We start from the raw sequence: 54,935 nt of genomic DNA, 5'->3' as shown, positions 1-54,935 counted from the left end.
GATTGTGCTGTTTCTGGTGTCCAAACTGGTTAACAGCCAGGCTGCCGCCCTGACCGCCGTTGCGCCGATGGCGCTGATGCTGGGCGTCGAGCCAAAAATGCTGCTGGCGTTCTTCCCGGCATCCTACGGTTATTTCGTGCTGCCCACCTACCCGAGCGATTTGGCCTGCATCGGCTTTGACCGGTCAGGCACCACCCGCATCGGGAAATTCATCATTAACCACAGCTTTATTATTCCAGGGCTGATTGGCGTCAGCTGCGCCTGTGCGGCAAGCTATGCACTGGTGATGGTGCTGTTTTGATCCTGCCGGCGGGGGTTCCCCCGCCGTTTTACATCGGGCTGACGCGCCCGCCCCGCGAAAACATCCGTTTGAATAATTCAAAACGAAGGTTTACTTTACTTAGTGCGCCTCGCCCTGCGGGGTGAACTTCAGCTCTATCAGCGCAATCGCTTTCTGAATAGCGCGGCGTGTCACCGGATCGGCAGCCGCCGGATGGGTGGTGAAATCGATGGTTTTTAACTGCTGCGACATTTTCTCACGCACTTCAACCGGTGCGATAACGTCGATAATGTCGAGGATCTGTTTGATCACGAGCTGGCAGGCGACAACATCAGATACCAGTTCTTGATCGGCACTCAGGGATTCAGACATGGAAGGCTCCTTTCAATAAGGACGCCATAGTAGCGGGAAGTGCGGTGAAAAGGTAGTTTGCCCGACCAGCCTGCCGGACGACAGCTATAAAAAAACCTGCCGCAGCAGGTTTTTTTATCAGAACATCGCGCCAGGCGGGACGTCTTTGAAGGTTTTGCAGTAGGTTTCAAAAATGCTTTTCAGGATTTTAAGCAGTTTCATGTTTCTCTCCGGCGAATTTTGTTATGCAGGTGTTATTTCTCTATGCGCACATAATATGACCTGCATCACAAAAATCAACCCGTTTGTGATACTTATCACACTTAAAAATGGAAATCCGGCTGCGTGTTGTTAAGAAAAATAATGATAAATCCGACAGTTACGAACATTTCATTTCTGTAAAAAATTAAAATTTTTTTTAAAATGGCAGACCAAAAATGACTGACAGCATCCCTCCGGAGACCCGGCGCGGCGTTTCTCCCGCCGCCCTGCTGGTCGCCGGTGCGTTTTTTATGGAGTTTCTCGACGGGACGGTGATCGCCACCGCCCTGCCGGATATGGCCGACAGCTTTGGCGTCGATGCCGTGGATCTGAACATCGGCATCAGCGCCTATCTGATCACGCTGGCGGTGCTGATCCCGGCCAGCGGCTGGATCGCTGACCGCTTTGGCGCGCGAAAAGTCTTCGCGTCAGCACTGGCGATCTTCACCCTCGCCTCCGCGTTTTGCGGGCTGGCAGTGAGCGTCGAATGGTTTGTTGCCATGCGTATCTTGCAGGGTGTCGGCGGCGCGCTAATGGTGCCGGTCGGGCGGCTGGCGGTGCTGCGCACCACGCCCAAACATTTGTTGATCACCGCTATCGCCACCCTCACCTGGCCTGCCCTCGTTGCGCCCATTATCGGCCCACCGCTCGGTGGTTTTATTACCAGCTTCGCCAGCTGGCGCTGGATCTTCTTTATTAACGTCCCGCTGGGCCTCGTCGCCATTGCGCTGGCGCTACGCCTCATTCCGGATATACGCGAAACCGAGCGACGGCCATTTGATATGCCTGGTTTCCTTTCCACTGCTGTCGCGATGGTCAGCCTGGTGTACGCCATGGAGTCACTGGGTGCGCAGCAGCCGCAAGGGTGGCTGACGGCGGGTATGCTGCTGCTGGGCGCGGGCACGCTGTGCTATGCGTTGCGCCATTTTCAGCACGCCCGCTGGCCGATGATCCGACTCGATGCCATGCAGGTGCCTACCTTTCGCGTCACCATGTATGGCGGTTCGCTGTTTCGCGCCTCCATCAGCGCGGTGCCTTTCCTGTTGCCGCTGATGTTCCAGGTGGGTTTTGGTATGGACGCGTTTCATGCCGGGCTGCTGGTACTGGCGGTGTTTGTCGGCAATCTGACCATCAAGCCGGCTACCACTCCGCTTATTCGCTGGCTGGGCTTCAAAAAGTTGCTGCTGATCAACGGCGCGCTGAATGTGCTGGCACTGCTGGCCTGCGCGTTTCTGACACCCACGACGCCGGTGTGGGTGATCCTGCTGGTGCTCTATCTCGGCGGCGTATTCCGTTCGGTGCAGTTTACCGGCGTCAGTACCCTGGCATTTGCGGATGTGCCGTCGGCACAGATGAGCTATGCCAATACGCTGTTCAGCACGGCGACGCAGCTGGCGGTCGGGCTGGGCATTACGCTCGGCGCAATCGGAATACGTATCGGCGAGCGGGTCGGCGACTGGCTGGCGCTGGGGGATGTGCCGGGGATCGGTTTTCGGCTGGCGTTTGTGGTGATCGCGCTGATTTGTCTGGTGGGGATGTTTGATACGCTGCGGCTGACTAAAGATGCCGGAAGTGCAGTGTCGAGTAAACAACGGGGGTAAAAGGCCAGCGTAACGCTGGCCTTGCGCAGGTTACGCGATGATTTCGCGCACGAACGCTTCGATTTCTTTGTCCTGACAGTTCTCGAAGAAACATTGCTGGAAACGCTGACCGGTCACGGCTGTTTTCACCAGTTCCGGATCGATGGCACGCAGCGTGTCCAGATAGTTATCTTTCACCACCGCGGCTTTCACCTGGTTGAGGATACCCGCGTTGCGCACCTGCGGCTCTTTACGCTCCGGCGGGTAGCCTTCACCTTTACGACCCGTGAAGGCTTTCTCGAAGATAAAGCGCACGTTCAGTTCTGCGCCCCAGCCAAAACCTTTGGCAAATGGCAGCGCCAGCGCGTTACCGTTGTTGATCTGCGCGAACAGGAAAGCATCCGCCGGATCAATACAGTAGCCGCAGTTCACACCCGGGTGGATATTCAGCGACATCAGCGCGCCCTGGCCGGTACCGCAACCAGCGATCACGAAATCGACGGCTTTGGAGTTCAGCAGAATGCTGGCCATAATACCTAAGTGGATGTAGGTCAGATGATGGTCGTTTTCGTCGCTCATGCCGACGTTGTAAACCGGGAAGTTCTTCTCATCCGCGACGGTTTTCAACTCGTTAAGGATAATGGCATTTTTGGCAGCCTGGCTGTTTTCCATCATCAGTGCAATTTTCATGGTGTCTTCTCCTGAAGCGTTGCGGGATGTCCCGCCGTGAATAGCGAACGTTTTACAAACCTTACTACTAAGCAAACATACTTTCAAATTTAGTGAAAAAACGTTTTAAAAAGTTGCGAGGCGCTCACAGTTTTCCCCGCTTCGCTGACCGTTACGATTAGTAAGCCATGAAAATCCGGCTATTCAGGCCATTGCTGGCGTAGACAGGTTGTAGGATGAGAACATCGAAACTGAATCAGAGCGCTTCCATGAAGAGTATGCTTTTAGCCGCCGCAGCCCTGCTGCTGGCAGGATGCACCATCACCAAAGAGCCGCAGGTGAGCGAGGTTAATCAGACGACCGGTGTGGTACGACTGAATTTTAACGAGGCCATGCTGCAAAATGCGCGCTTTGATGAATATACCACCCACGGCACCGCCACGCGTCAGTGCCAGCAAATGGGCTATGCCACCGCCGCCGCTTACGGCCAGCCTATCCGCACCTGTAGCGTGTTCAGCGGTTCGCTGTGCCTCAATGAAAAAATCACCCTGCAGTATCAGTGTCAGGGCCTTGCGCTGTCCCAGTCTGCGACTGGCTACTAGACATTTTCGCCACCTGCCTTATTTCGCGGGTGGCGGTTATTTATTATATAAAGAATTATTATCAATTAATTTAAACTTCACATTTAATGCGTATTATTCACATTACCATTCAGAGTAATTATTTTATTTTACCTTTTGCAAATAATTAAATAACAAATTATAGTGCCCGCATGATTAAACTTATCTTTTATTCCTTTCCTGCACCCTTAATGGAGCCGCATCATGCTTAAAGCTGAAATGATCGAAAAATTAAATGAGCAAATGAATCTGGAGCTTTACTCCTCCCTGCTTTATCAGCAGATGAGCGCCTGGTGCAGCTACCACAGTTTTGAAGGTGCCGCAGCCTTCTTGCGCCGCCATGCGCAGGAAGAGATGACCCACATGCAGCGCCTGTTCGATTATCTGGCCGACACCGGCAGCCTGCCCTGCATTAATACTATTCCGTCACCGATGGCTGAATATGCGTCTTTAGATGAACTGTTTCGCTCCACCTATGAACACGAACAGCTGATCACGCAAAAAATTAATGAACTGGCGCATGTGGCAATGACCACACAGGATTATCCGACCTTTAATTTCCTGCAATGGTATGTGGCGGAACAGCACGAAGAAGAGAAATTATTTAAATCGGTTATCGATAAATTATCGCTGGCAGGAAAAAGCGGCGAAGGTTTGTATTTCATCGATAAAGAACTGGCCACACTCGACGCGCAACAATAATCCCCCGGGCGGTGACACTGTCACCGCCGCAGTTTCTCTGTAAATTTCTGATTACACCACCTGTAACGCCAGTTTGACGAACCTGTCTTTTTCCCTTACCCTGCGCCGCATATTCGAATGTGTAATGATTTACAGGCAGAGGAAAGCGTGAAGAATCGGACGCTGGGCAGTATTTTTATCGTCGCGGGAACGACAATCGGGGCGGGTATGCTGGCGATGCCGCTGGCGGCGGCAGGTGTAGGCTTTGGCGTTACCTTAGCGTTGCTGTTCGGCCTGTGGGCGTTGATGTGTTATACCGCCCTGCTGTTGCTGGAGGTCTATCAGCATGTCCCGGCGGATACCGGGTTGGGGTCGCTGGCCGGGCGTTATCTGGGTCGTTACGGCCAGTGGCTGACCGGTTTCAGTATGATGTTCCTGATGTACGCTCTCACTGCCGCCTATATGACCGGCGCGGGCGAGCTACTGGCCGCCAGCCTCAGTTCATGGCTCGACATCACCGTTTCGCCGGTTTCCGGTGTGCTGCTGTTTACCGTGATAGCAGGCGGCGTAGTCTGCGCGGGCACCTCGCTGGTCGATCTGTTTAACCGTTTTCTGTTCAGCGTCAAGATCCTGTTTCTGGTGATCATGCTGGCGCTGTTAATGCCGCACGTGCACAGCATCAATTTACTGACGCTGCCGCTGGAGAAAGGGCTGGCGCTCTCTGCAATCCCGGTCATTTTCACTTCCTTTGGATTTCATGGCAGCGTGCCAAGCATTGTCAGCTACATGAACGGCAACATCCGCAAGCTGCGTACCGTGTTTATTACCGGCAGCGCCATTCCGCTGGTGGCCTATATTTTCTGGCAGCTGGCAACGCTGGGCAGCATTAACTCGTCCACTTTTATGGGATTACTGGCGGATCAGGCCGGTCTGAACGGGTTATTGCAGGCGCTACGGGAAGTGGTCGCTTCACCCCATGTGGAGCTGGCGGTGCATCTGTTTGCCGATCTGGCACTGGCGACGTCGTTCCTCGGCGTGGCGCTGGGGCTGTTTGATTATCTGGCGGACCTGTTTAATCGTCGCAATAACGCCATTGGACGCTTGCAGACCGGGGCGATCACCTTCCTGCCGCCGCTGGCCTTTGCGCTGTTCTATCCACGCGGTTTTGTGATGGCGCTGGGATATGCTGGCGTGGCGCTGGCGGTGCTGGCGCTTCTCATTCCCTCTATGCTGGCGTGGCAGAGCCGTAAGAATAATTCACAGGCGGCCTGGCGCGTCAGCGGCGGCACGCCGGCGCTGGTACTGGTGTTTTTATGCGGAATAGCGGTGATTGCTGTGCAGTTTTCTATCGCGGCAGGCTTACTGCCAGAGGTAGGTTAACCGCGCTCATGTTATTGGCGGTTGATACTGCGTTTACCCGGCAACTACCGGCATGAAGATTTTGCAGGCCCGGCAAGCGTGTGCCGCCGGGCAATTTATGTTGATGGGTATGGCTATCAGTGCAGGCAGCACTGTTTGAATTTTTTGCCGCTACCACACGGGCAAGGATCGTTACGGCCCACTTTATCGCCAGCGGTGAAAGGCTTCGCCACCTCGATCTCCTGTTGATTATCGGCCCAGTAATCATACAGTGCGAGTGCAGCGGGTTTGATCGCCTCGATACTCTCTTCAAATGCTTCGGGCGTCATCTGCTCTACGCGTTCAAAGTTTTCTTCTTTGCCGTGCAGCTCAATAGCGGCGAGCGCCGGCTTTAACGTGGCCGGTAATGACGACCAGTCGCTGAGACTGACGCCACGCAAATAACCGAAGCACCACTCTTCTACGATGGTCAATTCCTGATCCTCAACTTCGCGCGTCCCAAACAGCGGTTCAAACTGTTCCGGGTACTCAGCAAGACGATCGCCGATGTCGTCCATATGCTGAAAAGCGAGCATCATGAAGCGCTCCATCTCTTTTTCCGACGACCAGTTCGGCACTTTATCAGCACCGCCCCATAGCGCCACCAGCCACTGGCTTGGCTCAATCGGCACCGGAGAGCTCAACACCGCAGTGAGTAAGCCGTCCAGCTCTGCAACATCCATAATGGACGCTTCGGTGCCGTACTTCATGAGTACGTCTTCGAGCCATTCCAGCTCTTTCTCGTTCAGTGGTCCGGTTTTCATCGTCAATATTCCTCTGCAGGGTGCGAAATGCGCGCCATATGAAGGGGATGTTACCACAAGTGACGTGAAAATTTTGGCATTAGCCGGAGCAGACCGAGTTAATGAAATTACGGTGAGGCTATGTCTGCGGTAACATAAAGGGTTACATTCCGATATAATGTTACACAAACATAAAGTGCCTGCGATCTAAACGGATGTTTCGTTGAAAATCTAGGCTTCAACAGGTTCTGCAATGGGTGAGCGATACGCTGATTGTAAGGCACGTTAACGGATAAAATCACAGCACCCGGATTATACAATGAACTCATCGATTACTATTGTTTCAGCATTTTACGATATTGGGCGTGGCGACTGGACAAGTGACAAAGGCTTCTCCCCTCATCTCGAAAGAACGACTGACACTTATATCGAGTATTTCAAAAACCTCGCCACCCTCGACAATGAGATGGTGATATTCACTTCCAGCGATCTGAAACCCAAAATTGAAGCAGCCCGAGCAGGTAAGCGCACCACTGTGATCGCGTTTGATATTGCAGATAAATTTACCGGAACACGGAATAAGATCAGAAGTATTCAGACCAGCGATCGTTTCCGCAGCAGACTGGAGCAGCGGCAGTTAATCAACCCGGAATACTGGGCAACGGATTATGTGCTGGTTTGCAATTTAAAATCGTTCTTTGTCACAAAAGCCATCGAGTTGCAGCTGGTAAATAATGACATGGTTGCATGGGTTGATTTTGGCTATTGTCGTACGCCCTCAGTCACGCGAGGGCTGACCCACTGGTCGTATCCTTTTGATAAAGAAAAAGTAAATATGTTTACTGTCAAAAGAGGGTTACGAACTAAAAATCTCGATCAGGTTTTCGATTATATGATTGGTAATCGGTCCTTCATCATTGGCGGCGCCATTGTGGCGACTAAAGAGAAATGGAAGGCGTTATTTAAGCTGGTGGTCCATTGTCAAAATATCACCCTTAAAAATCATGTGATTGATGACGACCAGGGTATCTTCATCATGTGCCATCATCTCAGACCGGATTTGATAAAATTAAATTATCTGGGAAAAAACAGATGGTTTAACCTGTTCAGATTGTATGGGAAAAGAGATTGGGCGACTGTGTTGCTGAAAGGAAAAGTGTTGCTTCGCGGCAAGTAGCTTAAACCGCAGTACCCGGCTACCCAGCCGGGTCAATCTTCAACGCCATCACGATAATCAGTGAACCACTGTTGTGCTAAGTGCTGAAAAACAGGCATAAAAAAACCACCCGAAGGTGGCTTACACGACACTGCTTATCATTGATTTTATTCGAGGTTTCCCATGGTACCCGGAGCGGGACTTGAACCCGCACAGCCATAAGCCGAGGGATTTTAAATCCCTTGTGTCTACCGATTTCACCATCCGGGCTCGGGAAGAAATTGGAGGCGCGTTCCGGAGTCGAACCGGACTAGACGGATTTGCAATCCGCTACATAACCGCTTTGCTAACGCGCCAAAATCTTCAGGTCTTGCAACCTGCATCCGCAATGTGCCGATGCAATTAACTGGAGCGGGAAACGAGACTCGAACTCGCGACCCCGACCTTGGCAAGGTCGTGCTCTACCAACTGAGCTATTCCCGCAATATCGTGTGATTTAGCTAATCACTTGATTTTACTATCTTCTGGCAAGCACTGCCGCCGTCTGATGCGATGCATTCTACTTACCTGACGCACTGAGTCAACGATATTTTTTCAAACTCAGGATCGTTTGCTGAAATTTACGGCGAAACGATCACGGTTCAAGCAAATCGCCGCGTGCAGCGTTTAAATATTGCAGCATCGACCACAGCGTCAGCACCGCCGCCACAAACAACAGCCCCACCGCAGCGTACTCTGTGATCTGATTAGGACGCCACAGCAGACCTACCAGGGCAACCATTTGCGCCGTGGTTTTTACTTTACCGATCCAGGACACTGCCACGCTGCTGCGTTTGCCCATCTCTGCCATCCACTCACGCAGTGCAGAGATGATGATCTCCCGCGCAATCATGGTGGCCGCCGGTAAGGTTACCCACCAGACGTGATAATGCTGTACCACCAGCACCATGGCGATAGCCACCAGCACTTTATCGGCCACCGGATCGAGAAACGCGCCAAAACGCGTGCTCTGATTCCAGCGCCGCGCCAGGAAACCGTCAAACCAGTCCGTGATCGCTGCAAAGCAAAAAATCAGCGCACATGCAAAAGGAGCCCAGACGAACGGCAGATAAAATGCCACTACGAAGAACGGGATCAAAATGACACGAAAAAGCGTTAGTAACGTCGGGATATTAAATCGCATAGTGACGGGTAACTGTCTGTTGTCAGTAAAAATTAGCTCTATGTTGCTACATAGCCCTTAATGTTTCAACGAGTAGTAGATCTTTTCTGCCAGGCCTTGCGAAATACCCGGCACTTTTGCAATTTCCTCAACGCTGGCGTTGAGTAAACCTTGCAATCCGCCCATGTACTTCAACAACATTTGCCGGCGTTTCGGGCCTACACCCTCGATAGTTTCAAGCGTACTGGTATTTTTAACTTTTGCTCGTTTTTTTCGATGCCCGCTGATGGCGTGATCGTGTGACTCATCGCGAATATGCTGGATCACGTGCAGCGCCGGAGAATCCGGCGGCAGGTTGAAGCCCTCGCCTTCCGGTTCGAAGAATAAGGTTTCCAGCCCGGCTTTACGATCGGTGCCTTTCGCTACCCCTAGCAACAGCGGATGATGCTTATCCCATGTCACGTCCAGCTCAGCAAACACGGCTTTTGCCTGGCCCAACTGCCCTTTACCGCCGTCAATCAGCACAACGTCAGGCACTTTACTCTCTTCGATAGCCTTGCCATAACGACGGCGCAGCACCTGGTTCATTGCTGCATAGTCATCTCCTGGCGTGATACCGGTAATATTGTAGCGACGATATTCCGCGCGAACCGGACCATTGGCATCGAATACCACACAGGAGGCCACCGTCTGCTCGCCCATGGTATGGCTAATGTCGAAACATTCCATGCGTTTCACTTCTGGCAACTTCAGCATCGCCGCAAGGGCGGCCATTCGTTGATGGATCGTCGACTGCTGCGAGAGCTTGGTACTGAGCGCGATGGCTGCATTGGTACGCGCCAGCTTCAGATAACGCGCCCGGTCGCCGCGCGGTTTGGTCTGTACGTTAACGCGACGCCCTGCAATGGCAGATAGCGACTCGGCCAGCAGCGTTTTATCAGCAAGGTCGAAATCGAGCAGGATTTCCGATGGCAAGGTGCGCATTTGACTGCCCTGTAAATAAAACTGGCCGACAAAGGTTTCCACGACTTCGCCCAGTTCAGTACCGCCAGGCACTTTCGGGAAGTAGCTACGGCTACCAAGCACTTTCCCCTGGCGGATAAATAGTACATGGACACAGGCCATACCCGCGTCGAAGGAGACGCCGATAACATCGAGATCGTCGCCGTTATTAGAAACAAACTGCTTTTCAGTCACGCGGCGTACCGCCTGAATCTGATCGCGAATGCGCGCGGCCTGTTCAAAGTCCAGCGACGCACTGGCCTTTTCCATACGTTCAATCAGCTGGTTGAGCACTTGGTCGTCTTTGCCGGCCAGAAATAGCCGGACATACTCCACCTGCTGCGCATACTCTTCTTCACTGACCAATCCTGCCACGCAGGGTCCCAGACAGCGGCCAATTTGATATTGCAGGCACGGGCGCGAACGATTGCGATAGACGCTGTTTTCGCACTGGCGAACAGGAAAGATTTTCTGCAACAGCGCGAGGGTTTCACGCACCGCATGGCCGTTAGGGAACGGCCCGAAATACTCACCTTTCGCGTGCTTCGCTCCGCGATGCACCGCCAGCCGTGGATGGGTATCACCGCTCAGGAAAATAAAAGGATAGGATTTATCATCGCGCAACAGCACGTTGTAGCGCGGCTGATAGAGCTTGATGTAGTTATGTTCGAGCAGCAGGGCTTCGGTCTCGGTATGGGTAACCGTGACATCGATTTGCTGGATCTGCGCCACCAGCGTCTCGGTTTTTCTTGAGCCAACGTTGGTACGAAAATAGCTGGACAGCCGCTTCTTGAGATCTTTGGCTTTACCGACATAAATGACGGTACCACCGGCGTCGTACATTCGATAAACGCCGGGTTTGCTGGTCACCGTGCTCAGGAAGGCTTTGGGTTCAAAAACATCACTCACTGACTTGATAACGTCTCCGCATTACACAGACCATGTCGAATAGCCAGATGGGTCAGCTCAACATCGCCGTGAATGTTTAATTTACTGAACATTCGATAGCGATAGCTGTTCACCGTCTTAGGGCTGAGATTCAGTTGTTCTGAGATCTCATTCACCTTCTGACCTTTTGTAATCATCAGCATAATCTGCAACTCGCGTTCCGACAAACTTGCGAACGGTGATGCGGTTTTTTCCGGCTCAATCTGACTGAGCGCCATCTGCTGGGCGATGTCAGAGGCGATATAGCGCTGGCCGGCATATACTGAGCGAATGGCGTTAACCATCTCTTTAGGGGCTGCGCCCTTGCTGAGATAGCCAGCGGCCCCCGCCTGCATGACTTTTGCCGGCAGCGGGTTTTCAGTATGCACGGTCAGCATAATCACTTTGGTATCAGCAGTGGACCGCGCAATTTTACGCGTGGCTTCAAGACCGCCGATACCGGGCATGTTCATATCCATCAACACGACGTCGACAGGATTAGCGCGACACCATTTAACGGCATCTTCACCACAGCAAACCTCGCCGGAAACTTTTATACCCTTAATATCTTCAAGAATGCGTCGTATCCCTGCGCGCACTAGTTCGTGGTCATCAACAAGAAGGACGTTGATCAAAGGACATCTCCAGAATAGGGATAACGCTACGTTCAGTTAATTCTGCACATATTACCGTTTTTTAGCGGAAGATAAAAATCCAAAAATGCGGCCAGTGTGTTTCCGGTCATGTCGTGGAAATAGAATTGTACAATGTCTGGAGAGGCGAAGCGCTAAATGCCATTGAAAAGAGGCGATTTAAAAGAGGTTTTTTCAGTCATTCATTTACCGTTGATAAACGAAGCGGTAAATAATGCTTGCCTTTTTAACATTATTTAACCAGCAAGATACTGCCTATAAACATATATTGTGTAACACATAATTATAGGGGTAATCATTTTTGAGGCAGTAATGATAATCGGCAACAATAACGATCAAAAAACAAGCACTGCTATTTTGGGGTGGCCTTGTGGTATACTCCGCCGCCTTTACATTCACTGGCGCATTCAGGCGCTGTTACACACCGAGGACGTTACATGAACACACCCGATTTTACCACTGCCGAAAATGGCCATGAACTGGCTCAGGAAGTCTCCTGCATGAAAGCGCTGGTTACCCTGATGTTACAGGCGATGGGCCAGGCGGACGCAGGCCGGGTGATCCTGAAGCTGGAAAAGCAGATTGCACAGATGGAAGATACCGCTCAGGCTGACGTTTTTGCTGCCACTGTTAAGCAGATTAAACAGGCTTACCGTCAGTAAAAGGAAACCGGCTGACAGTGAATTGCCCGTCAGCCGGTGTAACGCTCGACACGCGAAACGTATTGCCCTTCAGATAAACCCGGTTGCCGCAGCGTAACAGGCTATCTGTGTCTTATTGGGCGCATTGAATTTTTTCTGCATATTTTTCTGGTGGAAATTCACCGTATTTTCCGAGATGGACAAGATCATTGCAATCTCAGCCGAGGTCTTCCCTTCCGCCGTCCACTTCAGAATCTCACGCTCACGCTTACTGAACTTCATCTCTGGTGCAGCCACCGTAGCATCATTCAGCTTGCTCAAGGTCAGCAAACTCATTTGCACCAGAAATTGCAGCCGCACCTCTATTTCATCGTCTGCGCGCATTTTACTGCGCACATCAGTGCGCGACACGGAAAGAAATCCCATCGCCCGGTTGGGCAACATCAGGCATTGAGTAATGCCTTTACGCAGACCGTGATCGCGAGCACCATCCCATAAGGGCTGTGCATCCACAAATAAACGATCGCTCCACGGCAGATGCCCCTGAATAAAATTCTCTGGCCTCAGCACCGGGTCGATGGCGAAATAATTTTCCGCCTGATAATGCGATATCCATGCGTCAGGATAGGTCGTTTCCAGTGATAATTTGGGCCGTGTAAAAGGCACCGGATGTCGCACACAAAGTGAGAAGTAATCAAATTCCAGCTGCTGCGTCTGGCGCTGTAGCTCCTTATAAACCTCTGCTGCTGATGTCATCCCTTGAAAAAGATGCAGCAACTCCCGTCGCCAGGTGAAAAAGTCTGTTTCCTGCATATATACCGGTAAAACCCCTGCTTGAAATCATCATTATTATGAATGTGTAAAACTAACACATAAAACTTATTTATAAATACAAAATAACGATGGCACTGGGAGTAACCCGCATTTTATTGAGGTGTAGTTGTGCCCTTTCAGCATTAATAGCGGTATTTCATATACTGCTTTAGAAATATTTGGAATTATTAATAGCGAAAGGAAATAACGCACCCGCCGGATAAATCACTCAACATATCGCAAATTAAAGGAGGATCGCCTGAGACGATCCTCCTTTGTTTATTGCATCAGGAATTTCTCAAGAAACTGCCGGGTGCGCGGCTGTTGCGGGTCTGCAAACAAAGCCTTTGCCGGGCCCTGTTCGACAATTCGCCCTTCATCCATAAAGATAGCGCGATCGGCCACGTCGCGGGCAAAGCTCATTTCATGGGTGACGATAACCATGGTGCGCTTTTCCTGCGCCAGCTGACGAATAGTATTGAGCACTTCGCCCACCAGTTCCGGATCGAGCGCCGACGTCGGCTCATCAAAAAGGATCACATCCGGGCGCATCGCCAGTGCGCGGGCAATAGCTACACGTTGTTGCTGACCGCCCGACAGACGTTTGGGATAGCTGGTCTCTTTGCCGCTTAGCCCCACTTTTGCCAGCAGTTCACGGGCGCGGGTGGTCGCCTCGTTTTTCACTTCGCCCTTGACGATCACCGGCCCTTCAATGATGTTCTCCAGCACCGTGCGGTGCGGGAACAGATTAAAGCTCTGGAAGACAAAGCCAACCCGCTGACGCAGTTCCCGGATCGCCGCTTTCTGCGAACTGAGGGAACGCCCGGCATCAATGGCGATTTTCCCCACGCGGATACTGCCGCTTTCCGGCTGTTCCAGCAGGTTGATGCTGCGCAGCAGCGTGGTTTTACCGGAACCGCTGGGGCCGATAATCGCCACCACTTCGCCCTCTTCCACTTCCAGGTTAATCCCGTGCAGCACCGTCTGGCCGTGAAACTTTTTCACCAGGTCTTTCACTTCAATCGCACTCATTTTGGATCACGCTCCTGACGGTTAAGCTGATTTTCAAAATAGTTTTGTAGCGCAGACAACACCGTTGCCATCACCCAGTAAATCAGCGACGCGGCCAGGTACATGGTGAACACTTCCAGCGTACGGGAGGTGATCAGCTGCGCCTGACGGAACAGCTCCGGCACCTGAATAGTTGCCGCCAGCGAGGTGTCTTTCACCAGACTGATAAAACTGTTACTCAGTGGCGGCAACGCCACCCGCGCCGCCTGCGGCAGGATCGCGCGACGCAGCGTCTGCCACGGCGTCATGCCGATACTCGCCGCCGCTTCCCACTGGCCTTTATCGATAGACGAAATGGCCGCGCGCAGCGTTTCAGAGGTGTAGGCCGCGGTGTTAAGGGACAGACCAATCATCGCCGCCGGGATCGGATCCAGTTCAATGCCAAACTGCGGCAGACCGTAATAGATCATAAACAGCTGCGCGATCAGCGGCGTGCCGCGGAAAACGGAGATATAGAAGCGCGCCAGCCAGCGGATCGGCAACAGCGGCGACATGCGCATCAGTGCCAGAATAAAGCCCAGCAGCAGGCCAAAGAACATACCGCCAATACTGAGCTGCAGCGTAAACACCGCCCCACGGAGCAGGAACGGCGCGGAGTCGATCACCAGTTGTATACTTTCTTGCATTATCGTTCTTCTGTTCGCAAATCAGACGTGGGGATGATAGGCGAAAAGCGCCGGTGCGCCGCCCGTATGGATAAACAGAATCGGTCCCTGATCTTTAAAGCGATTCTGGCTAATACCATCGATTAAGCCCGCCATGGCTTTGCCGGTATACACCGGATCGAGCAAAATCCCTTCCAGCCGCGCCAGCAGTTTTACCGCTTCCAGCCCTTCCGGGTTCGGGGTGCCGTATGACGGTGCAAAATAGTCATCCCATAACACTATGTCCGCGTGGGTCTGCACCTCGAGCAGCGTGTCCAGCTCCTGTATCAGCGTTGCCACTTTCGGCTGTTGATCCGCCACACTGCGCGACACCGTGACGCCAATCAGCTCCGCCTGCGGCATTAACTGCCCAAGGCCCACCGCCAGTCCGGCGTGCGTCCCGGCGCTTCCGGAGGCGACCACCACCGAAGCGATCTCCACCGCTCCTTCACACTGACGGGTAATTTCCAGCGCGCTTTCCACATAGCCAAGCGCTCCCAGTGCATTAGAGCCACCCACCGGAATGACGTAGGGACGAAAACCCTGCGCTTCGACGCGAGTAGCCAGTTCATCCAGCTGACGCACCGGATCGGTCAGCGCATCGCACATTTCAATCTGCGCACTGAATAAATCGAGCAGTAAACGGTTACCGTTGGACAGGTAATTTTCGGCGCGCGTACCAATCGGGTTTTCCAGCAGCGCCACGCAGTGTAGTCCGAGCTTTGCCGCGACCGCCGCCGTCTGGCGGACGTGATTCGACTGAATAGCGCCGGCGGTGACCAGCGTATCGGCCCCTTCACGCAACGCATCGGCGGCGAGAAATTCCAGCTTACGCAACTTATTGCCGCCCATGGCAATCGGCGTCACGTCATCGCGCTTGATGAAGATCTCGCGGCCAAGATGGTCGGAAAGACGCGGCAGGTACTCCAGCGGCGTGGGTGCGCCGATAAATTCGAGGCGCGGGAAACGGGTTAAATTATGCAGGGACATGAAATCTCCGGTGCGGGGTAACGAGTCATTCACTGATTATGCACGGTACGGCGAAATAAATAAAAAAGGCGCTCTTATCAGCGCCTTTTTCGTTAACTGTCGGTGATTATTTCGTCACGTCAGCGCCAAACCATTTCTCGGACAGCGCTTTCAGGGTGCCGTCTTTTTGCATCTCAGCAATGGCAGCATCAATGGCTTTCAGCAGATCCTCGTCGCCTTTACGCACGGCGACACCGGCTTCCTGACGGGAGAACGCATCGCCTGCAACAGCCAGCGTATCCTTGGTTTTCTTCACCAGATCCAGTGCCGCCAGGCGGTCAACCAGAATGGCGTCGATGCGGCCTACGCGCAGATCCTGATATTTGGTCGGGTCATCATCATAGGTGCGAATGTCCACACCCTGTACGTTCTTACGCAGCCACTCTTCATAGTTAGTGCCCAGACCCACGCCGACTTTTTTGCCTTTCAGATCGGCCGCGGTTTTGATGCCGCTTTCGTTGCCTTTTTTCACCAGCGCCTGGATACCTGAAACGGTGTACGGCGTGGAGAAGTCATACTTTTTCTTACGCTCATCGGAGATGGTGACCTGGTTAATCACCACATCAATGCGTTTTGAGTCCAGCGAGGCCAGCATACCGTCCCACTTGGTGGGTTTCAGATCGGCTTTCACGCCGAGATGTTTCGCCAGCTCCTGCGCGAACTCCACTTCGAAGCCAGTCAGTTTGCCGTCGTCACCCTGGAAACTGAACGGCGGATAGGTGCCTTCCAGACCGACCAGTAACGTCCCGCGCTCTTTAACTTCATTCAGCACATTGTCTGCCGCGAACGTTGTCGCACTCATACCTGCTACCAGCGCAACGGCCATAACACCCATCAACGCCTGACGACCTAACTGTACTAGTTTCATAGTCACCCCGAATAAGAAAATTTTCACGATAGTGCATGGTGCAGGACCTTTTGGTCAAACACCACTACGCTACATGTTATTCATTTTTAATATATATCAGAAGTTGCCTGCGGCGCGATTTTCTGCGCGGACATAAAGTGTGACTGTGATTTGAACTGCGCGTATTTACGCAAGGCAATCCGGTAGTTATTCGTGCTGGTCACGGGCAGCCACGGCTCAAGGACTTCATCAAGGAAGCCATCGGCCAGCTGATCATGGGAGACATTATTTTCTTTGAGATGGTTGCCGAGACGGCGCAGGCGGACGACATATTCACGCACCGTGCCATGGCTCATTTCGGTTTGCTCAAACAGGTATTGTTTGAAGCCGATAATATCGAAGAAATCGCTCTGCTCTTTGCAATGCAAATCGCCGCAGAAACGACATAGCGCTACCCACTCTTGCTGTTCCTGTTGCCAGGCGGCTTCATCCAGCAGGGTGTCGAGGCGCGAAATCGCAATCTTGTTGACGATTTCGCCGCGGCGAACCAGCGTGATGCGATCGAGCAGTTTGTGGCAATGCGCACAATGCGTCTGGCTGTGTTTAAAGTCTTTCAGGTAGCGGCTTAGGGGCCGTCTTTTAGCGTGCTGCACCGTCATGATAACTCCTGGTTGTCAATACATTGTGCGGCATTCTTCAGGCGCTAAACACCTGCCTATAACTTACCCAGCTTGGTACGTAAGCGCTTAATGGCCTGGCTATGGAGCTGGCTCACCCGCGACTCACCGACCTCCAGTACCGCGCCAATCTCTTTAAGATTCAGCTCTTCCTGGTAGTACAGCGTCAGGACCAGTTGCTCACGTTCGGGTAAGGCTTCAATAGCCTCCATCACGCGATGACGTAAATTGCTCTCCAGCAACTGGTGTAACGGGTTCTCCTGCTGGTGATCGTCGGTCACCAGCTCGATGCTATCGCCATGCTCTTCCCGCCACTCGTCATAAGAGAAGAGCTGGCTGTTATTGGTATCGAGCAACATCTGACGATATTCTTCGACAGGAATACTCAGCCGCTGCGCGACCTCGGTTTCCGTCGCGTTGCGTCCCAGTTCCTGCTCCAGCTGTCCCATCGCCTGTGCCACTTCGCGGGCATTACGCCGGACGCTGCGCGGCACCCAATCACGGCTGCGCAATTCGTCCAGCATCGCCCCACGAATACGCTGCACTGCGTAAGTGGTAAATGCCGTTCCTTGCAGAGCGTCGTACCGGTCGACTGCATTGAGTAAACCGATACCGCCCGCTTGTAGCAGATCGTCCAGTTCCACACTCGCCGGCAGACGCACCTGCAGGCGCAATGCTTCATGACGCACAAGTGGTACATAACGCTGCCACAGCGAGTGTTTATCCATTACACCTTCAGCGGTATACATTGAATTCACGATAAACAGCCCTGCGTTAATGAGTTATCGGCATGATTATCCGATTCTGGAGGGGTTTTAATCGGATGAATAGTGGGTGAAATGGGGGGTTATTTGAATCTTATGATCTGCAACCAACAAAAAACCCCGCCGTAGCGGGGTTTGTAAGGATTTTGCGAATTAACGCAGCAGGGACAGCATGGTCTGCGGAACCTGGTTGGCCTGAGCCAGTACAGAAGAACCAGCCTGCTGCAGGATCTGCGCGCGGGACATGTTGGAAACTTCTGTTGCGTAATCGGAATCCTGAATACGGCTACGCGCGTCAGTCAGGTTGGTAACGGTGTTGTTCAGGTTAGTGATGGTAGATTCAAAGCGGTTCTGGGAAGCACCCAGGATACTACGCTGAGTGTCAACCGCTTTGATTGCAGCATCAATATCGGCCAACGGGTTACCATCTGTTTTGCCTGTAGAATCAACAGTCCCGCTGCGAACATCGAAACCGGTAGCGGCTACCGTACGCAGGTTGCCATTGATTACTACTCCCGGAGTTGCTGCTTCCGCGGCAGCTGCACCTGCTGATTTCAAGCTATCAGCTGTCACTGAGGCTGTCATTTTAGTTTTTACTGCATCGTAAGCTGCAGTTTTTTCGGCATCCGTTGGTGCTGCTGCTGCATAGTAAGTTGCTAATGTTGTATGGTCTGCATCAGAAATTGTAGCGGTAGAATCAATTCCTGCAGCTGTTTTAAATGCTGTTAAAGAAGTTGCTGCTGTTGCTGCTGTTGATGCAGCAGTTGCTGCCAATGCCGGATCTGCCGGGTCACCTGCTGCTGCTGTTGCTGCTGTAGTTGCTGCAGCTGCATCAGTCATATAGGTTGCATGCTCTGCTTTACCTTTATCAAGCTGAGAGAGATATAAAGGCTGAACTGCTTCATCATATGCTTTTTTAGCGGCGTCTACACCGGCCTGATTCGTGTTCAGTTTTGTACCGGAAGTGTTGTCAGCACCTGCAGCTGCCAGGTTCCAACCTGCGCTTGAACCGATTTTAATACCGATCTGCTCGCTGTCTTTTGAACCAACCTGGAAGTTATAAGTTTCAGCCTCCCCTTTACGGTTATCCAGAACTTTAATACCGTTAAAGTCAGTCTGTTTGGTAACACGGTCAATTTCTTCCATACGCTGGTTAACTTCAGACTGGATGGAATCAATATCAGAGGCAGAGTTAGAGCTGTTCTGTGCCTGAACGGTCAGGTCACGGACACGCTGCAGGTTGTTGTTAATTTCGCTCAGCGCGCCTTCAGCGGTCTGCGACAGAGAAATACCGTCGTTGGCGTTACGGGCAGCAACGGTCAGGCCGTTGATGTTAGAGGTGAAGCGGTTAGCAATCGCCTGGCCAGCAGCGTCATCTTTTGCACTGTTGATACGCAGACCAGAAGATAAACGCTCAATAGCCGTACCCAGAGAAGACTGAGATTTGTTCAGGTTATTCTGCGTCATCAGCGACAGGCTGTTAGTATTGATTACTGCCATAATTTTGATTCCTTCATAAGTGTTAGGTTTGAGGCCGCTGGCCCACGGCTCTTGCGCCGTTAACCAGATTATCGACAGCGTTCCCATAACCTTTAGAAAAAAAATCATTTTTTTAAACAAGCAAACTACCTGCAGATTTCGTGCTTTATTCCGCCATTGTTTTTTTTAAAAGACTCTAATCTTTTTGCTGTCGCTGCCGATAGACCATCCAGTGATTGTCTAAATAAGAAAGGATGAATCAATGGCATCGATAAGCTCAATTGGCGCGGGTACCAGCCTGAATCTGGATACCTTATATACCAGCCTGGAAACCGCCGAACAGACAAAGTTAACCCCTATTACCACGCAGCAATCTTCATATAAAGCAAAGCTGACCGCGTGGAACGTGGTGCAAACCGCGCTGAATAAACTGCAGACGGCTTCCGACGCGTTGAAAAACACCTCTGCAATTGCTTCAGCTAAAGTATCCAGCACCAACACTGCCTTCAGCGCCGTGCTGTCTAACAACGCCTCGGCGGGTACCTACTCCGTGGAAGTGACGGCGCTGGCGGCCTCACAGTCCCTACTTAGCCCGAAAGTGGCCAGCAAAGATACCGATCTGGGCGATACCAGCCTCGCCTCGCGTACGGTTACCATCGCGCAGCCGGGCCAGAAAGATCCGCTGACAGTAACCCTCGCAGCGGATAAAACCAGCCTCACTGATATTCGTGATGCCATCAACGCCAAGCAGGGCAGCGTCACCGCCAGCATTATTAAAGCGGACGATAACAGCTATTACCTGGCGCTGACCTCTCGCGACAGCGGTACCACCAATGCCATGACTGTGACCACCAATGACAGCGAACTGGCGAAATACATTGGTTATGACGCCACCGGCACTAACCCAAGCAATATGACAGAACAAGTTGCCGCGGCTGACGCAAAAGTGAAAATCAATAACATTGAGATCACCCGCAGTAGCAACAGTATTACCGATGCGCCGGAAGGCGTGACGCTGAACCTGACAAAAACCAATGTTGGCACCCCAGAAACCCTGACAATCGTTAAAGATAACGCACCAATGACCGCGGCCATTAATGCGTTCGTTGATGCCTATAACTCGCTGCAAACCACTATCGGCAGTCAGACCAAATATACGGCGGTTGATAAGGGTGCCACCAACGGCCAGGATGCCAGCAATGGCGACCTGTTAGGGGACGGTACACTGCGTAATATCCAGACGCGTTTACGCTCGATGCTCTCTACTACTCAGCCTGATGGGAATTCACTTACCGCATTGTCACAAATGGGCATTACCCAGGACGTGAAAGGGAAACTGACAGTAGACAATACGAAGCTTGCGAAAGCACTGAATGAAAAGTCCGCGGATGTCGTCTCTTTTCTGACCGGGGATGGTAAAAAGACGGGTTTTGCAACACAGACCAGCGACTTGCTTAAAGATATTTTGGGTAATGAGGGATCATTAAAAAGCGCTACTGATGGTATTAACAAGTCGCTGAAATTACTCGATGAGCAAAAATTACGAGTTACGGCACAAATTACCGCCACTATGGCACGGTATAAATCGCAGTTTACCGCGCTGAGTAAAATGGTTTCCTCCCTGACATCCACCGGTAACTATTTGACTCAGCAATTTAACGCGATGAATTCATAAGTTATTTATTGAGGTTTGCTATGTATACAAAATCGGGAATTCAGGCTTATGCAACGGTCGGCGTGGAAAGCGCCGTCCTGAGCGCCAGTCCCCATCAACTTGTGGTTCTGCTGTTTGACGGCGCGTTAAGCGCCATGAAAAAAGCAGTCATTTTGATTGAACAGGGAGACGTTCCCGGTAAAGGACAAGCGCTGTCCAAAGCCATCAATATCATTACCAACGGTTTGCGCGCGGGGCTTAATCACGATGTCGGTGGTGAGCTCACCGCAAACCTGGACAGCCTGTACGACTACATGACACGACGTCTTTTACACGCCAATCTGCACAATGACGTCAGCGCCATTGAGGAAGTCACAATTTTGCTCAACAACATTGCGGACGCCTGGAAAGAAATTGGTCCCAATAATCCTAATGCGCGAGAGTCTTTCTAATGGAAGCCAATGTCGGGTTGCTCCACCACTATCAACAATTGCTCCTGGCCAGTTGCAGTATGCTTAATCTCGCACGAGAAGGCCGCTGGGACGATCTGATAGAACATGAACTTAACTACATTACGGCAGTGGAAAAGCTGACGCAGTTTCAGGATGCAGGCGACGTGGCGACAGCCGTCCAGGCGCAGGTTCGCCCGTTGCTTAAGCAAATCCTGGATAATGAAGTTGAGTTAAAAACCCTGTTACATCAGCGCATGGAAGAGCTGCGGACGCTGGTGGGGCAAACCTCCCGTCAACATAACCTGAATTCAGCATATGGACGTCTTTCTGGTAATATTCTGTTCCCGAGCGAGCTTTAAGCTCCGCTTCTGATCGGCGGGTGGCGGTTTTTATAAACTACACCCGCGTCATTTTTTAATTTTCACCCATACTTCGTTGATCCCCACTCGGAGCATGGAAGATGAAAAACCCCACCTTATTGCAATGCTTTCACTGGTATTACCCTGACGGCGGAAAACTCTGGCCGGAAATCGCCGAACGCGCTTCAGGTTTCAATGACATTGGTATCAATATGGTCTGGCTTCCCCCGGCGTCCAAAGGCGCATCGGGCGGTTATTCCGTGGGCTATGACACCTACGATCTGTTCGATCTGGGCGAGTTTGACCAGAAAGGCAGCGTTGCCACCAAATACGGTGATAAAACACAGCTGCTGGCGGCGATTGCCGCCCTGCGGGAAAACGACATCGCGGTGCTGCTGGACGTGGTGGTAAATCATAAAATGGGCGCCGACGAAAAAGAGGCGATCCACGTCAACCGGGTGAATGAACAGGATCGCACGCAAATTGGCGAAGACGTCATTGAATGCGAAGCCTGGACGCGCTACAGCTTCCCGGTGCGTAACGGCAAGTATTCACGCTTTGTCTGGGACTATAAATGCTTCAGCGGCATCGACCATATCGAAAACCCTGACGAAGACGGGGTGTTCAAAATCGTCAATGACTATACCGGCGATGGCTGGAACCATCAGGTGGATGATGAACTGGGGAACTTTGACTACCTGATGGGTGCGAACATTGATTTTCGTAACACCGCGGTGGCGGAAGAGATCAAATACTGGGCGCGCTGGGTTATGGAGCAGACTGGCTGCCAGGGTTTTCGCCTCGATGCCGTGAAGCATATCCCGGCCTGGTTCTATAAAGAGTGGATCGAGCATGTGCAGGACGTTGCGCCGCAACCGCTGTTTATGGTGGCGGAATACTGGTCCCACGACGTCGACAAGCTGAAGCAGTATATCGATCAGGTGGACGGCAAAACGATGCTGTTCGACGCCCCGCTGCACATGAAATTCCACGAAGCCTCGCTACAGGGCAGTCACTACGACATGAGCCAGATCTTCACCGGTACGCTGGTGGAAGCCGATCCCTTTCATGCCGTCACGCTGGTCGCCAACCACGATACCCAGCCGTTGCAGGCGCTGGAAGCGCCGGTGGAAGCCTGGTTTAAGCCCCTCGCCTACGCGCTGATCCTGCTGCGGGAAAACGGCGTGCCCTCGGTGTTTTATCCGGATCTGTATGGCGCTAGTTATGACGACACCGGCGGCGACGGCGAGGTGCATCACGTCGATATGCCGATCATCCACCAGCTTGACCAATTGATCCTCGCCCGTCAGCGTTTTGCCCACGGCATGCAGACCCTGTGGTTCGATCACCCTAACTGTATTGCCTTCAGCCGCAGCGGCACGCTGGACGATCCCGGCTGCGTGGTGGTGCTCTCCAACGGGGACGACGGCGAAAAAACGCTGAGTCTCGGCGATAACTATGGCAATAAAGTGTGGCGTGATTTTCTCGGCAACCGCGCGGAAACGGTGTCCACCAACGCACAGGGGGAAGGTACTTTCACCTGTAACGGCGGCAGCGTAAGCGTGTGGATCATCGAAGAGGCGGCGTAAAACCGTGGGCAGAGCGGCGCACCCCTCTGCCCGGTCAATCAGGGTAATGGCGAGGGCAACGGATTTTTCGTAAGCGCCTCGGCGCATTCACTGGTCGGGCGTTCCACGCGGGTTAAGGTCATGCCGGCGTACTCAAGCTGGTTGCCTTCACGTTCCACGCCATACACTTCAAGTTTCTGCGTGACGTTTTTCAGATCATCGCCGCTCAGCATCAGTTTTCCCGGTACGGCAATGACTCGCTGCCACTGGCGGCAGTCCAGCGTGTCACCGTCCTGGGTGACGATCAAACTGGCCATCGCCTCCGGGCTGACCAGCGCACGCTGCGGGCCGTTTGATTGCCAGTAACCCGCCAGTCCCGCCGGGGCCGGATGTTTTACCACCGCCTGATAATTTTCCACCTGCACACAGCCGGTCAGCGCCAGCAACGCGCCCAAAATTGCTACTTTTTTCATCTGTTATCCTGCTCATGAAGAAAAAAAACAGTGTGGCATTAAAGCGTTGCCCCTGCCAGCCTTTCACCGTCACCGCATAAAATTGATCTCTGCCAGAGAAAAGCGTTTTTCTGCTTTGCAAACCCGCCGGGATGTGTAGTATCGCGTCTTCTTTGAAAACCTTCTGAGTTCAGAGGCTCAAATATGTCGTGGCAACAATTCAAACAGGCCTGGTTAATTAAATTCTGGGCCCCCGCCCCTGCCGTTATCGCCGCAGGGATCCTCTCTACCTACTATTTCGGCATTACCGGCACCTTCTGGGCGGTCACCGGCGAGTTTACCCGCTGGGGCGGTCAGCTGTTGCAGCTAATGGGCGTGCATGCCGAAGAGTGGGGGTACTATAAGCTGATCCATCTGGAAGGAACGCCGCTGACGCGCATCGACGGCATGATGATCATCGGCATGTTCGGTGGTTGCTTTGCCGCCGCGCTGTGGGCGAACAACGTCAAGCTGCGTATGCCGCGGAACCGCATCCGCATCGCGCAGGCCATCGTCGGCGGTATTATTGCCGGGTTTGGCGCGCGTCTGGCGATGGGCTGTAATCTGGCGGCCTTCTTTACCGGCATTCCGCAGTTCTCTTTGCACGCCTGGTTCTTCGCCCTCGCGACCGCCGTCGGCACCTGGTTTGGCGCACGCGTCACCCTGCTGCCTGTCTTCCGTATTCCGGTGAAAATGCAGAAAGTCTCCAGCGCCTCGCCGTTAACCCAGAAGCCCGAACAGGCGCGACGTCGTTTTCGTCTTGGCGTGCTGGTGTTTATCGGCATGATCGGCTGGGCGCTGTTAACGGCGATGGATAAGCCGAAGCTGGGCCTCGCCATGCTATTTGGCGTGGGCTTTGGTCTGCTGATTGAACGGGCGCAGATCTGCTTTACCTCAGCGTTCCGTGATATGTGGATCACCGGCCGCACCCATCTGGCCAAAGCCATCGTGCTGGGGATGGCGGTCAGCGCCATCGGCATTTACAGCTACGTGCAGTTAGGCGTGGAGCCGAAAATCATGTGGGCAGGCCCGAATGCGGTGCTCGGCGGTCTGCTGTTTGGCTTTGGCATTGTGCTGGCAGGCGGCTGTGAAACCGGCTGGATGTATCGCGCGGTGGAAGGTCAGGTGCATTACTGGTGGGTGGGGCTTGGCAACGTGATCGGCTCGACCCTGCTGGCGTATTTCTGGGACGACCTGTCCGCTCCGCTGGCGACAAGCTGGGATAAGATTAACCTGCTTAACACCTTTGGCCCGCTCGGGGGGCTGCTGGTCACCTACGCCATGCTGCTGGCGGCGTTCCTGCTGATGGTGGCGTGGGAAAAACATTTCTTTAAACGGGCGGCGCGCGTCGCCATTAAGGAGCCAGTATGAAAACTATCGTGCCGGATTACCGTCTGGATATGGTGGGCGAGCCCTGCCCTTACCCGGCCGTCGCCACGCTTGAGGCGATGCCACAGCTGAAAAAAGGCGAAATTCTGGAAGTGGTCAGCGACTGCCCACAGTCGATCAACAACATTCCGCTGGATGCGCAAAACCACGGCTACACCGTGCTGGATATTCAGCAGGACGGGCCAACCATTCGCTATCTGATCCAGAAATAGGATCCCGCCTCCCGCAGCCTGGCGGGAGGGCTTTACTGCTACAGGCGGCTGAGATTGTCATCAATGCTGGCCTGAATCTCCCCCAGCGTCTGCCGGGTGATCTCCTTCGTGAAACGGGCATTCGCCCTGGCGGTAAAGCCGCTCGCCACATCAGCATATTTTGTTATTAACGCGCTGATTTGCGCTGCCGTTAATTCCGCTTCCTGAATACCCAGGCGATAAATGTGCTCCCGCCGGATGGCCAGACTTTGCATAGGGACGCGCAGACCGTTATGACGATCAAAACGTCGCGTGCCAAAAGCCGCCTGTCCGCCCGGCAGGGAATTTAATCAGCCAGGGTCCTTTCTTTGATACGCTGGCGGATCGTGCTCTCTTCGTAACGGCGCAGGTCCTCAAGTGTCGTGAGCTGCGGCTTGAACAGTTCTTCTAGTTCCTTGCCCCGGCCAAGCACCATCGCGATACGGACCACGTTTTCAAAGGCGATATTACGCCCCGCTTCCATACTGGAAACCGTGTTGGCGCTCACGCCCGCCTGCCAGCCAGCTCGGCCTGCGTCATTTGTTGCGCGATACGCATGAGCCGTAAGCGCTGGCACAGTAGAGTAACGATCACGTCGGGTTTGCTAAACGTGAAATCAATCATGTTGTGGTTTTCGCCTTAAACTGCGCGTAACAGAGATGATTATAGATTTACAGAAGAAAGAGAACGGAGTTAATACACAATAATAAGGATTTACAGGCCTAACAAGCCAGTAAATCCTAATAAATAAGAATTATATAACAGCGCCTCACCTGCATCGACACCCTATGACCATGTGATTTTAATAATCGGCAAAGATCGCCCAAGAGCGCACCACATAGCCGGCCTGCTCTCACTCTTCGCGCATCTACAGTATCTTTTCTCTCGCCGGCGCAGAATCTAAGGGCTATGCCAGATAAAAACCTTAAGAAGGCCATGTTAGTCACTATTTATGGGGGAGAGGCATGGCAAACATTGCCCACTAAAAAATGGGAATTGAAAGAAGCTGTAACTTTTGTAAAAGTAAAAGCCACGCCCAGTGAATGCCAGCCAAAGAGTAGCCTAATCACATCATGGAATTAAATATAAACTAAACAATATAAAGTAGACGGTTTATGTGTTGCTTCACTCCCTTTATAAGAGGTTTCTATGGCTACCTGCCCAAAATGTTTTAGAACTATTACTAATTACCATTGCCCTGACTGCGAAGAGAAAGAACGCGCCAAAGTTAGGTTTGATTTTACTCCAAACCCCACTACATACAGACATCCTTCACCACCGAGTAATCCGTTTGCAGGCAACCATGCTGGCGGAGCTGGATATGGTGGGAAAAAGCTGCCAGCGACCCCAGGAGAAATAATTTTCAATGTGATTGCAGCCATTGTAATTATTAGTATCTGCCTGTTTGTTGCTTACCAGGTTATGATTTCGGCTTAAATAACACATCATCTGACTTATAATGCCGGGAATAACCCCGGCGTTTTCGATCTGACGATAAACCATTTCAACCTAGACAGAGCATTCGGTTTCGGCCATGTCCACAATCGCCAACCTTTTTCGGCAGAAAATCAAATAACCACGCACCGGATTTGAATGCGTTAAATACCCGGATGGGCATCAGTTGCGTGAGCATTAGCAAGTCGAGAAGCGAATAATCTTTAAAAATTTCCATCACATCACCTTTCCGTTTTTCCATACCAGCCCCGGTAAAGCGAAGAATCCAGCTGCAAATATGATTGATGTCATTTGGTTGCCTCCTGCACTTCGGCCGCCAGAAGTCGGCGGGCCATTTCATTCACTTCCAACATTTCTGCGTTTGCAGAAGAAGAACTTTCATCGTTGCACTGGAGTAGATTTTCCAGCCTTTCTCTGCTCAGTTGTGTCATGGCTTATTGCTCAACCCTCTGCCCGCACTTCGGACAGAAGGAGAATTTGTTAGCAAAGCTGGCGATTTAACACCAGTTGAAAGGCGGTAAACCTTTTTCAGCCAGCGATAGATGTACTCAGAAGCCAGGCCGAAATGACCAGGTCAGGAAAGCAGTATGAAGTGACGGTTAAGCTCAGGGAATATGGCAGGTGTGTGATGCCTCCGTGCACGTTCGTGTTCAATCCGCAGGAAGTAACGCGCAATAGCCTGGCAGGGTATCATTACGGGGTTGGATCGATAAACCAAAACTGGGAGACAGCAATGCGGCGAGCCGGGATTCGATACCGGAAAGCATATCAGTCCAGGCACACCTATGCATGCTGGTCATTAGCAGCCGGAGCTAATCCAAATTTTATCGCTAAGCAGATGGGTCACTCTGACGCACAGATGGTGTACAGAGTTTACGGGCCATGGATGGCAGAGAACAATATGGATCAGGTGACAATCCTGAGCCAGAAATTATCCTCTGTTGCCCCACCCATGCCCCGAGCAGTTGGATCCGACTTAAAAAGACAATATATTTCAGATATTTAGCAAACCTACACCTGCATGGACATCACGTCCTGGTAGGCGGAAACCAGTTTATTTCGCACCTGAATGCCCATTTGCAGGGACACGGACGATTTTTGCAGATCGGTCATCACGTCGTTGAGCGCCACGCCGGGTTCACCCAGGGTGAATTTCTCGGCCTGCGTGCGCGCTGCGTTTTGCGTATCGCTGATGCGATCCAGTGCCGCATGCAGCTGTCCGGCGAAGCTCACCGTCGGTTCGCTTTGCATACTCTGATTCTTCGCGATCCCCGCCGTCGCCTGCAACTGGCTGATGACCCCTTCAATACCCTGTACTGACATGGTTTTACCCCACATGATCTGATTCCGGGTAAGCCTAACAGCTTGTCAATAAGATAATGGCGCTAAATAGCGATAAAAAACCAGGTTATTTGACCCATAGAAAAATCCGAATCATCAAATAATGACTCCGCCATCAACATGGAACTTTTGTCGTGTTTGCCGACCCGGGAGTCTGTTTTGCTTCACTACACGAATAACGCCGTCCACCCAGAGTTAAGAGGTGCGCAATGAGTGCGACTGCAACGACTGCATCACAAAATAAATCTCTCGAGTGGATGAACCGCCTGCGCGCGAACCCTAAAATCCCTTTAATGGTGGCGGGCGCCGCTGCGGTTGCCATCATCGTTGCCATGGTCCTGTGGGCGAAACAGCCCGATTACCGCACGCTGTACAGCAATTTATCCGATCAGGATGGGGGCGCGATTGTCACCCAACTGACACAAATGAATATCCCTTACCGCTTCTCCGATACCGGCGGCGCGCTGGAAGTCCCTGCTGACAAAGTCCACGAGCTGCGCTTGCGTCTGGCTCAACAAGGCCTGCCAAAAGGCGGCGCAGTCGGTTTTGAGCTGCTTGATAAAGAAAAATTCGGCATCAGCCAGTTCAGCGAGCAGGTGAACTACCAGCGTGCGCTGGAAGGTGAGCTGGCGCGCACCATCGAAACCCTCGGGCCGGTAAAAGTCGCCCGTGTGCATCTGGCGATGCCAAAACCGTCGCTGTTCGTGCGCGAACAAAAATCCCCGTCTGCCTCCGTTACCCTGAATCTCGAACCGGGCCGCGCGATGGATGAAGGCCAGATCAGCGCCGTGGTCCACCTGGTTTCCAGCGCCGTCGCAGGCCTGCCGCCGGGTAACGTGACGCTGGTCGATCAGGCCGGTCACCTGCTGACACAATCCAACACCAGCGGTCGTGATCTGAACGACGCCCAACTGAAATACGCCGGCGATGTAGAAGGCCGTATTCAGCGCCGTATCGAAGCGATCCTTTCACCGATCGTGGGCACCGGCAACGTCCATGCGCAGGTTACCGCGCAGATTGATTTCGCGAATAAAGAGCAGACGGAAGAGAACTACCGTCCGAACGGCGATGCGGCGCAGGCCGTGCTGCGTTCTCGTCAGATCAATGAAACCGAACAGTCCGGCGGCAGCGCCGGTGGCGTACCGGGCGCGCTGTCTAACCAGCCTGCCCCGGCGAATACCGCGCCGATCACCACGCCGGCGGCGAATAATCAGCAGAACGCCAACGGTCAGCAGAATCAGAACACGCAGCAGACGTCTACCGCCGCCAGCAGTGGCCCGCGTAACAGCTCGCGTAATGAAACCTCCAACTACGAAGTTGACCGTACGATCCGCCACACCAAGATGAACGTCGGTGATGTCCAGCGTCTGTCGGTTGCCGTGGTCGTGAACTATCGCCAGCTTGCCGACGGTAAACCGCTGCCGCTGACCGCTGACCAGTTAAAACAAATTGAGAATCTGACCCGCGAAGCCATGGGCTATTCCGAGACGCGTGGCGACAGCCTGAACGTGGTTAACTCGCAGTTTAACGGCACTGATGATGGTCTGGTGGAGCCGCCGTTCTGGAAGCAACCGTGGTTTATCGACCAGATGCTGTCTGCCGGTCGCTGGTTACTGGTGCTGATTGTGGCGTGGATCCTGTGGCGTAAAGCGATTCGTCCACAGCTGACCCGTCGCGCTGAGCAGGCCCAGGCCGCGCAGGAAGCCACGCAGAATCGTCAGGAAATTGAAGAATCGGTGGAAGTTCGCCTCAGTAAAGATGAGCAACTGCAACAGCGCCGCGCGAACCAGCGTATGGGCGTAGAAGTCCTGAGTCAGCGTATTCGCGAAATGTCAGATAACGATCCGCGCGTCGTGGCGCTGGTCATTCGCCAGTGGATGAGTAACGAAGAACATGAGTAACCTTACCGGAACTGAGAAAAGCGTCATTCTGTTGATGACGATTGGCGAAGACCGCGCGGCGGAGGTGTTCAAGCACCTCTCCCAGCGTGAGGTTCAACATCTGAGTACCGCCATGGCGGGTGTGCGTCAGATCTCCAACAAGCAACTGACCGACGTACTGCAAGAGTTTGAGCAGGAAGCCGAGCAGTTCGCGGCGCTCAATATCAACGCCAATGATTACCTGCGCTCTGTGCTGATCAAAGCGCTGGGCGAAGAGCGTGCCTCCAGCCTGCTGGAAGATATTCTCGAAACCCGCGACACCTCCAGCGGTATCGAAACGCTCAACTTTATGGAGCCGCAGACCGCCGCCGACCTTATCCGCGACGAGCATCCGCAGATTATCGCCACCATCCTGGTACACCTCAAACGGGGTCAGGCGGCCGATATTCTGGCGCTGTTCGACGAGCGTATGCGTCACGATGTGATGCTGCGTATCGCCACCTTCGGCGGTGTCCAGCCAGCCGCGCTGGCAGAACTGACGGAAGTGCTGAACAGCCTGCTCGACGGCCAGAACCTCAAGCGCAGCAAAATGGGCGGCGTGAGAACGGCAGCCGAAATTATCAACCTGATGAAAACGCAGCAGGAAGAAGCGGTTATTACCGCGGTGCGCGAATTCGACGGCGAGCTGGCACAGAAAATTATCGACGAGATGTTCCTGTTCGAAAACCTGGCCGAAGTGGACGATCGCAGTATCCAGCGCCTGCTGCAGGAAGTGGATTCCGAGTCGCTGCTGATCGCCCTGAAAGGTGCGGAACAGCCGCTGCGCGAGAAGTTCCTGCGCAACATGTCCCAGCGTGCGGCCGATATTCTGCGCGACGACCTGGCCAACCGTGGTCCGGTACGTCTGTCTCAGGTGGAAAACGAACAGAAAGCCATTCTGCTTATTGTGCGTCGTCTGGCCGAAACCGGCGAGATGGTAATTGGCAGCGGCGAGGATACCTATGTCTAACGAGCTGCCATGGAAAATCTGGAAGCCTGAAGATCTGGCGATGCCGTTATCGGAATTCGTGCCCGCCGCCCTGCGCGCTGAGCCGAACGACGATAACGAAGACGTCGCCGAAGAAGCGATCTCTGATGAGCAGAAACTCCAGCAACAGCTGGCGCAGATGCAGATGCAGGCCCATGAGCAGGGGTATAACGCCGGTCTGGCAGAAGGTCGCAAGATCGGTCAGGAACAAGGTTATAAAGAAGGCCTGGCCCAGGGTCAGGAACAGGGTCTGGCGCAGGCCCATCAGCAACAGGCGCCGTTGCATGCCCGCATGCAGCAGTTGGTCAGTGAATTCCAGTACACCCTGGATGCGCTCGACAGCGTGATCGCCTCCCGTCTGATGCAGATGGCGCTGGAAGCCGCGCGTCAGGTGATCGGCCAGACCGCCTGTGTGGACAACAACGCGCTGATCAAACAGATCCAGACGCTGTTGCAGCAGGAGCCGCTGTTCAGCGGCAAACCGCAGCTGCGCGTGCACCCGGACGATTTACAGCGCGTTGAAGAGATGCTCGGCGCGACGCTCAGCCTGCACGGCTGGCGTCTGCGTGGCGATCCGACCCTGCATCCGGGCGGCTGCAAAGTCTCCGCCGATGAGGGCGATCTGGACGCCAGCGTGGCGACGCGCTGGCAGGAACTGTGCCGTCTTGCGGCACCGGGAGTCGTCTGATGACTGCGCGCCTGACCCGCTGGCTGAACACGCTGGATAATTTTGAAAGCAAGATGACGCAGTTACCTGCGGTGCGTCGTTACGGTCGTCTGACCCGCGCCACCGGTCTGGTACTGGAAGCCACCGGTCTGCAACTGCCGCTGGGCGCGACCTGCATTATTGAGCGTCAGGACGCCAACGAAACCCGCGAAGTGGAAAGCGAAGTGGTCGGTTTTAACGGCCAGCGCCTGTTCCTGATGCCACTGGAAGAAGTGGAAGGCATTTTACCCGGCGCGCGCGTCTACGCGCGTAACGCCAGCGGCGATGGCCTGCACAGCGGCAAACAGTTACCGCTTGGCCCGGCGCTGCTCGGTCGTGTGCTGGACGGCAGCGGCAAGCCCCTCGATGGCCTGCCCGCCCCGGATACCACGGAAACCGGCGCGCTGATCACCCAACCGGTGAACCCGCTGCAACGTACCGCCATTGAACATGTACTGGACACCGGCGTGCGTCCGATCAACGCCCTGTTAACCGTGGGCCGTGGTCAGCGTATGGGGCTGTTTGCCGGTTCCGGCGTCGGTAAATCGGTGCTGCTGGGCATGATGGCGCGTTACACCCAGGCCGATGTGATTGTCGTCGGGCTTATCGGTGAGCGTGGTCGCGAAGTAAAAGATTTTATCGAGAACATTCTCGGTGCCGAGGGTCGCGCGCGCTCGGTGGTGATAGCCGCCCCCGCAGACGTCTCTCCCCTGCTGCGTATGCAGGGCGCAGCCTATGCCACGCGCATTGCGGAAGATTTCCGCGATCGCGGTCAGCATGTGCTGCTGATTATGGATTCCCTGACCCGTTATGCCATGGCGCAGCGTGAAATCGCGCTGGCGATTGGCGAACCACCGGCCACCAAAGGCTATCCGCCTTCCGTGTTTGCCAAACTGCCGGCGCTGGTCGAACGCGCCGGTAACGGGGTGGACGGCGGCGGCTCCGTCACGGCGTTTTATACCGTCCTGACCGAAGGCGATGACCAGCAGGATCCGATTGCCGACTCGGCACGCGCCATCCTTGATGGCCATATCGTGCTCTCCCGCCGTCTGGCGGAAGCGGGCCACTATCCGGCGATAGACATCGAAGCGTCTATCAGCCGTGCCATGACCGCCCTTATTTCTGAGCAGCATTACGCAAAAGTAAGAACGTTTAAACAGTTGCTGTCGAGCTTCCAGCGCAACCGTGATCTGGTCAGCGTTGGCGCCTACGCGCGCGGCAGCGACCCGATGCTGGATAAAGCCATCGCATTGTGGCCGCAGCTTGAAGCTTTTCTGCAACAGGGCATTTTTGAACGTGCCGGGTGGGAAGATTCGATCCAGGCGCTGGATCTGATTTTCCCGTCAGCATAAGCAACATGAGGTTCCTTTATGACGCAACATAGCGCATTAGCGACGCTAAAGGATCTGGCAGAAAAAGAAGTCGATGACGCCGCAGTGACCCTCGGGGATATGCGTCGCGCCTGTCAGCAAGCTGAAGAACAGCTCAAGATGCTGATGGATTACCAGAACGAGTACCGAAACAATCTCAACGTTGACATGACCCAGGGCATCGGCAGTCAGCGCTGGCAGAACTACCAGCAGTTTATTTCGACGTTAGAAAAAGCCATCGAGCAGCACCGTCTTCAATTGACGCAGTGGGCCAATAAAGTGGATCAGGCGTTAACCTGCTGGCGTGAAAAGAAACAACGGTTGCAGGCGTGGCAAACCTTACAGGAACGGCAATCCGCCTCGGCCTTACTGGCGGAAAACCGGCTGGACCAGAAAAAAATGGACGAGTTTGCGCAGCGCGCATCATCGAGGAAAATTGAATGATCTCTTTGCCAAAACTGGTAATGACTGATGCAGACGCCCCGGCGACCTCCGGGCTGCTGTCCGGAAAAGCCGACACCGGCGCGCAAGATTTTATGGCGCTGCTGACCGGTGCGATTTCCGGTACTGCGGTTGAGGGTGAAGCCGGGTCGCTGTCGCTGGCCGATTTACAGACAGTCGGCGCGAAATTACAGAAAGGGTTGCTCAAAGACACGGGCGATGCGGATCTGCGCACGCCGGCGGCAAAACTTGCCGATATTCTGGCGCGTCAGGGCGTGCAGGAAGATGCGCTGGCGGAGGATGCTGCGCAGTTACAGGGCGTGACGCCGCTGCTGACCAGCGGTCTGAAATCCGACAGCCTGGCGTTGCTCACGAAAAGCGTCAAAGCAGATGACAAAGAGACGGCGAACCTCAGCGATGATGAACTCGCCAGCCTCAGTGCGCTGATGGCGATGCTGCCACATCAACTGGATGCCAAAGCCACGCCGGTTACCGCAACCGGCACTGCCGCGTCCGCCGCGGTAGCCACCGCGTCCGGTAGCCGCACGCTGAACATCGCCAGCGCCGATACCCGCGACGCGGGCTTAACCGACAAGGCGGATGCCGCTGCCGGACAGACGACCTATAAAGGCGCGAACAGCGCGCTGAACAGTCAGTTGCAGAGTGCCGATAGCGCCCAACAGGCCGCCGTGCCGGTCGCCGCTAACGCTGCAAAAGGTGAGTCGCAGGCGGCACTTCATGCGGTTAATACCACACTCAGCGCCGCCCCTGCCGTCAGCACAGCCGCACCCGCCCAGGTCAGCCAGCCGGTTGCCGCCCCGGTGATCAGCGCGCCGCTCGGTAGCAGTGAGTGGCAACAGACTATCAGCCAGAACATCACGCTGTTTACCCGTCAGGGCAAACAAAGCGCCGAACTGCGTCTGCACCCGGAAAATCTGGGTCAGGTGCAGATCAGCCTTAAGCTGGATGAAAATCAGGCGCAAATTCAGATGGTGTCGCCGCACAGCCATGTGCGTGCCGCACTGGAAGCCGCGTTACCGGTACTGCGGACGAACCTGGCAGAGAGCGGTATTGAGCTTGGTCAGAGCAGCATCAGCAGTGAGAGTTTTGCCGGTCAGCAGCAGTCCTCTTCCCAGCAACAGGCGTCACGCGGCACTGGCCGTGATGATTTTGGCGCAGAAGATGATGAATCTTTGGTGGTGCCTGCCAGCCTGCAATCCGCCGCGCGCGGCACGGGTTCAGTAGACATCTTTGCCTAAACGCGAAAGGTAGCGTGATTATCTCCGTCTTTTCCACCCTTTGACAGGCGGCAGACACGGGATAATCACTCTATCAGCAGTACCGAAACAGGAAGCTAGTAACAGATGACTGACTCCGCCATTCCCAAAAAAAGTAAGCGTGGGATCTGGATCCCGCTGTTGGTGTTAATCACCCTCGCTGCATGCGCCACCGCTGGTTACAGCTACTGGCGTATGCAACAGCATCCGGCAGACGCCAGCGTAAAAGCAGAACTACCGCCGCCTCCGGCACCGGTCTTCTTTGCTCTCGATACCTTTACCGTGAACCTGGGCGACGCCGATCGGGTGTTGTACGTGGGGATCACGTTGCGTCTGAAAGACGACGCGACGCGTACACGTTTGAGCGAATATCTTCCGGAAGTGCGTAGCCGCTTACTGTTACTCTTCTCGCGTCAGGATGCATCACAACTGGCAACCGCGGAAGGCAAGCAGAAACTTGTAGACGCCATTAAAGAGACGCTCTCTACGCCGTTAGTCGCCGGGCAACCGAAGCAGGAAGTGACTGACGTTCTTTATACAGCTTTCATTTTGCGGTAAAGACATGGGCGACAGTATTCTTTCTCAGGCTGAAATCGATGCGCTGCTAAACGGCGACAGCGATAGTAACGATGCTCCAAAAGCCGGTGACGGCTTCGAGAGCGAAATTCGCCCTTATGATCCTAATACCCAGCGTCGCGTGGTTCGCGAACGTTTACAGGCGCTGGAGATCATCAACGAACGTTTTGCGCGCCAGTTCCGTATGGGACTGTTTAACCTGTTACGTCGTAGCCCGGATATTACCGTCGGCGCGATCCGTATTCAGCCGTATCACGAGTTTGCGCGTAACCTGCCGGTACCGACAAACCTTAACCTGATCCACCTGAAACCGTTACGCGGCACCGGGCTGTTTGTGTTTTCCCCAAGCCTGGTATTTATCGCCGTGGATAACCTGTTCGGTGGCGATGGTCGCTTCCCGACGAAAGTGGAAGGCCGTGAGTTTACCCATACTGAACAGCGCGTGATCAACCGCATGCTGAAGCTGGCGCTGGAAGGCTATAGCGATGCATGGAAAGCGATCCACCCGCTGGACGTTGAATATGTCCGTTCGGAGATGCAGGTTAAATTTACCAACATCACCACATCGCCGAACGATATTGTCGTCAATACCCCTTTCCACGTGGAAATCGGTAACCTGACGGGCGAGTTTAATATCTGTCTGCCCTTCAGCATGATTGAGCCGCTGCGTGAAACCCTGGTTAACCCGCCGCTGGAGAACTCCCGCAATGAGGACCAGAACTGGCGCGATAACCTGGTACGTCAGGTTCAGCACTCTGAGCTGGAGCTGATCGCAAACTTTGGCGATGTGCCGCTGCGCCTGTCGCAGATCCTGAAACTGCAACCCGGTGATGTGCTGCCGATCGAAAAACCCGATCGCATCATTGCCCATGTGGACGGTGTGCCTGTGCTCACCAGCCAGTACGGCACGATTAACGGCCAGTACGCCCTGCGTGTAGAGCATTTGATCAACCCGATCTTGAATTCGCTGAATGAGGAACAGCCCAAATGAGTGACATGAACAATCCGTCCGATGAAAACAACGAAGCAATGGACGATATCTGGGCTGATGCGTTAAACGAACAGAAAACCACCACCAGCAGCAAAAGCTCCGCCGACGCGGTGTTCCAGCAGTTTGGCGGCGGCGATGTCAGCGGCACCTTGCAGGACATCGATCTGATCATGGATATTCCGGTCAAACTGACCGTTGAACTGGGCCGTACCCGCATGACCATCAAAGAGCTGCTGCGTCTGACGCAGGGGTCGGTGGTGGCGCTGGAAGGTCTGGCCGGCGAGCCGCTGGATATTCTGATCAACGGTTATCTGATCGCGCAGGGTGAAGTGGTAGTGGTCGCGGATAAATACGGCGTGCGTATTACCGACATCATTACGCCATCCGAGCGTATGCGTCGCCTGAGCCGCTGAGTATGAAAACCCAGGCAACCGTTGCCCATCCTTCTGCCGTACCCGGTTCGCCGCTGTTACAAGTCAGCGGCGCACTGTTGGCCATTATTGCCCTGATCCTGGTCGCGGCCTGGGTGGCAAAACGCGTGGGCTTTGCCGGTAAAACCGCCAGCGCACGCGGCCTGAAGGTCAGCGCCAGCACCACGGTCGGCCCGCGCGAGCGCGTGGTGATCGTTGATGTGGAAGACGCCCGTCTGGTGCTGGGTATTACCGCGTCGAATATTTCCTTGTTGCACACCCTCCCGCCTGCCCAACCAGAGCCGGAAGGTCTGAAAGAGAACGCCCCGGATTTCCAGGCCGTGTTGAAGAATTTGCTCAAGCGTTCCGGGAGATCCTGATGCGCCGTTTGTTGTCCCTTGCGCTGGCTGGCTTAGTGCTGGTTGCGCCCTCCGCGTTTGCCCAGCTTCCGGGTCTGATCAGCCAGCCGCTCGCCGGTGGCGGTCAAAGCTGGTCGCTGCCGGTGCAGACGCTGGTGTTTATCACCTCGCTCACCTTCCTGCCTGCCATTCTGCTGATGATGACCAGCTTCACGCGCATCATTATTGTGTTTGGCCTGCTGCGTAACGCGCTGGGTACGCCCTCCGCGCCGCCGAACCAGGTGTTGCTGGGTCTGGCGTTATTTCTCACCTTTTTCATTATGTCCCCGGTCATCGACAAGATTTATACAGAGGCCTACCAGCCGTTTTCCGAAAGTAAAATTTCCGTCGACGTGGCACTGGAAAAAGGCGCGCAGCCGTTAAAAGAGTTCATGATGCGTCAGACCCGTGAAGCGGATCTGGCGTTGTTTGCCCGCCTGGGAAATACCGGCCCGTTGCAGGGCCCGGAAGCGGTGCCGCTGCGCATTCTGCTACCGGCGTATGTCACCAGCGAGTTAAAAACCGCCTTCCAGATCGGCTTTACCATTTTCATTCCGTTTTTAATCATCGACCTGGTGATCGCCAGCGTGCTGATGGCGCTGGGGATGATGATGGTGCCGCCCGCCACTATTGCGTTACCGTTTAAGCTGATGCTGTTCGTGCTGGTTGACGGCTGGCAGCTGCTGGTCGGATCGCTGGCCCAGAGTTTCTACAGTTAAGGAATGGCACAATGACGCCTGAATCGGTCATGATGATGGGCACGGATGCGATGAAAATCGCCCTTGCCCTTGCTGCGCCGCTGCTGCTGGTCGCCCTGGTCACCGGTCTGGTGATCAGTATTTTGCAGGCGGCAACGCAAATTAACGAAATGACGCTGTCGTTCATTCCTAAAATCATCGCGGTGGTAACGGCTATCGTGGTGGCTGGCCCGTGGATGCTGAATTTGCTGCTCGACTATATGCGCGGTCTGTTTAACAACATCCCGTACATCATCGGATAACGCCTGAGATGCTGCACGTCACCAGCGACCAGTGGCTGCACTGGCTAAGTATGTATTTCTGGCCACTGCTGCGCGTGCTGGCGCTGATCTCCACCGCCCCAATCTTAAGCGAACGCACCGTGCCCAAGCGCGTCAAACTGGGCCTGGGGCTGGTGATCACCTTTGTGATCGCCCCGTCATTGCCTGCCAACGACGTCACCGTTTTTTCCGCTAACGCCCTGTGGCTGGCGTTGCAGCAAATTATGATTGGTATTGCGCTGGGCTTTACCATGCAGTTCGCCTTTGCGGCGATCCGTACCGCGGGCGAGCTTATCGGCCTGCAAATGGGCCTGTCGTTCGCCACCTTCTTTGATCCCGCCAGTAACCTGAATATGCCGGTGCTGGCGCGCTTTATGGATCTGCTGGCGCTGCTGCTGTTTTTGACCTTTGATGGTCACCTGTGGCTGATTTCCATGCTGGTGGATACCTTCCATACGCTGCCGGTCGGTAACAATCCGGTTAACAGCAACGCGTTCCTCGCGCTGGCGCGTGCCGGGGGGTTAATTTTCATCAACGGCCTGATGCTGGCCCTGCCGGTAATTACCATGCTGCTGACCCTGAACATCTCCCTTGGCCTGCTCAACCGCATGGCACCGCAACTCTCTGTTTTCGCGATTGGCTTCCCAATCACGCTGAGCGTAGGCATCCTGCTGATGGCCTTATTGATGCCGCTCATCGCGCCGTTCTGCGAGCATTTATTCAGTGAGATCTTCAATTTGCTGGCGGATATTGTCAGTGAGATGCCGCAGAATACTAACCCATAAAGTTAGTACGCCCTTTCTGAGGTTATTCCTAAAAATTAATTACAGGCACATCTACCAGGATATAACTGGCGCGGCTTAATTGTTTTTAGCCCCTTCACAGATCGAAACATTTACTTTACTTTAAGATGATTCCTGGCAAATTATACGTAACTTTACGGGATAGTGAGTTCGCCTGAAAGTCTTGTGTTGCTCAAACGCTTTTTAGATTATTTTCATCCGGTTGGCTGATCTACAGCATTCAGGCAGGGTGAATTATCGTTACGCATTGAGTGAGGGTATGCCATGTCAACGATTATTATGGATTTATGCAGTTATACCAGGTTGGGATTAACCGGATACCTGACAAGCCGGGGAGTAAAAAAGCGAGAAATCAATGATGTACAGACCGTTGATGAGCTTGGTTCTGCCTGCGCGGCGCTAAAACCCGCAGTGGTATTTATTAATGAAGACTGCTTTATACATGACCAGGAACTCAGCCTGCAAATTAAGCAAATCATTAATCAGTATCCGAAAACAATGTTTATTGTGTTTATGGCGATTGCCAATATCCACTTTGATGAATATCTGCTGGTACGCAAAAACTTATTAATTAGTTCGAAATCGATTAAGCCCGAATCTCTGGACGAAATATTGGGTGGTTGCCTGAGTACAGAGGCAAAGGGCACGGGTTCCATTAACCTGCCAACACTCTCGTTAAGCCGGACTGAATCCAGCATGTTGAAAATGTGGATGTCAGGACAAGGGACCATTCAAATATCCGATCAAATGAATATTAAAGCGAAGACGGTATCATCACATAAGGGTAATATTAAAAGAAAAATAAAAACGCATAATAAGCAAGTGATCTATCACGTGGTACGACTCACCGATAATGTGACCAACGGTATTTTCGTTAATATGCGGTGAGAGGGTAAGCGGGCGCCACCCTCCCCCCGCCGGAGGGTTTACTAGCCCTGCTTCTCCACAAATACTCCGTCCGGGTGCCCCAGTTCATTAAAGAACCAGATACCTAACGGATAGTCCTCAAGGGAAACCAGATACATAGTGCCTTCACTGAATGGCTCGACGGCCAGTACGACTCCCGGACGGCGAGGACCCCCGTCCGTTTTAACTGTAACCTTATCGTTTACCTTCATTTTCATCCTCCAGAGTGCATTTTTGCCAGTGTAGAACAAAACCCGTGTTCTGACAGTGTTCATCTGCCTGATTGCTGTTTTCTCCACCGTCTATACTTACGCTGTCGCAGCTGGAAAAGGTAACGGCAATGAAAGGCGATCACGGCAATACCCCTTCTACTGAAGGCGAAATCAATGTCGACGCCCTGCTGGCGGCCATTAATGAAATCAGCGAAAGCACTATTCATCGTGTTGAAAGCGATGACGGACAACGGGTAAGCGTTGACGGGCGCGATTATCATACGTGGCGGGAGCTGGCAGAGGCATTTGAGCTGGATATTCATGACTTTAGCGCATCGGAAATTAACCGCTAAGATCAAGGATATAAAAAAACCCGGCCTGGGGAGGCCGGGTTAAAGCTTGCGATTGCAAGAAGCACTTGAAAATTCGTTACACCAGGAAATCTGATGTGCAGAGACTGTATCTACTATTGATATAAGTGACAAGGATATATTTACATTGGTAATAATTCACTAACATAGAATTCATAAAGGTTATGAATTGCAAGGTCGCGCCGCAGAAGACTTGCGCTCCCTTGCCCCAGAAAGAAAGCCTTACAAACCTTCACAGTATTTGGGATTTTTCTTAGCATCGCGCACCTTTACCCGGATTACAGGAGCCGTTTTTATGCCAACCCTGCACGACCCGTTACTGGTTTTCACCGATCTCGATGGCACGCTACTGGACAGCCATACCTGGGACTGGCAACCCGCCGCCGAGTGGCTGAGCCGCCTTGGGCAACATCGTATCCCGGTCATCCTGTGCAGCAGCAAAACCGCCGCTGAAATGATCGCGTTGCAGAAAAATCTCGGCCTGGAGGACCTGCCGTTTATTGCTGAGAACGGCGCGGTGATCCAGCTGGATAGCGACTGGCAGGATCATGCGGATTATCCGCGGCTGATTAACGGCGCGACGCATGACGAGGTGGTCAGCGTGCTGACGCAGTTACGTGACAAGAATGGTTATAAATTCACGCTGTTCAGCGAGCTCGACGACCGGGTGCTGGCAGACGTTACCGGACTGCCCCCTGCGCAGGCGGGCCTCGCGCGGCTCCATGAAGCCTCTGAGACGTTGATCTGGCGCGACAGTGATGAACGCATGGCCGTATTCAGCGACACGCTGGCGGGGCTGGGATTACGTTTTATGCAGGGTGCGCGTTACTGGCACGTGCTGGATGAACGCGGCGGCAAAGATCAGGCCGTAAACTGGCTGACCAAACAGTACCGCCAGCGCGATGGCCATTCACATCTCACCCTGGGCCTCGGGGATGGCCCAAACGATGCCCCTCTGCTCGATAACGTCGATTTCGCCGTGGTGGTGAAAGGCCTGAACCGCGACGGTGTGGCGCTGCGTAATGAGGATCCTGATCGCGTTTACCATACAACCCTGCAGGGCCCGGCGGGCTGGCGTGAAGGCCTCGATCACTGGCTGGGTGAGTCCTGATAGTCATCGTGGGCGCACACCTGATTGCGCCCGCTGCGTTTGGCATGGTAGAGACGGTTATCGGCAACGGACTGCAATAACTCAAAATTCATCATGTCTTCCACCACGCCGCTGCTGACGCCCAATGAAGCGCTCATCCGCAACGTGCGGCCTTTCGCCAGCAGGATCTCTTTAGCAGCGATGCGCGCGCGGATACGTTCCGCAATGGCAGCGCCCTGCGCCAGCGTCGTATTCGGTAAAATCACGCAAAACTCTTCACCGCCCACGCGCCCTGCTACATCCCCAACGCGCAGCGTGTCACTGATCAGCCGCGCCACATGCGTCAGTACCCGATCGCCCGCCTGATGACCGTAGCGGTCGTTAACCTGCTTAAAGTGGTCAAGGTCAATCTGGATCACCGCTAACGCCTCGCCGGTCTGCTGGCTATGGGCGGTGAGTTTTTTTGCCTGTTCAAACAGCCCACCACGGTTGCTCAGGCGGGTTAACGGATCGTGCCAGGCCTGCCACTGCAGGGAATTTTGCATCTGGTACATGTTGCGTACCATCCGGCGGATCACCATCCACGACAACAGCACCATCGTGGTAAATAACAGCCACAGCAGCGCAATGACGATGCTGATGGTGCCAAAGTCGCCATCCAGACCCGCGCTCAGGGAGTGAATGCGGATTAATACACCATCGAAATGTTTGAGTTTTTGCCAGCTGATAAACTGACTGCCGAGGCGCAGGTTGCCAGTGGGATCCAGGGCCACCGCCTGGATAAGCTCCTGCCTGTGCGCGTCGCTGAATGATTGCGGCGTGGCATTATTAGTGGTTGATGCGGTGATCAACCTGAACTGGTTGTCAAACAGCTGATACTCCCCTTGATCCTCGTCGGTCAGGGAATCTTCCAGCTGTTTTTTCAGTTGATTCAACGGAAACTGCAACGCGATGGTACCGTACCAGTAGTGCTGATAATCGAGCGGAATACTGGCGGTGACATGGTCGCCGCCGTCAGCAAACCAGTGCACGCTACGGGCAGGGTTTTTAGTAGGCGACTGGCCGGTGAACCAGTCAGCGTCGAGCAGATCTTCAAAGCGGGTAATGATAGCGGCGGTATCGGGCGGAGCATCGGTTGAAAGAAAATAACCGGCGCGAGAAACGTAGATTGCACGTACCGGCGCAACCGGGTAGACGCCGGACAGACGCCGGACAGACGCCGGACAGACGCATCATATAACCCATTTCCAGCGCGGCGCTCATTTCATTATTCAGTAGGGGCACGTCGTAATTCAGTAAAGGATGGTGTCTGACAAACGCCTCGCCTACGCCGCTTATCGACAGCGTGCGTCGGGCATCGGCATTAATCTGCCAGTAGGGGTGCTGGCGGACGGCGGCATACTGATTTCGGGTGTCGTACACTACCTTCAATGCGAGGGGCGTCTGCATCGCAGTCTGCATACTATTATGATAAAACAGCAGCAAATTGACGCCGGTTTGCATCTGCCGATCCAGCGCTGAGGCGGCCTTATCAAGTGTCGTTTGCTGGCTGCCGGCGTAAGCATCTTCCAGCACCTCAGCCTCGCGCCAGGTGAGCACGGTTGAGCTGACCAGCACAAAAGCAAAGCAAAGGTTAACGATCCGACCGGGATCAAAATAGTGGCGCATTTTTTTTAACAGCACAGCTCGTTTTCCTGAGTTTGAGATTGTGCCGGTAAAAATGCCCGGCACTGCCGGGCAAGAACTGGTTACTGCGTCGCGCCGCGTAACCGCGCGATCCCTTTCACCACCGCCACAACAGCCAGGCCTATCACAAAGCCCAGCACTAAATTAGCCAGCATCGGTAAGGTTGCCTGCACCACCGCACCGTGTGCGCCAGCCATGTGTTCAATCGCATGGTGCAGCGGAGCGATGCCGTGCACCACGATCCCACCACCCACCAGAAACATCGCTAACGTACCGATGATGGAGAGCGACTTCATCAGCCAGGGGGCAACCACCAGCAGGCCTTTGCCCACCGATCTTGCCACAGCACCGGGCTTCTCCGCCAGCCAGTAACCCACATCATCCAGTTTGACGATCACGCCGACCAGGCCATACACGCCAATGGTCACCACCAGCGCAATGCCGGAGAGCACCAGAACCTGGTTAAGCAGCGGCGCGTCGGCAACAATCCCCAGCGTAATCGCAACGATTTCTGCCGACAGGATAAAATCGGTGCGGATCGCCCCTTTGACTTTATCGCGCTCGAAGGTTTTTGGATCCTGCGCGGCAATGGCGTCGAGGCGCTGCTGGCGCGCTTCCGGCGTCTCTTTATGCTTACGGGCGTGCAGCGTATGCAGCACCTTTTCCACCCCTTCAAAACATAAAAATGCCCCACCGACCATCAGCAGCGGCGTGATCGCCCAGGGAATAAAGGCGCTGATGAGCAGCGCCAGCGGCACGAGGATCACTTTGTTGAGCAACGAGCCTTTCGCCACGCTCCACACCACCGGCAGCTCGCGATTGGCGCGTACGCCGGATACCTGTTGCGCGTTGAGTGACAAATCATCGCCGAGCACGCCCGCCGTTTTTTTCGCCGCCAGTTTGCCCATTACGGAGATGTCATCCAGTAAGGTGGCAATGTCGTCCAGTAAGGTTAATAAACTACTTCCCGCCAAAATACGTTCCTTCTGTTTTTTGTTGATATAACAATAAGTATGGAGCATAAATGCCCGCCGCGAAATGCCCGCCCTGAAGTCAACAAAAAATTAACATTCACCGGGTAACTAAATGACTCGCCAGCTAAGTAGTTTTGTCGTTTACTGTAAATCTTCTTTTTATTCCGCCGCGAGGGCGTATGCGTTTCAGGCAGCTTTTACCGCTTATAGGTTCTCTTTTCGCGCTTTATATTATCTGGGGTTCCACTTACTTTGTTATCCGCGTTGGGGTCGAGAGCTGGCCGCCGTTAATGATGGCGGGCGTCCGTTTTCTCACCGCCGGCATTCTGTTGCTGACGTTTCTGCTGTTTACCGGGCACCGGTTACCGCCGCTGCGTCCACTGCTTAATGCCGCACTGATCGGCGTGTTATTGCTGGCGGTGGGTAATGGCATGGTCACCGTCGCGGAGCACCAGAATGTGCCGTCGGGGATTGCCGCGGTGGTCGTGGCAACGGTGCCGCTGTTCACGCTCTGTTTTAGCCATTTTTTTGGCATTAAAACCCGCAAGCTGGAGTGGCTTGGCATTGCGATTGGCCTCAGCGGCATTGTGCTGCTTAACAGTGGCGGTAACCTGAGCGGAAATCCGCTGGGCGCAGTGATGATCTTAATCGGCTCGCTAAGCTGGGCGTTTGGCTCGGTGTACGGTTCGCGCATTGCACTGCCGGTCGGCATGATGGCGGGTGCTATTGAAATGCTGGCGGCGGGCATCGTGCTGCTGGCGGCGTCCTGGATCACCGGGGAAAGCCTCACCACCCTGCCGACGCTGTCAGGCTTTTTAGCGGTGGGCTATCTGGCAATCTTTGGTTCGATTATCGCCATTAGTGCGTACATGTACCTTATTCGCAATACCACCCCGGCTGTCGCGACCAGCTACGCCTATGTGAATCCGGTGGTGGCAGTGCTGCTGGGTACCACCTTTGCCGGCGAGGTCCTGTCGCCGGTGGAGTGGCTGGCGCTGGGCATCATTATTCTTGCGGTAGTGCTGGTAACGCTGGGGAAATACCTGTTCCCTGCCCGCCCGGTGGTGACACCGTGCGAGATCAAGAAATAGTCTGGATCCCCTGCGTGTCGATCTGCGCGGCTTCCCCGCCGCCGCAGATCCACTCCTCCAGCCGAACGCTCAGTTGTTCATCACTCAGCTTCTGCCGCCCGCGCAAGGCACATTCCCACACCACCAGCACCCGCCAGCCATCCGCCCGCAGCTGTGTAATATCACGCTGGTCACGGGCAACGTTTTTGCCGATCTTCCCCAGCCAGAAATCCGTGCGCGTCGCCGGGACTTTAAACAGATAACAGTTGTGGTGATGCCAGAAGCAGCCATGGGTGAAAATGACGCACTGATAATCATCAATCACAAAGTCCGGCCGACCGGGAAGCGCGGCATCCTGCACGTGAAAAACCAGCCCGAGGCCGGTGAGTAATCCGGAAAGCCGCTTTTCTATTGCCGTGTCATGCGTCCCGATGGCACGCATATTTTTACTGCGTGTCGCTTTGTCATGCACATCCGTCATCGCCGGGTTTTCTCCTTTACTGTCTGCTATAGCGCCAGTTTAGCAGCCGCAGCTTATTGCACCTGAAAAAGCGAAATCCCGTTGCGCGCGGAATTTCTGCATGCCATTATTTCGCCGTTATTAACCTGAACGATTTAACTATTTTTTGCATTTCGTTATCATGCCAATGCGTAAACATTGCCAGCCCATCAGGGCTGGTTTTTTTTCGCACTCAATATAATCATAATCACCATGAATGAATTTGAAGCACCAATTAACCACCGTGAATAATATAAACGTAATGTTCACAACTCATTAATTTAAAAGGCATATCATAACCCACATGGATGATTTCATCTTCTTGATATTCATGGAAAAAATAACTACCAATCAAGAAATAAATTGCAATATATAATATGATTTACTTACACCTTTCTTTTAAAAAAATATGAACTTTATAGAATAGTATCGGCACTGTGATTTAATCCGAAATCACACATATTCATATAATTTATTATTCATATGATGCAAAGGGATTAAATAATGAAAAGAAAAGTACTGGCAATCATTGTGCCTGCCCTGTTAGTGGCTGGCGCGGCTAACGCGGCTGAAATTTATAACAAAGACGGCAATAAACTGGACCTGTACGGTAAAGTCGATGCCCGTCATACGTTCTCTGATAACTCAGGTGATGATGGCGACGAAACTATCGTAGAACTGGGCTTTAAAGGAGAAACCCAGATCAATAGTGATCTCATCGGTTACGGTAACTTCCTTTCTAAAACTGAAGCAAATACTACTGAAGGCGAAGGTAGCAAATACTATGCAAAACTGGCTTTTGCTGGTCTGAAGTTTGCTGACTACGGCTCATTCGACTACGGCCGTAACTACGGCGTGGTGTACGACGTTGAAGCCTGGACCGATATGCTACCGGTATTCGGTGGCGACTCCTACACCTGGACCGATAACTTTATGGTGGGCCGTGCTAACGGCGTAGCAACCTACCGTAACAGTGATTTCTTCGGTGCGGTGGAAGGCCTGAATTTTGCCCTGCAATATCAGGGTAATAACGAAGGCACTAACGCTAATGAAGATCAGGAAGGTACTAAAAACGGTCGTGATAATGTCCGTTTAGAAAATGGCGACGGCTTCGGTCTGTCTTCTTCCTATAACTTCCAGGGCGATCTGGAAGGGCTGAGCATCGGTGCCGCCTACGCCTCTTCTGACCGTACTAATTCACAGGTTGCTTTGGGTGGTCTTAACAATCGTTACAGCAAATTTGCTGGCGGCGATAAAGCGGACGCGTGGACATTCGGCATGAAATACGATGCCTACAACGTCTATCTGGCTATGATGTACGCTGAAACACGCAATATGACGCCTTATGGTGATACAGGCGTTGCGAACAATACCCAAAACTTCGAAGCCGTAGCGCAGTATCAGTTCGACTTCGGTCTGCGTCCGTCTCTGGCATGGGTTTACTCAAAAGGTAACGACCTGGGCGGCAACAACACCAGCCACGGTACAGACTACGTTGACCAGGATCTGGTGAACTACATTGAACTGGGTGCGACTTACTACTTCAATAAAAACATGTCCACCTATGTTGATTACAAAATCAACATGCTGGATAAAGATGACAGCTTCTACAAAGACAACGGCATCTCAACGGATGACGTCGTCGGTGTCGGCCTGACCTACCAGTTCTGATGACATAACGTCCTAAAGCCCGCCAGTTGTGCGGGCTTTTTTATACCTGTACTTTGAGAATAAAGCGGTAGCAAGATAACGGCGGGCAGACTACTATCCGATGGCGACAGGAATAAAGGATTTTCTCAACGGGACGTCGGTCACTGAAAGGAAGCGGGATAAGTGATTGAATAATGGCGGAGAGAGGGGGATTTGAACCCCCGGTAGAGTTGCCCCTACTCCAGTTTTCGAGACTGGTCCGTTCAGCCGCTCCGGCATCTCTCCGTTCTGATGGTTGCCATCATGCCAGGTTCTTTGGCATTTTAACAGACCCTGTCCCTGCAATTGTGTTCAAGTGACGAGTTTGCGAGCAAAGCGATGATTAAATGGCCCTGGAAAGCAAATGAAACGGTACGGACTCTGGCGCTCCCCTGGGAAAATGCGCTTGCCGTCCCGATGTTATCGAGTCTGACCCCGGAGGAACAACACCGGCTGGTTCAGCTTGCCGATCGTTTTTTGCAGCAAAAACGGCTGGTGGCCCTGCAGGGACTGGAGCTTGATGAGCTGAAAAGCTGTCGTATCGCCCTGCTCTTCTGCTTACCGGTGCTGGAGCTGGGTATCGAGTGGCTCGACGGTTTTCACGAGGTGCTGATTTATCCTGCGCCTTTCGTGGTGGACGACGAGTGGGAAGATGATATTGGTCTGGTGCACAATCAGCGCGTGGTGCAGTCGGGGCAAAGCTGGCAACAGGGGCCGGTGATCTTAAACTGGCTTGATATTCAGGATTCATTCGACACCTCAGGCTTCAATCTGATCATTCATGAAGTGGCGCATAAGCTCGACACGCGAAACGGCGACCGCGCCAGCGGCGTTCCGCTGATCCCGCTGCGCGAAGTGGCTGGCTGGGAGCATGATATCCACGCCGCCATGAACAACATACAGGATGAAATCGATCTGGTTGGCGAAAGCGCTGCCAGTATTGATGCGTATGCTGCCACCGATCCCGCAGAGTGTTTTGCCGTGCTGTCAGAGTATTTCTTCAGCGCACCCGAGCTTTTCGCACCACGCTTCCCGGCGCTGTGGCAACGTTTCTGCCATTTCTATCGTCAGGATCCGCTGGCGCGGCTGCGGGGCAATAGTACCGCGATTAACGATGAACCACCTTATGTTCACTGAAACAGCAATTTGAATTAAAATTCACCAGTTGAATCAGCCAGTTAAATTAGCGGTTGACACAATTATCGGGGGCCAGTAGTATTCGCCCCGTTCACACGATTCCTCTGTAGTTCAGTCGGTAGAACGGCGGACTGTTAATCCGTATGTCACTGGTTCGAGTCCAGTCAGAGGAGCCAAATTCGAAACCCCGCTCAGGGAAACCTGAGCGGGGTTTTTGCTTTTCTGGCGCGTCACACCCTTCTTCCCTCACCTTCCCCACCAAAATTCACAGCCTCTTACAATTAATATTGCTAATGAGAACCTTTATCGGCAGAATTCTTATTCTCAAAAATTAAAGTTTTCATTTGTGACTGATTTTACTGGTGTCATTCCGGGATGGCTGTGCCAGCGGATTGCACTATTACGTATGAAAATTAAGGAATAATAATGAACACCTGCAAAAAAACGCTCTGGGCGCTCAACCCCCTGCTGCTGGCGATGATCGCGCCTGCGATGGCGCAACAAACCAGCGAACAGGATTTGGTAGTTTCCGCCAGCCGTACTCATCGCACCGTGGCTGAAATGGCGCAAACCACCTGGGTAATTGAGGGGGCCGAACTGGAGCAGCAGGTAAAGGGCGGCAAAGAGCTGAAAGACGCGCTGGCACAACTGATCCCTGGTATTGACGTCAGCAGCCAGGGGCGTACCAATTACGGCATGAATATGCGTGGCCGCGCCATTGTGGTGCTGATTGATGGCGTGCGCCTGAACTCCTCCCGTACCGACAGCCGCCAGCTGGACGCTATCGATCCTTTTAACATTGAGCATATCGAAGTGATCTCCGGCTCCACCGCCCTCTACGGCGGCGGCAGTACCGGCGGGCTTATTAATATTGTCACCAAAAAAGGCCAGCCGGAGACCCTGCTGGAATTTGAAACCGGCACCAAATCCGGCTTTAACAGCAGCAAAGATCACGATGAACGAGTCGCCAGCGCCATCTCCGGCGGTAACGACAAAATTTCCGGGCGCATGGCCGTGGCCTGGCAGAAGTTTGGCGGCTGGTATGACGGTAACGGCGATGCCACGCTGCTGGATAATACCCAGACCGGCTTACAGTACTCCGATCGTCTGGACGTTACGGGCACCGGCACGCTGGCTATCGACGACACGCAGCAATTGCAGCTGGTCAGCCAGTACTATAAAAGCCAGGGGGACGATGATTATGGCCTGTTCCTCGGGGAGAATTTCTCGGCGGTAACAGGTAACGGTAAAGCCTATGCCAGTAAAGGCCTGAACTCGGATCGCATACCGGGTACCGAGCGTCACCTGATCAGCATGCAGTATTCGAACACGGATTTTCTCGGTCAGGAGCTGGTCAGCCAGATCTATTATCGCGATGAATCCCTCACCTTTTACCCGTTCCCGACGGTGGCAGGCGGCGCGGTGACCAGCCTCTCCTCATCCCAGCAGGATACCGATCAATACGGCGCAAAACTCACGCTGAACAGCAAGCCAGTAGACGGTTTACAACTGACCTACGGCCTTGATGCCGATCACGAACGTTTCACCTCAAACCAGATGTTTTTCGATCTGGCCAAATCCAGCGCTTCCGGCGGCCTGAATAACCAGCGTATCTTCACGACCGGGCGCTATCCGGGCTACGAAATCACCAATCTCGCCGCCTTCCTGCAATCCAGCTATGACGTGAACGACATGGTTACCCTCAGCGGCGGTGTGCGTTACCAGAACACGCGCAATTCGATTGAGGATTTTGTCGGTTACACCCAACAACAGGCCATCGCCAAAGGGACAGCCCGCTCGGCAGACGAGATCCCAGGCGGCACCACGGATTACGACAACTTCCTGTATAACGCGGGGCTCCTGCTCCATTTGACCGAACGCCAACAGGCCTGGGTAAACTTCTCCCAGGGCGTGGAATTACCGGATCCGGGAAAATACTACGGTAACGGCACCTATCGGCTGGTCGACGGTCACTATCGCCTGATGAACAGCGTCAACGTGGGGCAGTCAAAACTGCAGGGGATCAAGGTTGACTCTTACGAGCTGGGCTGGCGTTACACCGGCGATGCACTGCGCACCCAACTGGCGGCCTATTATTCCCTGTCTGATAAATCTATTTCCATAAACCGCAGTGATATGACCATTAACGTCGATGACGATAAGCGCCGCATTTATGGTGTGGAAGGCGCGGTGGATTACTTTATTCCGGACAGCGACTGGAGCACCGGCGTGAACTTCAACGTGCTGAAGTCCGAAACCCGCGTCGACGGCAAATGGGAAAAATGGGATGTGAGTTATGCCAGCCCGTCAAAAGCGACCGCTTACGTCGGCTGGGCGCCGGATCCCTGGACGCTGCGCCTACAGACCACCCAGTCATTTGACGTCAGCGATGCTAACGGCAACAAAATTAACGGCTATAACACCGTTGATCTGATCGGCGGCTACGCCTTACCGGTGGGAAATCTGGCATTCAGCATCGAAAACCTGTTGGATAAGGATTACACCACCGTCTGGGGCCAGCGCGCGCAGATGCTCTACAGCCCGACTTACGGCGCGTCCTCGCTCTACGAATACAAAGGCCGCGGACGGACCTTTGGCGTTAACTATTCCGTGCAGTTTTAAGTTTTGACCTGATGCCCGGCCTGCGCCGGGCATCACATACTTCATTAAATCTGATAATCGATTGCCACTTCATCCGGCTCCATCGCCTGACGTTTGATCTCCTCCAGCGACAGCCCGGCATTGCAAAGCTCGATAAAACGCCAGACATAGTTGCGCTGCAACTGCCCGCGCTTGAGCCCCAGCCACACGGTGTTAGCATCAAACAAATGGCGAGTATCCAGACGCACCAGGCCGCCGGACTCCAGCCCGTCGCCGGACTGCTCCGCTACCAGACCGATACCCAGCCCCAGTTCAACATAGGTGCGGATCACATCGGAGTCCTGCGCACTCAACACAATATCCGGGGCCAGCCCTTTGCGCATAAACGCCTCGTCAATACGTGAGCGCCCGGTGATCCCCTGTCGATAAGTAATGATCGGCCAGCGGGCAATCTCCTCAAGGGTTAACGGATTGACAGTATTTAACGGATGATCCACTGGCAGCAACAGATTGTGATGCCAGCGGAACCAGGGGAAAGCCACCAGCGCCGCATCGTTGCTAAGACGTTCACTGGCAATGCCAATATCCGCCCCGCCATTATGCAGCAGCGTTTCGATTTCCTGCGGCGTGCCCTGGATAAGCTCCAGGCGCACTTCCGGGAACAGGGCGCGGAAGGATTTGATCACTGGCGGCAAACTGTAGCGCGCCTGGGTGTGGGTGGTGGCAATGGTCAGCACGCCGGTGGCATCGTTGGTGAAGAGATCCGCGAGCCGTCGCACATTACTGGCTTCGTTAAGAATGCGCTCGGCGATGACCAGCAGCGCCTTGCCCGGCTCGGTCATCCCCAGCAGTCGCTTGCCGCGTCGAATAAAAATCTCGATGCCTAACTCTTCTTCCAGCTCGCGGATATGGCGGCTGACGCCGGACTGCGAGGTGTAAAGCATGTTGGCGACTTCGGTCAAATTGAAATCCCGGCGCGCCGCCTCACGGATTATTTTAAGTTGCTGGAAATTCACCCTTCTCTCCCGGGCCATCAGACATGACGCTATTGTTAGAGTCTGAAGGCCGGGGGAACAAATAATAAAAACCTGCATCTTATGTCGAAATGGAATAACCCTAGCCCACCAGCAACAACTCGCGCTCCTCCAGCGACGGACGGCTGACCAGTGACATCAGGATCTCTTTCACCGCCTGGGCCTGCGGCGAAAGCGGCGCGCGTGATGAACTGTTCAGTGACAACGGCAGGCTCATGGACGGTGAGGTGATCCGCGCCATCCAGCCGTTAGTGGCCTCACACAGCGAACGGGCGGCGGATTCCGGCAACACCGTGCCACCCATTCCGCTGGCAATAGCTGCGGTGAGCGTGCCGATGGATTCAATTTCACCAATAATTTTCGCCGTCAGACGGCGCAGGGAAAAGGCTTCATCGACGCGCAGGCGCACCGCGCTAAAGTCCCGCGGCAGGAACAGATTCATCTCCGCCACCGCCGCCAGATCGACGCTTTGACCCGGACAATCACGGGTTCCCACCAGGTAAAGATCTTCTTTCAGCAACGGCTGGCTGGTAATACCCGCGCCCGGCGAACGTTCGTACAGCACCGCCATATCCAGCTGACCGCTCAGCAATTTATCATTCAGCGACATGCCACTGTTTTCATGCAGATAGACGGTAACGTCCGGCAGTTCCATACGCACCGCCTGCAATAACGGCATGGTAATGGAGGAGGCCGCCGTTCCCGGTGCAAGGCCGATCGACACATGGCCGCGCAATGTCTGGCCAACATTATGTACCGCCAGCTGCGCCTGCTCACACTGACGCAAAATAGTACGGGCATGAGCATAAAGAATTTTGCCTGCTTCCGTTGGCGTGACGCCTCGCTTGGTGCGGATCAGCAACTGCTGATCGAGTTCCCCTTCCAGGGTGGCAACTTGCTGGCTCAGGGCGGGCTGCGCGATATGCAGGACTTCTGCAGCCTGAGTCAGGCTTCCAATGTCGACGATTTTCACGAAGTATTTCAGTCGTCTAAAGTTCATATTGCCTCCGGTACGGAATAACAGTGCCACGCTGGCAGTCATCATGTCGGAGGAGTTGCAAGATACTTGCCAGTTTTGGCGAGGCCGCCGTATATGCCCGTAAGCCGCCAGATAATAAGAGATTCTAATTACCCGGTGCGTTTTCATCACTGAAACAGCGATTTGCAGGCGGTCCATGAGGAGGCACGCCTGCACTGTACTGGTGCACGGATACATGTTTCGGTGAGGAAATCAGCGGATTGCTGAATTTGTCAGCAAACGGTTGAAATGGGGTGATGCAGCCTTTGACAAGCCCGGATCGCGCCGCTACTATTCGCCCCGTTCACACGATTCCTCTGTAGTTCAGTCGGTAGAACGGCGGACTGTTAATCCGTATGTCACTGGTTCGAGTCCAGTCAGAGGAGCCAAATTTTGATTCTTACGCTTTCTTATGAGTCCTTATTTTATTGTGATTCAATACGTTAGCGTAAAAGTCTTTCCCGGTGTATATTCCCCCCGCATCCGGTTAATTTGGTGATCAGGTTTGGTTCGACTCTGAAGTACCTCCCAAATATCTTTAAACGATTCTAAAATCCGTAACGTAATACTGTCTTCCCGTCCTGTAAAACTCTCCGATTCACACGGTTTTTATCTGCTGGTCAATCCCGGCGGTTCGCCCAGAACCCTGTCTTAACTACCATCCACCATCTGCTCATCACCCCACTGAAAACTCAGCATTTCACCGTATTACTGCGGGTTATCGTGGATAAAGGCTTTCTCGAAGGCGCGCCCCGTACCCGACAGCACCAGTGCAACATCAGGCGTTACGCCGTTCAGCAAAGCGTTTCTCCAGAGTCCTGGCTCGCAATATCCATCTGCTTATAAACCTGGGACATAAACAGGGAATAACTGACGTTTTGCGCACTGTTCTTGAGGAACTCTGACTGGAGTCCAGACCTTGCGATCTGGAGAACCTTTCCAGCGATATTAAGATTGTGAACGATGAAGGATGGCAAAATGCCACAGTTACCGACGAGGAATGGGTTAGCGATGAACGTTTGCATGAAGTTAGCACCCCCGCATTTTATGTCTGCCACTCAGCGCTAAACAGCGGTTTTTCAGAAACAGGTAGATTACTCATTCCTGTTAATTTTATTCTTTATTGTAACCACACTCTTTTACTAATATTTTCAGTAAATTGTAGTTCCGCGTAAAACTGACGGACAACAGACGCGCAGATAGAACTATCGTGACGCTGCTTCCGTAGCAAACTGTATGAAGTGGTTTACTGAATTTGGCCACCTGAACAGAGGTGATATGCTCACCTCAGAACAACACAGGTGCTCCAATGAAAAGAAGAAATTTCAGTCCTGAATTCAAACGCGAATCCGCTCAACTGGTAC

General features: G+C 53.5%; 62 protein-coding genes, 6 tRNA genes and 2 pseudogenes (1 of these 70 running past the window's edge). 39 read left to right on the top strand and 31 right to left on the bottom strand.

Translation table 11 applies throughout. The features are described 5' to 3' along the window. Window positions 1-301: the 3' portion of an anaerobic C4-dicarboxylate transporter gene (locus tag KW828_RS06895; protein WP_218335699.1), read on the top strand. The gene continues 1,043 nt to the left of window position 1, outside the view; the window shows 301 of its 1,344 coding nt (coding positions 1,044-1,344); its start codon lies beyond the left edge, outside the window; its stop codon occupies window positions 299-301. Between the two features lie 99 nt (window positions 302-400). Here the strand turns inward: KW828_RS06895 and KW828_RS06890 are convergent, their stop codons facing one another. Together KW828_RS06890 and azuC are read right to left on the bottom strand one after the other, a co-directional pair. Then, entirely contained in the window at window positions 401-652 is a 252-nt protein-coding gene (locus tag KW828_RS06890) for a DUF2766 family protein (protein ID WP_072568888.1), read from the bottom strand. 117 nt (window positions 653-769) lie between these two features. Next, window positions 770-853 (bottom strand): stress response protein AzuC, encoded by an 84-nt coding sequence (gene azuC / locus KW828_RS06885; RefSeq protein WP_218335902.1) that lies wholly within the window; start codon window positions 851-853, stop codon window positions 770-772. 215 nt (window positions 854-1,068) lie between these two features. On the opposite strand from azuC, the gene KW828_RS06880 reads away from it, so the two are divergent. Further along, window positions 1,069-2,493 (top strand): MFS transporter, encoded by a 1,425-nt coding sequence (locus KW828_RS06880; protein WP_218335698.1) that lies wholly within the window; start codon window positions 1,069-1,071, stop codon window positions 2,491-2,493. A gap of 30 nt (window positions 2,494-2,523) precedes the next feature. Here KW828_RS06880 and KW828_RS06875 read toward each other — a convergent pair whose 3' ends face one another. Continuing rightward, window positions 2,524-3,162 carry an RpiB/LacA/LacB family sugar-phosphate isomerase gene (locus tag KW828_RS06875; protein ID WP_218335697.1) on the bottom strand — a complete coding sequence of 213 codons (639 nt, stop codon included), beginning with the start codon at window positions 3,160-3,162 and terminating at the stop codon, window positions 2,524-2,526. A gap of 248 nt (window positions 3,163-3,410) precedes the next feature. Here KW828_RS06875 and yecR point away from each other — a divergent pair, with 248 nt between their 5' ends. The 3 genes from yecR to tyrP all read left to right on the top strand — a co-directional run bounded on the left by yecR (window position 3,411) and on the right by tyrP (window position 5,822). Further along, a complete protein-coding gene (gene yecR, locus KW828_RS06870) occupies window positions 3,411-3,743 on the top strand; it encodes a YecR family lipoprotein (RefSeq protein ID WP_218335901.1) in 333 nt (110 codons plus the stop codon). A gap of 222 nt (window positions 3,744-3,965) precedes the next feature. Next, the gene (gene ftnA / locus KW828_RS06865; RefSeq protein ID WP_218335696.1) at window positions 3,966-4,463 is read left to right on the top strand and encodes a non-heme ferritin; all 498 of its coding nucleotides are present in this window, start codon (window positions 3,966-3,968) and stop codon (window positions 4,461-4,463) included. A 147-nt stretch (window positions 4,464-4,610) separates the two neighbouring features. After that, the gene (gene tyrP, locus KW828_RS06860) at window positions 4,611-5,822 is read left to right on the top strand and encodes a tyrosine transporter TyrP (RefSeq protein ID WP_218335695.1); all 1,212 of its coding nucleotides are present in this window, start codon (window positions 4,611-4,613) and stop codon (window positions 5,820-5,822) included. A 116-nt stretch (window positions 5,823-5,938) separates the two neighbouring features. Here the strand turns inward: tyrP and KW828_RS06855 are convergent, their stop codons facing one another. After that, window positions 5,939-6,604 (bottom strand): YecA family protein, encoded by a 666-nt coding sequence (locus KW828_RS06855; protein ID WP_218335694.1) that lies wholly within the window; start codon window positions 6,602-6,604, stop codon window positions 5,939-5,941. A 298-nt stretch (window positions 6,605-6,902) separates the two neighbouring features. On the opposite strand from KW828_RS06855, the gene yibB reads away from it, so the two are divergent. Beyond that, entirely contained in the window at window positions 6,903-7,760 is an 858-nt protein-coding gene (gene yibB / locus KW828_RS06850) for a protein YibB (RefSeq protein ID WP_218335693.1), read from the top strand. Window positions 7,761-7,923: 163 nt separating this feature from the next. Here yibB and KW828_RS06845 read toward each other — a convergent pair. The 6 genes from KW828_RS06845 to uvrY all read right to left on the bottom strand — a co-directional run bounded on the left by KW828_RS06845 (window position 7,924) and on the right by uvrY (window position 11,465). Beyond that, window positions 7,924-8,009 (bottom strand) — tRNA-Leu (locus KW828_RS06845). Window positions 8,010-8,021: 12 nt separating this feature from the next. Then, window positions 8,022-8,095: transfer RNA gene (locus KW828_RS06840), tRNA-Cys, on the bottom strand. A 51-nt stretch (window positions 8,096-8,146) separates the two neighbouring features. Continuing rightward, a tRNA-Gly gene (locus tag KW828_RS06835) sits at window positions 8,147-8,222 on the bottom strand. Window positions 8,223-8,373: 151 nt separating this feature from the next. After that, window positions 8,374-8,922: a CDP-diacylglycerol--glycerol-3-phosphate 3-phosphatidyltransferase gene (gene pgsA, locus KW828_RS06830; RefSeq protein WP_088218889.1), complete on the bottom strand. Its 549-nt coding sequence runs from the start codon at window positions 8,920-8,922 to the stop codon at window positions 8,374-8,376. Between the two features lie 57 nt (window positions 8,923-8,979). Beyond that, window positions 8,980-10,812, bottom strand: coding sequence for an excinuclease ABC subunit UvrC (gene uvrC / locus KW828_RS06825; protein WP_218335692.1), 1,833 nt, complete (start codon window positions 10,810-10,812; stop codon window positions 8,980-8,982). Then, complete coding sequence (gene uvrY, locus KW828_RS06820) at window positions 10,809-11,465, bottom strand: UvrY/SirA/GacA family response regulator transcription factor (protein WP_072568896.1); 657 nt, start codon at window positions 11,463-11,465, stop codon at window positions 10,809-10,811. The genes uvrC and uvrY overlap by 4 nt, the downstream gene beginning before the upstream one ends. Before the next feature lie 455 nt (window positions 11,466-11,920). Here uvrY and KW828_RS06815 point away from each other — a divergent pair, with 455 nt between their 5' ends. After that, window positions 11,921-12,145: a DUF2594 family protein gene (locus KW828_RS06815; RefSeq protein WP_088218891.1), complete on the top strand. Its 225-nt coding sequence runs from the start codon at window positions 11,921-11,923 to the stop codon at window positions 12,143-12,145. Between the two features lie 69 nt (window positions 12,146-12,214). Here KW828_RS06815 and sdiA read toward each other — a convergent pair whose 3' ends face one another. The 8 genes from sdiA to KW828_RS06775 form a co-directional block, all read right to left on the bottom strand. After that, on the bottom strand, window positions 12,215-12,937 hold the full coding sequence (gene sdiA, locus KW828_RS06810; RefSeq protein WP_218335691.1) for a transcriptional regulator SdiA: 723 nt from the start codon (window positions 12,935-12,937) through the stop codon (window positions 12,215-12,217). A gap of 279 nt (window positions 12,938-13,216) precedes the next feature. Further along, window positions 13,217-13,969, bottom strand: coding sequence for an L-cystine ABC transporter ATP-binding protein TcyN (gene tcyN / locus KW828_RS06805; protein ID WP_218335690.1), 753 nt, complete (start codon window positions 13,967-13,969; stop codon window positions 13,217-13,219). After that, window positions 13,966-14,634, bottom strand: coding sequence for a cystine ABC transporter permease (tcyL, locus tag KW828_RS06800; protein ID WP_218335689.1), 669 nt, complete (start codon window positions 14,632-14,634; stop codon window positions 13,966-13,968). The genes tcyN and tcyL overlap by 4 nt, the downstream gene beginning before the upstream one ends. A 21-nt stretch (window positions 14,635-14,655) precedes the next feature. Further along, window positions 14,656-15,642 carry a D-cysteine desulfhydrase gene (gene dcyD, locus KW828_RS06795; protein WP_218335688.1) on the bottom strand — a complete coding sequence of 329 codons (987 nt, stop codon included), beginning with the start codon at window positions 15,640-15,642 and terminating at the stop codon, window positions 14,656-14,658. 106 nt (window positions 15,643-15,748) lie between these two features. Beyond that, window positions 15,749-16,549, bottom strand: coding sequence for a cystine ABC transporter substrate-binding protein (tcyJ, locus tag KW828_RS06790; protein WP_218335687.1), 801 nt, complete (start codon window positions 16,547-16,549; stop codon window positions 15,749-15,751). Between the two features lie 86 nt (window positions 16,550-16,635). After that, entirely contained in the window at window positions 16,636-17,187 is a 552-nt protein-coding gene (gene fliZ / locus KW828_RS06785) for a flagella biosynthesis regulatory protein FliZ (protein ID WP_218335686.1), read from the bottom strand. Window positions 17,188-17,243: 56 nt separating this feature from the next. After that, entirely contained in the window at window positions 17,244-17,963 is a 720-nt protein-coding gene (locus tag KW828_RS06780; protein ID WP_072568903.1) for an RNA polymerase sigma factor FliA, read from the bottom strand. A 159-nt stretch (window positions 17,964-18,122) separates the two neighbouring features. Next, window positions 18,123-19,469: a flagellin gene (locus KW828_RS06775; protein WP_218335900.1), complete on the bottom strand. Its 1,347-nt coding sequence runs from the start codon at window positions 19,467-19,469 to the stop codon at window positions 18,123-18,125. Window positions 19,470-19,710: 241 nt separating this feature from the next. Between KW828_RS06775 and fliD the strand changes: the two genes are divergently transcribed. From fliD to amyA, 4 genes are all read left to right on the top strand, one after another. Next, window positions 19,711-21,123 carry a flagellar filament capping protein FliD gene (gene fliD / locus KW828_RS06770; protein ID WP_218335685.1) on the top strand — a complete coding sequence of 471 codons (1,413 nt, stop codon included), beginning with the start codon at window positions 19,711-19,713 and terminating at the stop codon, window positions 21,121-21,123. A gap of 20 nt (window positions 21,124-21,143) precedes the next feature. Beyond that, a complete protein-coding gene (gene fliS, locus KW828_RS06765; protein WP_218335684.1) occupies window positions 21,144-21,554 on the top strand; it encodes a flagellar export chaperone FliS in 411 nt (136 codons plus the stop codon). Then, on the top strand, window positions 21,554-21,913 hold the full coding sequence (fliT, locus tag KW828_RS06760) for a flagella biosynthesis regulatory protein FliT (RefSeq protein ID WP_218335683.1): 360 nt from the start codon (window positions 21,554-21,556) through the stop codon (window positions 21,911-21,913). The genes fliS and fliT overlap by 1 nt, the downstream gene beginning before the upstream one ends. Before the next feature lie 101 nt (window positions 21,914-22,014). Next, window positions 22,015-23,502 carry an alpha-amylase gene (gene amyA, locus KW828_RS06755; protein ID WP_218335682.1) on the top strand — a complete coding sequence of 496 codons (1,488 nt, stop codon included), beginning with the start codon at window positions 22,015-22,017 and terminating at the stop codon, window positions 23,500-23,502. Window positions 23,503-23,540: 38 nt separating this feature from the next. Here the strand turns inward: amyA and yedD are convergent, their stop codons facing one another. Further along, on the bottom strand, window positions 23,541-23,954 hold the full coding sequence (yedD, locus tag KW828_RS06750; protein WP_218335681.1) for a lipoprotein YedD: 414 nt from the start codon (window positions 23,952-23,954) through the stop codon (window positions 23,541-23,543). A gap of 183 nt (window positions 23,955-24,137) precedes the next feature. Between yedD and yedE the strand changes: the two genes are divergently transcribed. Beyond that, complete coding sequence (gene yedE / locus KW828_RS06745) at window positions 24,138-25,343, top strand: selenium metabolism membrane protein YedE/FdhT (RefSeq protein ID WP_218335680.1); 1,206 nt, start codon at window positions 24,138-24,140, stop codon at window positions 25,341-25,343. Next, window positions 25,340-25,573, top strand: coding sequence for a sulfurtransferase-like selenium metabolism protein YedF (yedF, locus tag KW828_RS06740; RefSeq protein ID WP_088218905.1), 234 nt, complete (start codon window positions 25,340-25,342; stop codon window positions 25,571-25,573). The genes yedE and yedF overlap by 4 nt, the downstream gene beginning before the upstream one ends. Before the next feature lie 38 nt (window positions 25,574-25,611). Here yedF and KW828_RS06735 read toward each other — a convergent pair whose 3' ends face one another. Continuing rightward, window positions 25,612-25,827, bottom strand: a complete 216-nt coding sequence (locus KW828_RS06735) for a hypothetical protein (protein ID WP_218335679.1) — start codon at window positions 25,825-25,827, stop codon at window positions 25,612-25,614. Window positions 25,828-25,898: 71 nt separating this feature from the next. Continuing rightward, window positions 25,899-26,099 (bottom strand): XRE family transcriptional regulator, encoded by a 201-nt coding sequence (locus tag KW828_RS22115; protein WP_371316091.1) that lies wholly within the window; start codon window positions 26,097-26,099, stop codon window positions 25,899-25,901. Window positions 26,100-26,500: 401 nt separating this feature from the next. On the opposite strand from KW828_RS22115, the gene KW828_RS06725 reads away from it, so the two are divergent. Beyond that, window positions 26,501-26,674, top strand: a complete 174-nt coding sequence (locus KW828_RS06725) for a hypothetical protein (protein WP_218335678.1) — start codon at window positions 26,501-26,503, stop codon at window positions 26,672-26,674. 66 nt (window positions 26,675-26,740) lie between these two features. Beyond that, window positions 26,741-27,028 carry a hypothetical protein gene (locus KW828_RS06720; protein ID WP_218335677.1) on the top strand — a complete coding sequence of 96 codons (288 nt, stop codon included), beginning with the start codon at window positions 26,741-26,743 and terminating at the stop codon, window positions 27,026-27,028. 67 nt (window positions 27,029-27,095) lie between these two features. On the opposite strand, the gene KW828_RS06715 is transcribed toward KW828_RS06720, so the two are convergent. Continuing rightward, the gene (locus tag KW828_RS06715) at window positions 27,096-27,287 is read right to left on the bottom strand and encodes a hypothetical protein (protein ID WP_218335676.1); all 192 of its coding nucleotides are present in this window, start codon (window positions 27,285-27,287) and stop codon (window positions 27,096-27,098) included. Window positions 27,288-27,557: 270 nt separating this feature from the next. Between KW828_RS06715 and KW828_RS06710 the strand changes: the two are divergent. Next, window positions 27,558-28,052 (top strand): annotated as a pseudogene (locus KW828_RS06710) (tyrosine-type recombinase/integrase); the annotation flags it as partial. A gap of 5 nt (window positions 28,053-28,057) precedes the next feature. On the opposite strand, the gene fliE reads toward KW828_RS06710, so the two are convergent. Further along, on the bottom strand, window positions 28,058-28,369 hold the full coding sequence (gene fliE, locus KW828_RS06705; protein WP_088219508.1) for a flagellar hook-basal body complex protein FliE: 312 nt from the start codon (window positions 28,367-28,369) through the stop codon (window positions 28,058-28,060). Between the two features lie 227 nt (window positions 28,370-28,596). Here fliE and fliF point away from each other — a divergent pair, with 227 nt between their 5' ends. The 14 genes from fliF (at window position 28,597) to rcsA (ending at window position 40,172) form a co-directional block, all read left to right on the top strand. After that, on the top strand, window positions 28,597-30,288 hold the full coding sequence (fliF, locus tag KW828_RS06700) for a flagellar basal-body MS-ring/collar protein FliF (protein ID WP_218335675.1): 1,692 nt from the start codon (window positions 28,597-28,599) through the stop codon (window positions 30,286-30,288). After that, window positions 30,281-31,276, top strand: a complete 996-nt coding sequence (gene fliG, locus KW828_RS06695) for a flagellar motor switch protein FliG (protein ID WP_088218966.1) — start codon at window positions 30,281-30,283, stop codon at window positions 31,274-31,276. Before fliF ends, fliG begins: the two co-directional genes overlap by 8 nt. Continuing rightward, window positions 31,269-31,982, top strand: coding sequence for a flagellar assembly protein FliH (gene fliH / locus KW828_RS06690; protein ID WP_218335674.1), 714 nt, complete (start codon window positions 31,269-31,271; stop codon window positions 31,980-31,982). Before fliG ends, fliH begins: the two co-directional genes overlap by 8 nt. After that, window positions 31,982-33,352, top strand: coding sequence for a flagellar protein export ATPase FliI (fliI, locus tag KW828_RS06685; RefSeq protein ID WP_088218968.1), 1,371 nt, complete (start codon window positions 31,982-31,984; stop codon window positions 33,350-33,352). The genes fliH and fliI overlap by 1 nt, the downstream gene beginning before the upstream one ends. Window positions 33,353-33,370: 18 nt before the next feature. Next, window positions 33,371-33,814, top strand: a complete 444-nt coding sequence (fliJ, locus tag KW828_RS06680) for a flagellar export protein FliJ (RefSeq protein ID WP_218335673.1) — start codon at window positions 33,371-33,373, stop codon at window positions 33,812-33,814. Continuing rightward, entirely contained in the window at window positions 33,811-35,070 is a 1,260-nt protein-coding gene (gene fliK / locus KW828_RS06675; RefSeq protein WP_218335672.1) for a flagellar hook length control protein FliK, read from the top strand. The genes fliJ and fliK overlap by 4 nt, the downstream gene beginning before the upstream one ends. Window positions 35,071-35,175: 105 nt before the next feature. Beyond that, complete coding sequence (gene fliL / locus KW828_RS06670) at window positions 35,176-35,646, top strand: flagellar basal body-associated protein FliL (protein WP_218335671.1); 471 nt, start codon at window positions 35,176-35,178, stop codon at window positions 35,644-35,646. A gap of 4 nt (window positions 35,647-35,650) precedes the next feature. Next, on the top strand, window positions 35,651-36,655 hold the full coding sequence (gene fliM / locus KW828_RS06665; protein ID WP_218335670.1) for a flagellar motor switch protein FliM: 1,005 nt from the start codon (window positions 35,651-35,653) through the stop codon (window positions 36,653-36,655). Next, window positions 36,652-37,068 (top strand): flagellar motor switch protein FliN, encoded by a 417-nt coding sequence (gene fliN, locus KW828_RS06660; protein WP_072568929.1) that lies wholly within the window; start codon window positions 36,652-36,654, stop codon window positions 37,066-37,068. Before fliM ends, fliN begins: the two co-directional genes overlap by 4 nt. Window positions 37,069-37,070: 2 nt before the next feature. Further along, window positions 37,071-37,445 carry a flagellar biosynthetic protein FliO gene (gene fliO, locus KW828_RS06655; RefSeq protein WP_218335669.1) on the top strand — a complete coding sequence of 125 codons (375 nt, stop codon included), beginning with the start codon at window positions 37,071-37,073 and terminating at the stop codon, window positions 37,443-37,445. Further along, the gene (fliP, locus tag KW828_RS06650) at window positions 37,445-38,182 is read left to right on the top strand and encodes a flagellar type III secretion system pore protein FliP (RefSeq protein ID WP_218335668.1); all 738 of its coding nucleotides are present in this window, start codon (window positions 37,445-37,447) and stop codon (window positions 38,180-38,182) included. The genes fliO and fliP overlap by 1 nt, the downstream gene beginning before the upstream one ends. Window positions 38,183-38,193: 11 nt before the next feature. After that, on the top strand, window positions 38,194-38,463 hold the full coding sequence (gene fliQ / locus KW828_RS06645; protein WP_218335667.1) for a flagellar biosynthesis protein FliQ: 270 nt from the start codon (window positions 38,194-38,196) through the stop codon (window positions 38,461-38,463). A gap of 8 nt (window positions 38,464-38,471) precedes the next feature. Continuing rightward, window positions 38,472-39,266: a flagellar biosynthetic protein FliR gene (fliR, locus tag KW828_RS06640; RefSeq protein WP_218335666.1), complete on the top strand. Its 795-nt coding sequence runs from the start codon at window positions 38,472-38,474 to the stop codon at window positions 39,264-39,266. 282 nt (window positions 39,267-39,548) lie between these two features. Continuing rightward, the gene (rcsA, locus tag KW828_RS06635) at window positions 39,549-40,172 is read left to right on the top strand and encodes a transcriptional regulator RcsA (protein ID WP_218335665.1); all 624 of its coding nucleotides are present in this window, start codon (window positions 39,549-39,551) and stop codon (window positions 40,170-40,172) included. 41 nt (window positions 40,173-40,213) lie between these two features. On the opposite strand, the gene dsrB is transcribed toward rcsA, so the two are convergent. Continuing rightward, window positions 40,214-40,402: a protein DsrB gene (dsrB, locus tag KW828_RS06630; RefSeq protein WP_218335664.1), complete on the bottom strand. Its 189-nt coding sequence runs from the start codon at window positions 40,400-40,402 to the stop codon at window positions 40,214-40,216. Between the two features lie 128 nt (window positions 40,403-40,530). Here dsrB and yodD point away from each other — a divergent pair, with 128 nt between their 5' ends. Then, window positions 40,531-40,755 (top strand): YodD family peroxide/acid resistance protein, encoded by a 225-nt coding sequence (gene yodD / locus KW828_RS06625; RefSeq protein ID WP_218335663.1) that lies wholly within the window; start codon window positions 40,531-40,533, stop codon window positions 40,753-40,755. A gap of 313 nt (window positions 40,756-41,068) precedes the next feature. Next, window positions 41,069-41,884, top strand: coding sequence for a mannosyl-3-phosphoglycerate phosphatase-related protein (locus KW828_RS06620; protein ID WP_218335662.1), 816 nt, complete (start codon window positions 41,069-41,071; stop codon window positions 41,882-41,884). Here the strand turns inward: KW828_RS06620 and dgcQ are convergent. From dgcQ to KW828_RS06610, 3 genes are all read right to left on the bottom strand, one after another. Further along, window positions 41,863-43,032, bottom strand: coding sequence for a cellulose biosynthesis regulator diguanylate cyclase DgcQ (gene dgcQ, locus KW828_RS06615; RefSeq protein WP_371316098.1), 1,170 nt, complete (start codon window positions 43,030-43,032; stop codon window positions 41,863-41,865). The genes KW828_RS06620 and dgcQ overlap by 22 nt on opposite strands. After that, the gene (locus KW828_RS22110) at window positions 42,956-43,546 is read right to left on the bottom strand and encodes a hypothetical protein (RefSeq protein WP_371316090.1); all 591 of its coding nucleotides are present in this window, start codon (window positions 43,544-43,546) and stop codon (window positions 42,956-42,958) included. Before KW828_RS22110 ends, dgcQ begins: the two co-directional genes overlap by 77 nt. 65 nt (window positions 43,547-43,611) lie before the next feature. Then, complete coding sequence (locus KW828_RS06610) at window positions 43,612-44,523, bottom strand: DUF808 domain-containing protein (protein ID WP_218335661.1); 912 nt, start codon at window positions 44,521-44,523, stop codon at window positions 43,612-43,614. A gap of 179 nt (window positions 44,524-44,702) precedes the next feature. On the opposite strand from KW828_RS06610, the gene yedA reads away from it, so the two are divergent. Continuing rightward, the gene (yedA, locus tag KW828_RS06605) at window positions 44,703-45,614 is read left to right on the top strand and encodes a drug/metabolite exporter YedA (protein WP_218335660.1); all 912 of its coding nucleotides are present in this window, start codon (window positions 44,703-44,705) and stop codon (window positions 45,612-45,614) included. Here yedA and KW828_RS06600 read toward each other — a convergent pair. Then, a complete protein-coding gene (locus KW828_RS06600; protein WP_218335659.1) occupies window positions 45,604-46,074 on the bottom strand; it encodes a very short patch repair endonuclease in 471 nt (156 codons plus the stop codon). The genes yedA and KW828_RS06600 overlap by 11 nt on opposite strands. A gap of 522 nt (window positions 46,075-46,596) precedes the next feature. Between KW828_RS06600 and ompC the strand changes: the two genes are divergently transcribed. Then, complete coding sequence (gene ompC, locus KW828_RS06595) at window positions 46,597-47,763, top strand: porin OmpC (protein WP_218335658.1); 1,167 nt, start codon at window positions 46,597-46,599, stop codon at window positions 47,761-47,763. A gap of 174 nt (window positions 47,764-47,937) precedes the next feature. On the opposite strand, the gene KW828_RS06590 is transcribed toward ompC, so the two are convergent. Further along, a tRNA-Ser gene (locus KW828_RS06590) sits at window positions 47,938-48,027 on the bottom strand. 93 nt (window positions 48,028-48,120) lie between these two features. Between KW828_RS06590 and mtfA the strand changes: the two genes are divergently transcribed. The 3 genes from mtfA (at window position 48,121) to KW828_RS06575 (ending at window position 51,540) form a co-directional block, all read left to right on the top strand. Beyond that, on the top strand, window positions 48,121-48,918 hold the full coding sequence (gene mtfA / locus KW828_RS06585; protein WP_218335657.1) for a DgsA anti-repressor MtfA: 798 nt from the start codon (window positions 48,121-48,123) through the stop codon (window positions 48,916-48,918). A 100-nt stretch (window positions 48,919-49,018) separates the two neighbouring features. Further along, window positions 49,019-49,094: transfer RNA gene (locus tag KW828_RS06580), tRNA-Asn, on the top strand. 250 nt (window positions 49,095-49,344) lie between these two features. After that, window positions 49,345-51,540, top strand: coding sequence for a TonB-dependent siderophore receptor (locus tag KW828_RS06575; RefSeq protein ID WP_218335656.1), 2,196 nt, complete (start codon window positions 49,345-49,347; stop codon window positions 51,538-51,540). A 44-nt stretch (window positions 51,541-51,584) separates the two neighbouring features. Here the strand turns inward: KW828_RS06575 and cbl are convergent, their stop codons facing one another. Together cbl and nac are read right to left on the bottom strand one after the other, a co-directional pair. Continuing rightward, window positions 51,585-52,535 (bottom strand): HTH-type transcriptional regulator Cbl, encoded by a 951-nt coding sequence (cbl, locus tag KW828_RS06570; RefSeq protein WP_218335655.1) that lies wholly within the window; start codon window positions 52,533-52,535, stop codon window positions 51,585-51,587. A 100-nt stretch (window positions 52,536-52,635) separates the two neighbouring features. Further along, window positions 52,636-53,553, bottom strand: coding sequence for a nitrogen assimilation transcriptional regulator NAC (gene nac, locus KW828_RS06565; protein WP_218335654.1), 918 nt, complete (start codon window positions 53,551-53,553; stop codon window positions 52,636-52,638). 331 nt (window positions 53,554-53,884) lie between these two features. Here nac and KW828_RS06560 point away from each other — a divergent pair. Then, window positions 53,885-53,960, top strand: a tRNA-Asn gene (locus KW828_RS06560). A 143-nt stretch (window positions 53,961-54,103) separates the two neighbouring features. After that, a pseudogene (locus KW828_RS21880) lies at window positions 54,104-54,381 on the top strand (hypothetical protein); the annotation flags it as partial. Between the last annotated feature and the right edge of the window lie 554 nt (window positions 54,382-54,935).

The organism is Enterobacter sp. ENT03 (assembly GCF_019218745.1).
GTDB lineage: Bacteria > Pseudomonadota > Gammaproteobacteria > Enterobacterales > Enterobacteriaceae > Enterobacter_D.
Note: the sequence above shows the minus strand (reverse complement) of the source record. Positions and strands in the feature narration are given on the sequence as shown.

Coding starts and splice junctions, on each gene's coding strand:
- dcyD (WP_218335688.1), bottom strand. CDS start 15,642: ATGTCCCTGCATAATTTAACCCGTTTCCCGCGCCTCGAATTTATCGGC.
- fliS (WP_218335684.1), top strand. CDS start 21,144: ATGTATACAAAATCGGGAATTCAGGCTTATGCAACGGTCGGCGTGGAA.
- fliP (WP_218335668.1), top strand. CDS start 37,445: ATGCGCCGTTTGTTGTCCCTTGCGCTGGCTGGCTTAGTGCTGGTTGCG.
- KW828_RS06875 (WP_218335697.1), bottom strand. CDS start 3,162: ATGAAAATTGCACTGATGATGGAAAACAGCCAGGCTGCCAAAAATGCC.
- mtfA (WP_218335657.1), top strand. CDS start 48,121: ATGATTAAATGGCCCTGGAAAGCAAATGAAACGGTACGGACTCTGGCG.
- fliR (WP_218335666.1), top strand. CDS start 38,472: ATGCTGCACGTCACCAGCGACCAGTGGCTGCACTGGCTAAGTATGTAT.
- yedE (WP_218335680.1), top strand. CDS start 24,138: ATGTCGTGGCAACAATTCAAACAGGCCTGGTTAATTAAATTCTGGGCC.
- yedD (WP_218335681.1), bottom strand. CDS start 23,954: ATGAAAAAAGTAGCAATTTTGGGCGCGTTGCTGGCGCTGACCGGCTGT.
- KW828_RS06725 (WP_218335678.1), top strand. CDS start 26,501: ATGCCAGATAAAAACCTTAAGAAGGCCATGTTAGTCACTATTTATGGG.
- KW828_RS06620 (WP_218335662.1), top strand. CDS start 41,069: ATGCCAACCCTGCACGACCCGTTACTGGTTTTCACCGATCTCGATGGC.
- fliF (WP_218335675.1), top strand. CDS start 28,597: ATGAGTGCGACTGCAACGACTGCATCACAAAATAAATCTCTCGAGTGG.
- fliK (WP_218335672.1), top strand. CDS start 33,811: ATGATCTCTTTGCCAAAACTGGTAATGACTGATGCAGACGCCCCGGCG.
- KW828_RS06855 (WP_218335694.1), bottom strand. CDS start 6,604: ATGAAAACCGGACCACTGAACGAGAAAGAGCTGGAATGGCTCGAAGAC.
- fliT (WP_218335683.1), top strand. CDS start 21,554: ATGGAAGCCAATGTCGGGTTGCTCCACCACTATCAACAATTGCTCCTG.
- yedF (WP_088218905.1), top strand. CDS start 25,340: ATGAAAACTATCGTGCCGGATTACCGTCTGGATATGGTGGGCGAGCCC.
- fliH (WP_218335674.1), top strand. CDS start 31,269: ATGTCTAACGAGCTGCCATGGAAAATCTGGAAGCCTGAAGATCTGGCG.
- yecR (WP_218335901.1), top strand. CDS start 3,411: ATGAAGAGTATGCTTTTAGCCGCCGCAGCCCTGCTGCTGGCAGGATGC.
- tcyL (WP_218335689.1), bottom strand. CDS start 14,634: ATGCAAGAAAGTATACAACTGGTGATCGACTCCGCGCCGTTCCTGCTC.
- amyA (WP_218335682.1), top strand. CDS start 22,015: ATGAAAAACCCCACCTTATTGCAATGCTTTCACTGGTATTACCCTGAC.
- nac (WP_218335654.1), bottom strand. CDS start 53,553: ATGAACTTTAGACGACTGAAATACTTCGTGAAAATCGTCGACATTGGA.
- KW828_RS06600 (WP_218335659.1), bottom strand. CDS start 46,074: ATGACGGATGTGCATGACAAAGCGACACGCAGTAAAAATATGCGTGCC.
- fliJ (WP_218335673.1), top strand. CDS start 33,371: ATGACGCAACATAGCGCATTAGCGACGCTAAAGGATCTGGCAGAAAAA.
- fliQ (WP_218335667.1), top strand. CDS start 38,194: ATGACGCCTGAATCGGTCATGATGATGGGCACGGATGCGATGAAAATC.
- ompC (WP_218335658.1), top strand. CDS start 46,597: ATGAAAAGAAAAGTACTGGCAATCATTGTGCCTGCCCTGTTAGTGGCT.
- rcsA (WP_218335665.1), top strand. CDS start 39,549: ATGTCAACGATTATTATGGATTTATGCAGTTATACCAGGTTGGGATTA.
- fliE (WP_088219508.1), bottom strand. CDS start 28,369: ATGTCAGTACAGGGTATTGAAGGGGTCATCAGCCAGTTGCAGGCGACG.
- KW828_RS06735 (WP_218335679.1), bottom strand. CDS start 25,827: ATGCAAAGTCTGGCCATCCGGCGGGAGCACATTTATCGCCTGGGTATT.
- ftnA (WP_218335696.1), top strand. CDS start 3,966: ATGCTTAAAGCTGAAATGATCGAAAAATTAAATGAGCAAATGAATCTG.
- fliL (WP_218335671.1), top strand. CDS start 35,176: ATGACTGACTCCGCCATTCCCAAAAAAAGTAAGCGTGGGATCTGGATC.
- pgsA (WP_088218889.1), bottom strand. CDS start 8,922: ATGCGATTTAATATCCCGACGTTACTAACGCTTTTTCGTGTCATTTTG.
- KW828_RS06720 (WP_218335677.1), top strand. CDS start 26,741: ATGGCTACCTGCCCAAAATGTTTTAGAACTATTACTAATTACCATTGC.
- KW828_RS06815 (WP_088218891.1), top strand. CDS start 11,921: ATGAACACACCCGATTTTACCACTGCCGAAAATGGCCATGAACTGGCT.
- fliO (WP_218335669.1), top strand. CDS start 37,071: ATGAAAACCCAGGCAACCGTTGCCCATCCTTCTGCCGTACCCGGTTCG.
- tcyJ (WP_218335687.1), bottom strand. CDS start 16,549: ATGAAACTAGTACAGTTAGGTCGTCAGGCGTTGATGGGTGTTATGGCC.
- KW828_RS06890 (WP_072568888.1), bottom strand. CDS start 652: ATGTCTGAATCCCTGAGTGCCGATCAAGAACTGGTATCTGATGTTGTC.
- KW828_RS06775 (WP_218335900.1), bottom strand. CDS start 19,469: ATGGCAGTAATCAATACTAACAGCCTGTCGCTGATGACGCAGAATAAC.
- fliN (WP_072568929.1), top strand. CDS start 36,652: ATGAGTGACATGAACAATCCGTCCGATGAAAACAACGAAGCAATGGAC.
- yibB (WP_218335693.1), top strand. CDS start 6,903: ATGAACTCATCGATTACTATTGTTTCAGCATTTTACGATATTGGGCGT.
- yedA (WP_218335660.1), top strand. CDS start 44,703: ATGCGTTTCAGGCAGCTTTTACCGCTTATAGGTTCTCTTTTCGCGCTT.
- sdiA (WP_218335691.1), bottom strand. CDS start 12,937: ATGCAGGAAACAGACTTTTTCACCTGGCGACGGGAGTTGCTGCATCTT.
- KW828_RS06575 (WP_218335656.1), top strand. CDS start 49,345: ATGAACACCTGCAAAAAAACGCTCTGGGCGCTCAACCCCCTGCTGCTG.
- fliI (WP_088218968.1), top strand. CDS start 31,982: ATGACTGCGCGCCTGACCCGCTGGCTGAACACGCTGGATAATTTTGAA.
- tcyN (WP_218335690.1), bottom strand. CDS start 13,969: ATGAGTGCGATTGAAGTGAAAGACCTGGTGAAAAAGTTTCACGGCCAG.
- KW828_RS06880 (WP_218335698.1), top strand. CDS start 1,069: ATGACTGACAGCATCCCTCCGGAGACCCGGCGCGGCGTTTCTCCCGCC.
- KW828_RS06715 (WP_218335676.1), bottom strand. CDS start 27,287: ATGGAAAAACGGAAAGGTGATGTGATGGAAATTTTTAAAGATTATTCG.
- azuC (WP_218335902.1), bottom strand. CDS start 853: ATGAAACTGCTTAAAATCCTGAAAAGCATTTTTGAAACCTACTGCAAA.
- dsrB (WP_218335664.1), bottom strand. CDS start 40,402: ATGAAGGTAAACGATAAGGTTACAGTTAAAACGGACGGGGGTCCTCGC.
- yodD (WP_218335663.1), top strand. CDS start 40,531: ATGAAAGGCGATCACGGCAATACCCCTTCTACTGAAGGCGAAATCAAT.
- fliD (WP_218335685.1), top strand. CDS start 19,711: ATGGCATCGATAAGCTCAATTGGCGCGGGTACCAGCCTGAATCTGGAT.
- fliG (WP_088218966.1), top strand. CDS start 30,281: ATGAGTAACCTTACCGGAACTGAGAAAAGCGTCATTCTGTTGATGACG.
- fliM (WP_218335670.1), top strand. CDS start 35,651: ATGGGCGACAGTATTCTTTCTCAGGCTGAAATCGATGCGCTGCTAAAC.
- fliZ (WP_218335686.1), bottom strand. CDS start 17,187: ATGACGGTGCAGCACGCTAAAAGACGGCCCCTAAGCCGCTACCTGAAA.